63 protein-coding genes, 1 tRNA gene and 1 pseudogene are annotated in these 50679 nt (G+C 59.5%); 42 read left to right on the top strand and 23 right to left on the bottom strand.

Going from position 1 to position 50679, the window contains the following annotated elements; genetic code table 11:
• Positions 1-154 precede the first annotated feature (154 nt).
• Complete coding sequence (locus tag VF672_RS22665) at positions 155-394, top strand: glutaredoxin family protein (RefSeq protein WP_331107108.1); 240 nt, start codon at positions 155-157, stop codon at positions 392-394.
• 66 nt (positions 395-460) lie between these two features.
• Here the strand turns inward: VF672_RS22665 and VF672_RS22670 are convergent, their stop codons facing one another.
• Complete coding sequence (locus VF672_RS22670) at positions 461-727, bottom strand: hypothetical protein (protein ID WP_331107110.1); 267 nt, start codon at positions 725-727, stop codon at positions 461-463.
• Between VF672_RS22670 and VF672_RS22675 the strand changes: the two genes are divergently transcribed.
• Positions 726-995, top strand: coding sequence for a hypothetical protein (locus VF672_RS22675; RefSeq protein ID WP_331107112.1), 270 nt, complete (start codon positions 726-728; stop codon positions 993-995). The genes VF672_RS22670 and VF672_RS22675 overlap by 2 nt on opposite strands.
• A 39-nt stretch (positions 996-1034) precedes the next feature.
• Here VF672_RS22675 and VF672_RS22680 read toward each other — a convergent pair whose 3' ends face one another.
• A complete protein-coding gene (locus VF672_RS22680) occupies positions 1035-1199 on the bottom strand; it encodes a hypothetical protein (RefSeq protein ID WP_331107114.1) in 165 nt (54 codons plus the stop codon).
• On the opposite strand from VF672_RS22680, the gene VF672_RS22685 reads away from it, so the two are divergent.
• Complete coding sequence (locus VF672_RS22685) at positions 1198-2088, top strand: pseudouridine synthase (RefSeq protein WP_331107116.1); 891 nt, start codon at positions 1198-1200, stop codon at positions 2086-2088. The two genes, VF672_RS22680 and VF672_RS22685, sit on opposite strands and share 2 nt — an antisense overlap.
• A 116-nt stretch (positions 2089-2204) precedes the next feature.
• On the opposite strand, the gene VF672_RS22690 is transcribed toward VF672_RS22685, so the two are convergent.
• Together VF672_RS22690 and mobA are read right to left on the bottom strand one after the other, a co-directional pair.
• Positions 2205-2429, bottom strand: coding sequence for a YgdI/YgdR family lipoprotein (locus VF672_RS22690; protein WP_331107118.1), 225 nt, complete (start codon positions 2427-2429; stop codon positions 2205-2207).
• Positions 2430-2511: 82 nt separating this feature from the next.
• Positions 2512-3105 (bottom strand): molybdenum cofactor guanylyltransferase MobA, encoded by a 594-nt coding sequence (gene mobA / locus VF672_RS22695; protein WP_331107223.1) that lies wholly within the window; start codon positions 3103-3105, stop codon positions 2512-2514.
• Positions 3106-3182: 77 nt separating this feature from the next.
• Between mobA and moaB the strand changes: the two genes are divergently transcribed.
• On the top strand, positions 3183-3722 hold the full coding sequence (moaB, locus tag VF672_RS22700; protein WP_331107120.1) for a molybdenum cofactor biosynthesis protein B: 540 nt from the start codon (positions 3183-3185) through the stop codon (positions 3720-3722).
• 6 nt (positions 3723-3728) lie between these two features.
• A complete protein-coding gene (glp, locus tag VF672_RS22705; RefSeq protein ID WP_331107122.1) occupies positions 3729-4943 on the top strand; it encodes a gephyrin-like molybdotransferase Glp in 1215 nt (404 codons plus the stop codon).
• 137 nt (positions 4944-5080) lie between these two features.
• Here the strand turns inward: glp and VF672_RS22710 are convergent, their stop codons facing one another.
• The gene (locus tag VF672_RS22710) at positions 5081-6913 is read right to left on the bottom strand and encodes a monovalent cation:proton antiporter-2 (CPA2) family protein (protein ID WP_331107124.1); all 1833 of its coding nucleotides are present in this window, start codon (positions 6911-6913) and stop codon (positions 5081-5083) included.
• A gap of 255 nt (positions 6914-7168) precedes the next feature.
• Between VF672_RS22710 and VF672_RS22715 the strand changes: the two genes are divergently transcribed.
• From VF672_RS22715 to VF672_RS22735, 5 genes are all read left to right on the top strand, one after another.
• On the top strand, positions 7169-7357 hold the full coding sequence (locus VF672_RS22715) for a hypothetical protein (RefSeq protein ID WP_331107126.1): 189 nt from the start codon (positions 7169-7171) through the stop codon (positions 7355-7357).
• Positions 7358-7514: 157 nt separating this feature from the next.
• Positions 7515-7781, top strand: a complete 267-nt coding sequence (locus VF672_RS22720) for a PepSY domain-containing protein (protein ID WP_331107128.1) — start codon at positions 7515-7517, stop codon at positions 7779-7781.
• A 159-nt stretch (positions 7782-7940) separates the two neighbouring features.
• The gene (locus tag VF672_RS22725) at positions 7941-8372 is read left to right on the top strand and encodes a GNAT family N-acetyltransferase (RefSeq protein ID WP_331107130.1); all 432 of its coding nucleotides are present in this window, start codon (positions 7941-7943) and stop codon (positions 8370-8372) included.
• A 108-nt stretch (positions 8373-8480) separates the two neighbouring features.
• Complete coding sequence (locus tag VF672_RS22730) at positions 8481-9542, top strand: Ldh family oxidoreductase (RefSeq protein ID WP_331107132.1); 1062 nt, start codon at positions 8481-8483, stop codon at positions 9540-9542.
• A 137-nt stretch (positions 9543-9679) separates the two neighbouring features.
• Entirely contained in the window at positions 9680-9928 is a 249-nt protein-coding gene (locus VF672_RS22735) for a hypothetical protein (RefSeq protein WP_331107134.1), read from the top strand.
• 39 nt (positions 9929-9967) lie between these two features.
• Here VF672_RS22735 and VF672_RS22740 read toward each other — a convergent pair whose 3' ends face one another.
• Entirely contained in the window at positions 9968-10123 is a 156-nt protein-coding gene (locus tag VF672_RS22740) for a hypothetical protein (RefSeq protein ID WP_331107136.1), read from the bottom strand.
• A gap of 190 nt (positions 10124-10313) precedes the next feature.
• On the opposite strand from VF672_RS22740, the gene VF672_RS22745 reads away from it, so the two are divergent.
• The 3 genes from VF672_RS22745 (at position 10314) to map (ending at position 11773) form a co-directional block, all read left to right on the top strand.
• Positions 10314-10664: a helix-turn-helix transcriptional regulator gene (locus VF672_RS22745; RefSeq protein ID WP_331107138.1), complete on the top strand. Its 351-nt coding sequence runs from the start codon at positions 10314-10316 to the stop codon at positions 10662-10664.
• Positions 10665-10736: 72 nt separating this feature from the next.
• Entirely contained in the window at positions 10737-10991 is a 255-nt protein-coding gene (locus VF672_RS22750) for a ParD-like family protein (RefSeq protein ID WP_331107140.1), read from the top strand.
• Complete coding sequence (map, locus tag VF672_RS22755; RefSeq protein ID WP_331107142.1) at positions 10988-11773, top strand: type I methionyl aminopeptidase; 786 nt, start codon at positions 10988-10990, stop codon at positions 11771-11773. The genes VF672_RS22750 and map overlap by 4 nt, the downstream gene beginning before the upstream one ends.
• Positions 11774-11996: 223 nt before the next feature.
• On the opposite strand, the gene VF672_RS22760 is transcribed toward map, so the two are convergent.
• Positions 11997-12266 (bottom strand): hypothetical protein, encoded by a 270-nt coding sequence (locus VF672_RS22760; protein WP_331107144.1) that lies wholly within the window; start codon positions 12264-12266, stop codon positions 11997-11999.
• An 83-nt stretch (positions 12267-12349) separates the two neighbouring features.
• Positions 12350-12574, bottom strand: a complete 225-nt coding sequence (locus VF672_RS22765) for a DUF6555 family protein (protein ID WP_331107146.1) — start codon at positions 12572-12574, stop codon at positions 12350-12352.
• 365 nt (positions 12575-12939) lie between these two features.
• On the opposite strand from VF672_RS22765, the gene VF672_RS22770 reads away from it, so the two are divergent.
• Entirely contained in the window at positions 12940-13269 is a 330-nt protein-coding gene (locus tag VF672_RS22770) for a hypothetical protein (RefSeq protein WP_331107225.1), read from the top strand.
• Positions 13270-13358: 89 nt separating this feature from the next.
• Here VF672_RS22770 and VF672_RS22775 read toward each other — a convergent pair whose 3' ends face one another.
• Both VF672_RS22775 and VF672_RS22780 read right to left on the bottom strand, forming a co-directional pair.
• Entirely contained in the window at positions 13359-14432 is a 1074-nt protein-coding gene (locus tag VF672_RS22775; protein WP_331107148.1) for an endonuclease/exonuclease/phosphatase family protein, read from the bottom strand.
• A gap of 140 nt (positions 14433-14572) precedes the next feature.
• Positions 14573-14773, bottom strand: coding sequence for a DUF1654 domain-containing protein (locus VF672_RS22780; protein WP_331107227.1), 201 nt, complete (start codon positions 14771-14773; stop codon positions 14573-14575).
• A 268-nt stretch (positions 14774-15041) separates the two neighbouring features.
• Between VF672_RS22780 and VF672_RS22785 the strand changes: the two genes are divergently transcribed.
• Positions 15042-15266 (top strand): YgdI/YgdR family lipoprotein, encoded by a 225-nt coding sequence (locus VF672_RS22785; RefSeq protein WP_331107150.1) that lies wholly within the window; start codon positions 15042-15044, stop codon positions 15264-15266.
• A gap of 138 nt (positions 15267-15404) precedes the next feature.
• Positions 15405-18023 (top strand): PAS domain-containing protein, encoded by a 2619-nt coding sequence (locus VF672_RS22790; protein ID WP_331107152.1) that lies wholly within the window; start codon positions 15405-15407, stop codon positions 18021-18023.
• Positions 18024-18111: 88 nt separating this feature from the next.
• On the opposite strand, the gene VF672_RS22795 is transcribed toward VF672_RS22790, so the two are convergent.
• Positions 18112-18783 (bottom strand): lipopolysaccharide kinase InaA family protein, encoded by a 672-nt coding sequence (locus VF672_RS22795; protein ID WP_331107154.1) that lies wholly within the window; start codon positions 18781-18783, stop codon positions 18112-18114.
• Positions 18784-19154: 371 nt separating this feature from the next.
• Here VF672_RS22795 and VF672_RS22800 point away from each other — a divergent pair, with 371 nt between their 5' ends.
• The 10 genes from VF672_RS22800 (at position 19155) to VF672_RS22845 (ending at position 27662) form a co-directional block, all read left to right on the top strand.
• Positions 19155-19418: a DUF1652 domain-containing protein gene (locus tag VF672_RS22800; protein WP_331107156.1), complete on the top strand. Its 264-nt coding sequence runs from the start codon at positions 19155-19157 to the stop codon at positions 19416-19418.
• A gap of 233 nt (positions 19419-19651) precedes the next feature.
• Positions 19652-20611 (top strand): sugar ABC transporter substrate-binding protein, encoded by a 960-nt coding sequence (locus VF672_RS22805; protein WP_331107158.1) that lies wholly within the window; start codon positions 19652-19654, stop codon positions 20609-20611.
• Between the two features lie 87 nt (positions 20612-20698).
• Positions 20699-22249 carry a sugar ABC transporter ATP-binding protein gene (locus VF672_RS22810; protein ID WP_331107160.1) on the top strand — a complete coding sequence of 517 codons (1551 nt, stop codon included), beginning with the start codon at positions 20699-20701 and terminating at the stop codon, positions 22247-22249.
• Positions 22249-23244, top strand: a complete 996-nt coding sequence (locus VF672_RS22815; RefSeq protein ID WP_414705647.1) for an ABC transporter permease — start codon at positions 22249-22251, stop codon at positions 23242-23244. Before VF672_RS22810 ends, VF672_RS22815 begins: the two co-directional genes overlap by 1 nt.
• Before the next feature lies 1 nt (position 23245).
• Positions 23246-24268, top strand: coding sequence for a LacI family DNA-binding transcriptional regulator (locus tag VF672_RS22820; protein WP_331107162.1), 1023 nt, complete (start codon positions 23246-23248; stop codon positions 24266-24268).
• Positions 24269-24317: 49 nt separating this feature from the next.
• Complete coding sequence (gene rbsK / locus VF672_RS22825; protein ID WP_331107164.1) at positions 24318-25250, top strand: ribokinase; 933 nt, start codon at positions 24318-24320, stop codon at positions 25248-25250.
• Positions 25247-25651, top strand: a complete 405-nt coding sequence (rbsD, locus tag VF672_RS22830) for a D-ribose pyranase (RefSeq protein ID WP_331107166.1) — start codon at positions 25247-25249, stop codon at positions 25649-25651. The genes rbsK and rbsD overlap by 4 nt, the downstream gene beginning before the upstream one ends.
• A gap of 81 nt (positions 25652-25732) precedes the next feature.
• Positions 25733-26761: a nucleoside hydrolase gene (locus tag VF672_RS22835; RefSeq protein WP_331107168.1), complete on the top strand. Its 1029-nt coding sequence runs from the start codon at positions 25733-25735 to the stop codon at positions 26759-26761.
• Positions 26762-26823: 62 nt separating this feature from the next.
• Complete coding sequence (locus VF672_RS22840; RefSeq protein WP_331107170.1) at positions 26824-27129, top strand: hypothetical protein; 306 nt, start codon at positions 26824-26826, stop codon at positions 27127-27129.
• A 206-nt stretch (positions 27130-27335) separates the two neighbouring features.
• Entirely contained in the window at positions 27336-27662 is a 327-nt protein-coding gene (locus tag VF672_RS22845; RefSeq protein WP_331107172.1) for an I78 family peptidase inhibitor, read from the top strand.
• Between the two features lie 72 nt (positions 27663-27734).
• On the opposite strand, the gene VF672_RS22850 is transcribed toward VF672_RS22845, so the two are convergent.
• Together VF672_RS22850 and VF672_RS22855 are read right to left on the bottom strand one after the other, a co-directional pair.
• Complete coding sequence (locus tag VF672_RS22850) at positions 27735-27947, bottom strand: cold-shock protein (RefSeq protein WP_065991529.1); 213 nt, start codon at positions 27945-27947, stop codon at positions 27735-27737.
• A gap of 297 nt (positions 27948-28244) precedes the next feature.
• Positions 28245-28559 carry a hypothetical protein gene (locus tag VF672_RS22855; protein ID WP_331107175.1) on the bottom strand — a complete coding sequence of 105 codons (315 nt, stop codon included), beginning with the start codon at positions 28557-28559 and terminating at the stop codon, positions 28245-28247.
• Between the two features lie 422 nt (positions 28560-28981).
• Between VF672_RS22855 and thrS the strand changes: the two genes are divergently transcribed.
• The 9 genes from thrS to VF672_RS22900 all read left to right on the top strand — a co-directional run bounded on the left by thrS (position 28982) and on the right by VF672_RS22900 (position 36481).
• The gene (gene thrS, locus VF672_RS22860; RefSeq protein WP_331107177.1) at positions 28982-30904 is read left to right on the top strand and encodes a threonine--tRNA ligase; all 1923 of its coding nucleotides are present in this window, start codon (positions 28982-28984) and stop codon (positions 30902-30904) included.
• Positions 30904-31455, top strand: coding sequence for a translation initiation factor IF-3 (gene infC, locus VF672_RS22865; protein WP_206078248.1), 552 nt, complete (start codon positions 30904-30906; stop codon positions 31453-31455). Before thrS ends, infC begins: the two co-directional genes overlap by 1 nt.
• Positions 31456-31515: 60 nt before the next feature.
• On the top strand, positions 31516-31710 hold the full coding sequence (gene rpmI / locus VF672_RS22870) for a 50S ribosomal protein L35 (RefSeq protein ID WP_003442181.1): 195 nt from the start codon (positions 31516-31518) through the stop codon (positions 31708-31710).
• 28 nt (positions 31711-31738) lie between these two features.
• Entirely contained in the window at positions 31739-32095 is a 357-nt protein-coding gene (gene rplT, locus VF672_RS22875) for a 50S ribosomal protein L20 (protein WP_007905879.1), read from the top strand.
• A 104-nt stretch (positions 32096-32199) separates the two neighbouring features.
• Complete coding sequence (gene pheS, locus VF672_RS22880; protein ID WP_331107181.1) at positions 32200-33216, top strand: phenylalanine--tRNA ligase subunit alpha; 1017 nt, start codon at positions 32200-32202, stop codon at positions 33214-33216.
• A gap of 32 nt (positions 33217-33248) precedes the next feature.
• Complete coding sequence (gene pheT, locus VF672_RS22885) at positions 33249-35627, top strand: phenylalanine--tRNA ligase subunit beta (RefSeq protein WP_331107183.1); 2379 nt, start codon at positions 33249-33251, stop codon at positions 35625-35627.
• 3 nt (positions 35628-35630) lie between these two features.
• Positions 35631-35933, top strand: a complete 303-nt coding sequence (gene ihfA, locus VF672_RS22890; protein ID WP_002553164.1) for an integration host factor subunit alpha — start codon at positions 35631-35633, stop codon at positions 35931-35933.
• Positions 35914-36270, top strand: a complete 357-nt coding sequence (locus VF672_RS22895) for a MerR family transcriptional regulator (RefSeq protein WP_074887387.1) — start codon at positions 35914-35916, stop codon at positions 36268-36270. Before ihfA ends, VF672_RS22895 begins: the two co-directional genes overlap by 20 nt.
• Before the next feature lie 134 nt (positions 36271-36404).
• Positions 36405-36481 (top strand) — tRNA-Pro (locus VF672_RS22900).
• A 400-nt stretch (positions 36482-36881) separates the two neighbouring features.
• Here VF672_RS22900 and VF672_RS22905 read toward each other — a convergent pair.
• From VF672_RS22905 to VF672_RS22930, 6 genes are all read right to left on the bottom strand, one after another.
• Entirely contained in the window at positions 36882-37106 is a 225-nt protein-coding gene (locus tag VF672_RS22905; protein ID WP_331107190.1) for a DUF6555 family protein, read from the bottom strand.
• Positions 37107-37192: 86 nt separating this feature from the next.
• On the bottom strand, positions 37193-37429 hold the full coding sequence (locus VF672_RS22910; protein ID WP_331107192.1) for a hypothetical protein: 237 nt from the start codon (positions 37427-37429) through the stop codon (positions 37193-37195).
• 24 nt (positions 37430-37453) lie between these two features.
• A complete protein-coding gene (locus tag VF672_RS22915; RefSeq protein ID WP_331107194.1) occupies positions 37454-37699 on the bottom strand; it encodes a hypothetical protein in 246 nt (81 codons plus the stop codon).
• 113 nt (positions 37700-37812) lie between these two features.
• Positions 37813-38073: a hypothetical protein gene (locus tag VF672_RS22920; protein WP_331107196.1), complete on the bottom strand. Its 261-nt coding sequence runs from the start codon at positions 38071-38073 to the stop codon at positions 37813-37815.
• Positions 38074-38553: 480 nt separating this feature from the next.
• Positions 38554-39690 carry a sensor histidine kinase gene (locus tag VF672_RS22925; protein ID WP_331107197.1) on the bottom strand — a complete coding sequence of 379 codons (1137 nt, stop codon included), beginning with the start codon at positions 39688-39690 and terminating at the stop codon, positions 38554-38556.
• 90 nt (positions 39691-39780) lie between these two features.
• The gene (locus tag VF672_RS22930; protein WP_331107199.1) at positions 39781-40269 is read right to left on the bottom strand and encodes a hypothetical protein; all 489 of its coding nucleotides are present in this window, start codon (positions 40267-40269) and stop codon (positions 39781-39783) included.
• Between the two features lie 279 nt (positions 40270-40548).
• On the opposite strand from VF672_RS22930, the gene VF672_RS22935 reads away from it, so the two are divergent.
• Positions 40549-42360 (top strand): ABC transporter ATP-binding protein, encoded by a 1812-nt coding sequence (locus VF672_RS22935; protein WP_331107201.1) that lies wholly within the window; start codon positions 40549-40551, stop codon positions 42358-42360.
• A 94-nt stretch (positions 42361-42454) separates the two neighbouring features.
• Here the strand turns inward: VF672_RS22935 and VF672_RS22940 are convergent, their stop codons facing one another.
• The gene (locus VF672_RS22940; protein WP_331107204.1) at positions 42455-43042 is read right to left on the bottom strand and encodes a hypothetical protein; all 588 of its coding nucleotides are present in this window, start codon (positions 43040-43042) and stop codon (positions 42455-42457) included.
• 308 nt (positions 43043-43350) lie between these two features.
• Here VF672_RS22940 and VF672_RS22945 point away from each other — a divergent pair, with 308 nt between their 5' ends.
• On the top strand, positions 43351-44679 hold the full coding sequence (locus VF672_RS22945) for a PAS domain-containing protein (RefSeq protein ID WP_331107206.1): 1329 nt from the start codon (positions 43351-43353) through the stop codon (positions 44677-44679).
• The gene (locus VF672_RS22950) at positions 44652-45410 is read left to right on the top strand and encodes a response regulator (RefSeq protein ID WP_331107208.1); all 759 of its coding nucleotides are present in this window, start codon (positions 44652-44654) and stop codon (positions 45408-45410) included. Before VF672_RS22945 ends, VF672_RS22950 begins: the two co-directional genes overlap by 28 nt.
• Before the next feature lie 122 nt (positions 45411-45532).
• On the opposite strand, the gene VF672_RS22955 is transcribed toward VF672_RS22950, so the two are convergent.
• Positions 45533-47401 carry a bifunctional diguanylate cyclase/phosphodiesterase gene (locus VF672_RS22955; RefSeq protein ID WP_331107210.1) on the bottom strand — a complete coding sequence of 623 codons (1869 nt, stop codon included), beginning with the start codon at positions 47399-47401 and terminating at the stop codon, positions 45533-45535.
• A 246-nt stretch (positions 47402-47647) separates the two neighbouring features.
• Here VF672_RS22955 and VF672_RS22960 point away from each other — a divergent pair, with 246 nt between their 5' ends.
• Complete coding sequence (locus VF672_RS22960) at positions 47648-48133, top strand: hypothetical protein (protein ID WP_331107213.1); 486 nt, start codon at positions 47648-47650, stop codon at positions 48131-48133.
• Positions 48134-48204: 71 nt separating this feature from the next.
• Here the strand turns inward: VF672_RS22960 and VF672_RS22965 are convergent, their stop codons facing one another.
• Positions 48205-48429 carry a hypothetical protein gene (locus tag VF672_RS22965; protein WP_331107215.1) on the bottom strand — a complete coding sequence of 75 codons (225 nt, stop codon included), beginning with the start codon at positions 48427-48429 and terminating at the stop codon, positions 48205-48207.
• A gap of 631 nt (positions 48430-49060) precedes the next feature.
• On the opposite strand from VF672_RS22965, the gene VF672_RS22970 reads away from it, so the two are divergent.
• Positions 49061-49279 carry a hypothetical protein gene (locus VF672_RS22970; protein WP_331107217.1) on the top strand — a complete coding sequence of 73 codons (219 nt, stop codon included), beginning with the start codon at positions 49061-49063 and terminating at the stop codon, positions 49277-49279.
• A 66-nt stretch (positions 49280-49345) separates the two neighbouring features.
• On the opposite strand, the gene pseH is transcribed toward VF672_RS22970, so the two are convergent.
• On the bottom strand, positions 49346-49900 hold the full coding sequence (gene pseH / locus VF672_RS22975) for a UDP-4-amino-4,6-dideoxy-N-acetyl-beta-L-altrosamine N-acetyltransferase (RefSeq protein ID WP_331107219.1): 555 nt from the start codon (positions 49898-49900) through the stop codon (positions 49346-49348).
• A 167-nt stretch (positions 49901-50067) separates the two neighbouring features.
• On the opposite strand from pseH, the gene VF672_RS22980 reads away from it, so the two are divergent.
• Positions 50068-50400, top strand: coding sequence for a DUF883 family protein (locus tag VF672_RS22980; protein ID WP_331107221.1), 333 nt, complete (start codon positions 50068-50070; stop codon positions 50398-50400).
• 10 nt (positions 50401-50410) lie between these two features.
• A pseudogene (locus tag VF672_RS22985) lies at positions 50411-50679 on the top strand (hypothetical protein); the annotation flags it as partial.

Here is a 50679-nt window from a genome sequence, read left to right on the forward strand (position 1 = left end):
GCTAAAGCCGGTCCCACAATTGCTGCGCCACCAATCCCACTGGATGCATGCAGGGGTAAGGCGGAGCGTCACGCAGAAGTTCGACGAAATTTCCGGGCAGACCTAAACTTGTCGATCCAATCTTTGGGAATCGCAGGCAGAGAGGGGCCAGGCCATGCCACCGGAGTGTCAGCTGTTCGGAACGTTGGGATGTCATTTGTGTGAAGCGGCCGAAGCCGAGTTGATGCCGCTGGTGGAGTACGGCCTGCTGGTGGAGCTGGTCGACATCGCCGAAAGCGACGCGCAACTGGAAACTTATGCCCTCAGGATCCCCGTGTTAAGGCGGGCAGACACCGGTGCCGAACTGGACTGGCCGTTCAACACCGATCGGATCGTGCTGTTTCTGCGCGATTGACGCGCGCGGGGGGACTGACAGGCCAAGTGCCTTGTGCCACTCCCCCACGTGTCAGCGGGTCACTGTTTAAAGGTATTGCGTGTCGACCACCATGGCCTGGGCGACAGCGGCTTTCTGCTCGTCGGTCATGCCATCCCAGACGTGCACTTTGGCGTAGTAGCCAAGGCCTGCGACGACGTACAGGCTAAGGGTGAGCACGATGAACACCGACATGAATGTCCAGCGGCCAACGTCGCGGTCCTCATTGGTAAAGGACTGAGAGTAGTTTTCATCATTCTGCGATGAAGTACCGGTGGAGAGACGTTTGATCCATTGGAAGAATTGAACCAGCATGGGCGTAACCTCAAAAAGTGTGGAAAAGAAATCTGTCGTGGGCAGTGGCGCTACGCTGACGCTGCAGGCGCCCATGCCGAACATGGATTCGGCAGGTGCGAGCGATGCGCGTTACAAGCGCGTTACAAACGCTGAAAACGAAAAAAGCCCGTCGATGACGGGCTTTCTTTTTATGAGTTCAGGTCTGGCAGGCGTTTTCGATTTCGGTTACGAGGATGTTCGTGTCCGCTCGGATTCGCGCCTGCTTGCCGATTTCGAAACATTTTAGGACAAATCATTTCGCGCTTCCAGCGCTGTCATGTGGTTGTCAGACAACTGGCGGCAGTTTTCCGTGCGGCATAACGTCGCGCACTTCTGCAGCGTCCGGGCCAGAGCCTTCCGGCAAAACCTCACTTTTCCTTTCGCCTAAACATTCGCGTGCGTTGATAATGCCCGGCCTGTTGCCATCGTCCTTTAAGACTGAGCCGTTCATGCCCGCACCTGCTTTTAACGCCTCCCATCGCCAAGCCAGCACCTTGTATCTGCCACCCGGTCCGTGGCGGACAGTGCTTGATTGCCTGTGCGAACGATTCAGTGCGATCAGTCGCGAACAGTGGCTGGAGCGGATCGCGCGGGGCAAGGTGCTTGATGCTGACGGCCAGCCTATCGCCGTGGACCATGCGTACCGCGAAGGCCTGTGCATTCACTATTTTCGTGAAGTGCCCAACGAGACGCCGATCCCTGTGCAGGAGTCCATCATTTACGCGGACGAGCATCTGGTGGTTGCGGATAAGCCGCATTTTCTGCCCGTCACGCCGGCGGGCGAGTACGTCGAGCAGACCCTGCTGCGGCGACTGATCCGTACCTTCGACAACCCCGATCTGGTGCCTTTGCATCGCATCGACCGGCACACGGCAGGGCTGGTGCTGTTCTCGGCAAACAAACAGACGCGGTCGGCGTATCAGGCGCTGTTTCCTACCCGGCAGATCGAAAAGCGCTACGAGGCCATAGCGCCGGCGCTTCCTGACCTGGCGTTTCCTCGCGTGCACAAAAGCCGCCTGGTCGATGGCGAACCGTTCTTTCGCATGCAGGAGGGTGAGGGGTCGAGCAACACCGAAACTCGCATTGAGATCAGCGCACGCAACGGCAAGTTGTGGCGTTACGCGCTGTATCCGGTGACCGGCAAAAAACATCAATTGCGCGTACACATGGCCGCCCTTGGCGCGGGCATCTGCAACGACCCGTTCTACCCCCACGTTATCAAGGATGCCGTGGACGACTACGCGAACCCGCTCAAACTTCTCGCCCAAGGCCTGCGCTTCACTGATCCCGTCACCGGGCTGGAGCGGGTATTCGAGAGCCGGATAACACTGGACTGGTAGCGCCCGGGTGTAAGCGACGCGGTGCAGCGCTTTGTTCAGGGCAAAAAAAGACCCGCTCGATTGGCGGGTCTTTTGCTTTCAGCGAGGTCTTGTCAGACCCTGCGATCAAGCCGGGATCACAGTTCTTTAACGGTACGAACCTGATCTTTGTTGATGCGGGTTTCTTTACCGTCCAGTTGCTTGAACTCGTAGAAGCCCGAATCTTCGTCGTATTTCGGCTCGTCGGTTGCCTGGATTTCACGGCCGTCATTGAGCGTGATCACAGTGGGCGAAGAGCAACCGGCAAGACCGGCGAGGCTCAGTGCGAGCAGAAAGGCGGCAGGAAGAGTCCGTTGTTTCATTGCTGTGTCTCCGGGTATTTGTCTAGTGATCAGTCTGACGCGAAGTGTAACGGCAAAGTTCCATGAAACCTGCCCGAGGCGCTCAGGGGTTGATCTGGCTCAATAAATCCGGCGTGTTGAGATTGGCCAGACGCGGGTCGTCCGCCTCGCACTGCAGCGCGATGGCGCCTAATTGTGTCATGGTCCGGCGCGGGCTGCGCTGCCCCTGCTGCCAATGTTCCTCGAACACGTGCGCGTGCCGGGTGGGAATGCAACATAAAAGCGGCTCCCATTGCTCGCCCTGACGGACCATGGCCGGGGCGCCGGGGTTTGCGATAGCCACCTGCCGCAGGCCATCGAGCAGTGCGCGGTCCAGCAGCGGCATGTCACAGGGGATCACCAGCAGGTACTCGTTTTTCGCCACGCCAAGGCCGGCACGAATGCCCGCGTAAGGGCCCGGAAAATCACGCTGTTCATCCTCGACCAACTGGTCGGCGTAGCGCACGTATTGCTCGCGATTGCGATTGCACGAAACGATGAGGTCGTCGGTGAGCGGTCGCACCAGCGCATGCAAATGTTCAATAAAGGGCTTGTCGCGCCAAAGGATCAGGCCTTTGTCGCGCCCGCCCATGCGGCGACCCTGGCCACCGGCGAGCAGCAGAATCGAGCAGGGCGCAAGGGCGTTGGAGAGGGGCATGGTCATTCTGGCACCGCGGTAAAAAACAGGTGCTGTGATATAACACCGGCCTGTTTTCTCTACAACCGGACCTCACTATGAAAGCCAAGGCTGATGCGCCTTTCGTACCCCTGAACATCGCCGTTCTGACCGTCAGCGACACGCGCACCTTCGAGACCGATACCTCGGGCCAGATGTTCGTCGACCGCCTGACCACCGCCGGTCATGGCCTGATCGAGCGGGTGCTGCTCAAGGATGACCTGTACAAGATCCGCGCCCAGGTGGCGACCTGGATCGCCGACGAAGATGTGCAAGCCGTGCTCATCACCGGTGGCACCGGCTTCACTGGCCGCGACAGCACGCCCGAAGCCGTGGCGTGCCTGCTGGATAAACAGGTGGACGGTTTTGGTGAGCTGTTCCGCCAGATTTCCGTGCCCGATATCGGCAGCTCGACCATTCAGTCCCGCGCGCTCGCCGGGCTGGCCAACGGCACGCTGGTCTGCTGCCTGCCAGGCTCGACCAACGCCGTGCGCACCGGCTGGGACGGCATACTTGCGGACCAGTTGAACAACTGCTTCCGCCCATGCAATTTCGTGCCGCACCTGAAAAAGGCCGCACCGTGCGCGACGCGTGGGTGAGCCCTGATGAGCGCACCTGAAATGAGTGGCCTGATGCCGGTCGAACAGGCCCTGCAGCGACTGATGGAACTGGCCGCGGCCGCGCCGATCACCGAGCGCGAGACCGTGGCGCTGGCCGATGCCCAAGGGCGCGTGCTGGCTGAGGATCTGGTCTCGACGATGGACCTGCCGCCCTGGCCGAACAGCGCCATGGACGGTTACGCCTTGCGCGTCGCGGACTGGACCGGTCAGCCGCTGCCGGTGAGCCAGCGGATTTTCGCCGGGCACGCGCCCGAACCTTTGCAGCCGGGCACCTGCGCGCGGATATTCACCGGCGCGCCGGTTCCGGAAGGTGCCGACTGCGTTGAAATGCAGGAAAACGCCGAGGTCCAGACGGACGATACCGTGAGTTTCCTTCAACCGTTGAGCGCCGGTCAAAACATCCGCCCCAAAGGGCAGGAGACAACTGTCGGCGACAAGGTGCTGGACGCGGGCACGGTGATGAATCCGATCGAACTGGGCCTGGCCGCGACCATGGGTTTCGGCCATCTGCAGGTCGTGCGCCGCGCCCGGGTCGCCGTGCTGTCCACCGGCGATGAGTTGATCGAGCCGGGGCAGCCGCTGGGCCCGGGACAGATCTATAACAGCAACCGGGTGTTGCTGTGCAGCTGGCTGACGCGGCTGGGCTGCGAGGTGGTGGATGCCGGGATCCTTCCCGACAACCTTGAGCAAACCCGCGCCGCGCTGGGCAGCTTGAACGACGTCGACCTGATCCTTTCCACCGGCGGTGTGTCCGTGGGCGAAGCGGATTTTCTCGGCCATGCGTTGCGGGAGGAGGGTGAGATTGCCCTCTGGAAACTGGCGATCAAGCCCGGCAAGCCCCTGACATTCGGCCACTTCCGCGGCGTGCCAGTGATCGGTCTGCCAGGCAACCCGGCCTCGACGCTGGTGACCTTTGCGTTGCTTGCCCGACCTTACCTGCTCAGACGCCTGGGCGTGCAGGCGGTCAAGCCGCTGCAGTTTCAGGTACCTGCGGCGTTCAACTGGACCAAGCCAGGGAGTCGCCGCGAGTACCTGCGCGGGCGCCTCGAGCAGGGCCGACTGGTTGCCTACCGAAATCAAAGTTCGGGTGTGCTGCGCAGCGCCGCCTGGGCCGACGGTCTGATCGAGATACGGGAAGGCACAACGGTGGCGGAGGGCGACCTGCTCAACTTCATTCCGCTGAGCGAGGTCATGGGCTGAACAGGCTCACCATGGTGCGTTGTAGGAGTGAGCTTGCTCGCGAATGGGCCGCTACAGTCGACGAATCTTCATGGACCGCTAGCCATGTTCTCGATCACGCTCACTCACACCCCGTTGTCCACGCTCGGCCGCTTAGCCTATTTCCTGGCCTTGGCCGCAGGCCGCGAGTCGTTCGCTTCCTCGTCCATCCGGTCGGACTCGAACAGCTCCGACAGCTCAGTCCGTGCCTCCAGCGCGCTTTGCATGACCTTGGCGGCATCGTCGTAGATCAAGTGCTGACGATTCAGCACTTGTTCGTCATGACGCTTGAACCGCTCGATCCGCGCAGCGGCCTGGGTTTCGCTCAGTCCCAGACCAATCAATGTGCGGCGGGTCATCTCCAGGCTTGAGTAGAACGTCTCCCGAACGGCTTCGGCATCCAGATCCAGCAAACGATGGACGTGCTGGCGGTTACGGGCCCGCGCGATGATCTTCATGTGCGGGTACAGCCGGCGCACCAGTTCGGCCGTCTTGATGTTGGTGTCCGGATCGTCCGTGGCAATGACGAAGTACTCGGCTTGATCCACCTTGGCCGCGCGCAGGATTTCCGGGCGCAGGGGGTCGCCGTAAAACACGGGCACATTGCCGAAGCTGCGGGTGAATTCGATGGTTTCCACCGACGTGTCCAGTGCGATGAACGGGATGTTCTGCGCGCGCAGGATACGGGCAACGATCTGCCCCATCCGGCCCATGCCGGCGATGACCACGCGCGGGTTATCGGAATCGATTTCCTTGTATTCGGCCGGCACTTCCTTGACCACGGGCTTAGGCTTGAGCCAGCGCGCCATGACCAGCAGCAGCAACGGCGTCAGCGCCATCGACAACGTGATCGTCAGCACCAGCGTGTCGTACAGCGCGGCATCGAACAGGCCCTGATCACGACCGATCTTGAACACGACGAAGGCAAACTCACCGCCCGCCGCCAGCACGAGCCCCAAACGCAGGGCGCTTTGTTTGCCCAGTCCGCCCGCCAGACGGCCGACGAAAAACAGCAGCGGCAACTTCAAGCCGATCAGCAGCAGCGTCAGGCCCAGCACCGTTAACGGCGAGTTGATCAGCAGGCCGATGTTGGCGCCCATCCCGACGCTGATGAAGAACAACCCCAGCAGCAACCCTTTGAATGGCTCGATCTGCGATTCCAGCTCGTGGCGGTACTCGGAATCCGCCAGCAGCAGGCCGGCGAGAAAGGCACCCAGCGCCATCGAAACCCCGACCAGGTCCATCAGCCACGCCGTACCGATCACCACCAGCAAGGCGGTGGCGGTGGAAACTTCCTGAAGTTTGGTTTTGGCGACGATGCGGAACACCGGCCTCAACAGGTAACGACCGCCGACCACTACGATAGCGATGCCGCCGAGCACCTGCAGGCCGTGACGCAGGGAGTCACCGGAGCTCGCGTCGTGGGAGCCGCCCGCCAGCATCGGCACCAGGGCGATCAGCGGAATGGCCGCGATGTCCTGAAACAGCAGAACCGCGAAGGCAAGACGACCGTGCGGCGCATTGAGCTCCTTGCGTTCGGCCAGGCTTTGCAGGCCAAAGGCGGTCGACGACAACGCCAGCCCCAGACCCAGCACCACGGCACTGTTGAGCGGCTGGTTAAAGCCCAGCAAGGCGACCGCGCCGATGGCTACGCCGGTGAACAACACCTGCGCGAGACCAACGCCAAACACCGACTTTCGCATGGTCCAGAGACGCTTGGGCGACAACTCCAGGCCAATGATGAACAAGAGCAGCACCACGCCAAGCTCAGAAATGTGCGCAACGCTTTGCGGATCGCCGATCAGGCCCAGGCACGACGGGCCGATGATCACACCCGCAATCAAGTAGCCAATCACGGCGCCCAGTTGCAGGCGTTTGGCCAGCGGAACCGTGAGAACGGCGGCGAGCAGGAACACGACTGCGGCCTGCAACAGGCTGCCTTCATGGGGCATGGGGGGACTCCTTGTGAAAGAGGGCTGAGGGGAATTCTGCGCGAATGGCAGACATGTCCTGCGCCCTGAAAGCGCTACAGCGACTGAAAAAAGTGCGCGTATTAAACCACGTGACACTGCCGTGCATCAGCGGCCGAGACGCTTCGTCGCAGGCGCCGTTGCGGGCAGTGTCGTGTCAGGGCCGGCGCGAGCAGGTAACATGACTGCACATTGGCGCCGCGCACCACCTTTCGACCGATTTTCAGGAATCCCGTAATGACCCACAAACAGCGTTTGGTTTATTCGATCATCATCGCCTTGAGCGTGCTGGCGATCATGCTTGGCCTTTCCCATCTGCAGAACATCGGCGTGCTCAGCGAAAAGACTTTTCAGTACATCGCGATCTTTGTTGCAGTGGCTGTCGTCGTGCTCAACGGCGTATTGCGGCGCAAGGTAAAACGCTGAGCAAACCTTAGCCTGACCCTGACCTGCGGGGCAGCGGTCATAGGGCATTCATTCGGCAGCATCAACCCGTTACAAAACCCCGGATGAACTATTTTTCCGGCAGCGGACTCCAAAAAATCGCATTCAAAAAGCCCGCAAAGGGAAATGGAGTTCACTCATGATCAAGCAACTTACCGCTGCCGTTCTGGCTACCGCTGCCCTTTCCACCGCTCAGTTCGCTCTGGCGGACAAACCGGGCGCTGGCTGGATCACCATCGAGAAAGCGATCGAAAAAGCCAAGTCGGCGGGTTACACCGAGATCTACAAGATCGAAGCCGACGACAATGGCTACTGGGAAGGCGAGGGCCGCAAGGCTGACAGCCTGACGTATGAATTCCGCATCGACGGTACTTCCGGCAACGTGCTGCGCGATCAGAAAGACTGATCCACGCTGTTCTTGCGAGCAGGTGGAAGCCTTGAGGCTTTCACCTGCCTTCCCCTCTGACCCCTGCTGGTTCCTGCCAGCCGCCAAGCCTGAAGCTTTACTCTCCCGAGCACATCCGACACTCTCCGCTTTCCCGATTCCGTCAGCAGGAAGCGACGCATGAGTCTGCATATCGATTTCAAATCCGACCCCTCCGAAGAAGAACGCCTGCAGATCCTTGCGCCATTGAGGGCGTACAACGAAGCGCAAGCGGGGGATGGCAAGTCCGAAAAATTTGCGCTGTTCGTCCGCCATGACCAGACCGACGCAGTGGTCGGCGGTTTGCATGGCCGCATTCTTTACGGCTGGTTATTCATCGAACTGCTCGTGGTGCCGGAACAGGCCCGAGGGCAGCGCATGGGCAGCCAGTTGATGGACATGGCCGAAGACCTCGCCCGCGAACGCGGCTGCGTCGGTGTGTGGCTCGACACCTTTGATTTTCAGGCGCCTGAGTTCTATCGCAAACAGGGGTATGAGCAGTTCGGGCAGCTGGATGACTATCCGCCAGGGCACCAGCGGCTGTTCTTCAAGAAGCGCTTGGACGCGGAGTAGCCACCGTGGCGCGGCACGTCGTTTACCCGCTGGTTGTCCCGCAGTACTCTCCAGACGCCTGCCATTTCTGTTCCGCTTCCACGTTCAATAATCACAACGGAGCTTCAGATGCCTTCAACGCACGACAGCCGGACCACCCGCACGATTACCGTCGCTGACCTGACCGAATTGCTCCGGCAGATCTTCCTGCGTCACGGCACCTCGCCTGAGGTGGCGCGGGTTCTGGCCGCCAACTGCGCCGCCGCCGAACGCGACGGTTCTCATAGCCACGGCATCTTCCGCATCAAGGGTTATCTGTCGTCACTGGCAGCCGGTTGGGTCAACGGCCAGGCCGAACCCAACGTCGAGGACGTGGGCGCAGCATTTGTGCGTGTCGATGCCATGGGCGGTTTTGCCCAGCCAGCGATGCAGGCGGCCAAGGCCCTTGTGATCGAAAAGGCACGCACCGCCGGGATCGCCATTCTGGCCATCCGCAACTCCCACCACTTCGCCGCGCTGTGGCCCGACGTCGAGCCGTTCGCCCAGGAAGGCTTGGTGGCGTTGAGCGTGGTCAACAGCATGACGTGCGTCGTGCCTCACGATGCGCAAAAGCCTCTGTTCGGCACCAACCCCATTGCCTTTGCCGCGCCGCGCGCGGATGGCCAGCCCATTGTCTTTGACATGGCCACCAGCGCCATCGCCCACGGCGACGTGCAGATTGCTGCCAGGGAAGGGCGCATGCTCCCGGCCGGGATGGGGGTTGATCGCAACGGCGAGCCCACCGAAGACCCGAAAGCCATCCTCGACGGCGGTGCGTTGCTGCCGTTCGGGGGCTACAAGGGATCGGCGCTGTCGATGATGGTGGAGTTGCTGTCCGCCGCGCTCACCGGGGGCAATTTCTCGTTCGAATTCGACATGTCGAAATCCCCCGGCGCGCAAACGCCCTGGACCGGCCAGCTGATTATTGTCATCGATCCGGACAAGGGCAGCGGCCAGGCATTCGCCGAGCGCAGCGAAGAGCTGGTCCGCCAGATGCACGGCGTCGGCCAGCAGCGCATGCCAGGCGATCGGCGCTATCGTCAGCGTGAGCGGTCGTTGAAGGAAGGCATCGTTTTATCGGCCGAAGACCTTGATCGGCTGGAGGCGCTAGCCCGGGTTCAAGGGCCCGGCGTCATACCTGATGTGAGCTGACGAGGGGCTTATGAGAATGGCTGGATGGCGCTAATCCAGGCGCCGCTCCCGGTGACCATTCGTCGCGACAGGACTTGCGCTCGAGGGGTGTTGAAAATACTGTATGTTTAAACAGTATCGAGAAGAAGAGAGCGTCCATGCAAACCAATCAAGCCAACACCCGTCCGGAATTCGCCGCCCGGACAAACGAATCGTCGTTCGGCAGCGTCTGGGGCAACGAGATGCAGCGTGAGGATTTTCTCGCGTTGGCGTCGGGGCTGCGACAGTTCAGCGCCAGTCAGGCTGACTTGGCGTTTGCGTCCTCCGCCACCGGCTACGTAACGGGGTATGCAGGCGCGAATGCGAATGGCTTTGCGGCTGAATCCGGTCAGCTCGCGGCGGAGTAATCCGCAATTGCAGGTTCCCGGCAAGCGGCCGGGACGGATTCAGGGTTTGAAGCGCACGTAGACCGGGACGGGCGTTTGACCGGCCACTGTGTCGTCTGCGTCAGGCTGGCGCGCTTTGCCGGTGCGAATCATCGCCAGCGCGATCAATGTTCCGACTGCTGAAAGTGCCAACCAACCCATCAAGAATGAAGTCATGTCTGGTTCTCCGAACTACAGAAATCGGGCTGCTGTTCAAAAAGAACAGCCGTACATCAGAACCTATCGGCCAGGAAACGGATTGCTTGAGTCGTCAATTGGCAGATTGACCAATTAAGCCCAAGGGCGCAACTCCCTCGGACCGATGGGGTCTTGCTCTTTGAACACAGTCAATTCAGGACCCTCGTTTATGAAAGATCTCGGCTCACGTCTGAAAGAAGAACGCAAACGGCTCGGGCTGTCGCAACAGGACTTCGGCTCTATCGGTGGTGTTGAGGCCAACGCGCAAGGCAAATACGAAAGCGGGGAACGCATTCCGCGCTCTGACTACCTGGCGGCGCTTGGCAAGAAGGGCATCGACGTCATGTACGTACTGTCGGGCGAGCGGACGCCCATCGCAACCGACTCGCTGAACGACGCGGAGAGGGCGGTCATTACCCACTACCGCGCGCTGAGCGAAGACGACCGCGAGGCGATTTCCCAGTTGGCCACCTCACTCTCCGAGTGCGCGACAGAGTTCTCCCACTCACGTTCTGCCTGAAGCGCCAGCCCGCAGGAGTTGCGGGAGAATATATGGAACGTATATGCTCCGTATATTCTTCGTGAGGTTCTTATGGGACTCGTCAAAATTTCCGAGCAGATGCACGCCAACCTTCGTTGCGCCAGCGCGGCGTTGAGCCGCTCGATCAACGCTCAGGCCGAGCACTGGATGCGGGTGGGCATGCTCGCCGAGCTCCACCAGGGCCTGGATTACAGCGAGATCTGCCAACTGCTGATCCGCGCCGAGACATCAGGCGGCGCCGTATTGAGCCTGCAGCCCAGCGACCTTATGCCTGAGCTTCCTCAGGCGACGGCGGTGTCCCGATGAGCATCAGTATCAAGACCGAAGCCGACCTGGTCGGACTGCGCGTGGCGGGGCGTCTGGCCGCGGACGTGCTGGCGATGATCGCGGAGCACGTCAAGCCGGGCATCAGCACCGAAGCACTGGACGACATCTGCAACGCCTACATCGTCAATGAGCTGAAAGTGATTCCTGCCAACGTTGGCTATCACGGGTTCACCAAAACCACCTGCATCTCGCCGAACACCGTGGTCTGCCACGGCATTCCTTCAGCGGACGATGTGCTCAGAGAGGGCGATATCGTCAACATCGACGTCGCGGTCATCAAGGATGGCTGGTACGGCGATACCAGCCGCATGTACTACGTAGGGGAAGTCAGCCCGCTTGCCCGGCGATTGGTCGAGACCACCTACGAGGCCACGTTGGCGGGGATCCACGCGGTAAAGCCTGGCGCGACGCTGGGCGATATCGGCCACGCCATCCAGAGCGTGGCTTACCGCGAAGGCTTCAGCGTTGTGCGCGAGTACTGCGGGCATGGCATCGGTCGCAAGTACCACGAGGAACCCCAGGTGCTGCACTACGGCGCGGCGGGCAAGGGGCTGAAACTCAAGACCGGAATGGTCTTCACCATCGAGCCGATGATCAACGCCGGCAAGCCGGGCACTTATGTGCTGGACGATGGATGGACCGTGCTCACCCGCGACCAGTCGTTATCGGCCCAGTGGGAGCATATGGTCGCGGTGACTGAAAACGGTTTCGAGCTGCTGACCCCATGGCCGGAAGGGACCGGCGATTATCCGCAGGTCTGAGCCCAGACGGGGTGCGAGACGGGTGAGCAAGACCGTCTGACTTATGAAGTCACATTTACGGGCGTGACGAAAATGAGGCTTGGCTTGTAGGCTTCTTCTCGTTCCCCTGTGGTGCCACTTCCTGGCGGGCTCACAATTGATCAGTGCGGGTAGCACCAGGGGCGAACACCACTTACTTAAAAAAACCGGCCTATGGCCGGTTTTTTGTTGCAAGCAAACATCCCTAGTGTTTGGGCAGCCCAGCCTCCAGCTGTCTGGCCGCGACGACGCCGGATGAACTGAGTTTGACGGGATACTTCAGCGTTCGATCCGCTTCACTGGGGTGGTGCACGCAACCGTCATGAATCAACCCGGCCTGTTGCAAATGCTCAAGGGTGTCGGCGACTGCGTTTTCCCCCCTGTAGTTGTCGAGAACTTCTTTGCCCAATCCTGCCGGGTGGGCATGGAGCAATCGGGTCAAGACTTCCTGCTTCAACGCGTTGTCGATGGTCATGTTTACCTCGCTTTGCTGGTGTGATGAGCGCTGCTTGTAAAATCCGACCACGACATTCCGGGTTTGTTTACGGTTTCGCTTGATCAGGTGCGCTTCCATCGTACCTGCGTGACCCCAAGCCGTTCGGCACAAAGCATGGCGACTCTCACCGGGCCCGCACAGAAATGCCCCTCGACGGCGCCAACCCCTGCATGCAAAGTCGCGAAGTGCAGCGCGTCGGTTTCACACAAATGATTGCCTTGATGATTGAAGTGCCGCGGCTCACCTTGAAAGCGGTAATGAATTTCAAAATCCTTATAGTCATTCATTGTCTTGGCCTGTTGGGGCGTGTGCAGACGCCTGTTGGATGAGTACTTCCTCTGTGTTCCTGACAGCGGGGGCTGCGACTGCTTCGCTGAGAATTACACACCTGCGGGAGCTTTTAGAACCGCGGCCCGATGGGCGGCCATGTGCCATATCGCTATGGATATTTTTCAGGCATCCAAAAGCGTGTAAGGGCTCGGGGGTCCATTTTCAAAGGTTTTTACGAGCGCAATCGTTCGGCGCTAAGTGACGATCGAGGGGCTCACGAGGGACTCAGAAATATTGTGTCAGGCGAGGCCATTTGATGGCCCGCTTCAGTCACGTTTTCTGGAAAAATCCTTCTTTATCAATTGATTCCGGGATGATGGTTATGCGCAGTGTGGGATTGGCCATGGTGGCGGGTTTTCTGGCAGCGGTGTCCATGTGCGCCCACGCCAAGGACATCAGTAAAAATGATCTGCAGGTCTGTAAGTGGGGAGCGGGGATTGCCGGGGCGGCGCAGCAGTCGAAACTTTCAGGCACCACCATCTACAGCGCGCGTAAAAAACTGCGGGGGCATAAATTCGCCAAACCGTGGATGAGCAAAATGGCGCTGGGTATTACTGAGCAGACCTATAAAAGCCCGTCCAGGCTCAAACCCGCCGCGATTAAGCAGACCTACTATGAGGGCTGCATCCAGCACGACCTGGCGCGTAAATGATCCAGATAGGTCACTGACTGCATCGAGACGCCGTGCCTGCCAGTATGTGGCAGGCGACTGAAGCGAGTGGTGGGGAACGGCTGCTGCGATCAGTGGCAGTTGCCGGCCAGATGGTAGTGCTGGGCTTCAGCGGCCGCGGCGCTATCAAATTCCACCCGGTTTTTCTCGGCAATGGCGTTATACGAAGGGCAGTCCGGCCGGTGATAAACCATGGTCTTCTTATTGCCGCGAATCGCCAGCGTCAGGTTGGCCGCATTGCCATTGATTGCTGACGACTTCATGGGGTTGTTGGTCCCCGGCCGAGCCTGTGAGGTCACAGCGGAAGCGCTCGCTGAGCCGCTGCCACCGCTCAGATTGGCGCTGACGAAAATCGGTGCGTGGTCGGACACGCTGTCGCGGCCCTTGGCGTGGGTCAGGCCGAGGAACTTCGGGTAATCGAAGACTTCAACTTTGTTCACCCGGATCGCCGATTGCTTGCTGATAAAGACGTTGTCGTAGAGGTTGGCGAATTTTCCGTCCTTGGTCGACAGCGTGCTGGCACCCTCGAGCACCAGCGGCCGGGCGCTGGTGTCCAGCTTGCTCCACGCGGGCGAGTTGGGCGGGGTGTTGAAGTCGCCCATCAACATGATTTGATTGTTGCCCGAGTAAGTTTCCTGCAGCCATGTCCAGTAATTGGACAGTGCGACGATTTCGGAAGCGCGGTCCGCCTGATTCTTGCCGTACAGAATGTGCACGGTGGCCACGACAAACGTCTTGCCATCCTTGAGCGACCGGAACTGCGCCGAGTAGGGCTCCCGCTCAAAGGTGTCGGTGCGGTCCAGGTAGGTCACGGCGCCGTCTTCATAAGCAACGGCGTCATCGCGCCAGACGAACCCGTACATTTCCTTGTAGGAAGATCGGCCAACGGCATGGGATGCCATCGAACTCCAGTGCTTGCCGGTCTGGCGGGTCAGCTCTTTGGCCAGCGCCTCCAGCGCGTCTTCGCTCATCAATTCCTGAACCGCCAGAAAGTCGACCTTCTGCGCCACCTTGGCAATGCCCTGGAAGTCCTTGTTGGGGCGCACGCTCAAGTGCTCCAGGTTCCAGGTGCCAATGTTGACGTCAGCGCGAGCGGTTTGCAGGAAGGTAAAAGCCAATAGCAGAGCGACACAAAATCTGAGCATGTTATCCAACTGGGTTATTCATCGAGGGCGTTTGATTCGAGTGACAGCGGTGGGGCGTCGACGGCACCAGGCCTTGCCAACGGGGACCGCTGTCTTGAGCAGGATGCTTTTGAAAGGGCATTGATCGGGGCGAGGCCGGGTCAATCTTCCTTAGGCACTGTCCAGAAGATCTGCACACCGCCGTCGTCTCGCCAGGCCAGGGTCACGTTGTCGTTCTCGTCGATCTCTTCGAGCAACTGTTTCCAGTCGTCCTCAAGTTCGTCCGCAAGACGGAAAATCAACGCCGAGCGGGCTTTTTGCGCGCTCTGCGAATTGATGATTTTCTGCACCCGCACGGCCATGCGCTCGTAATGCCCTGGCGATGCTGCGGTTGCTGCGTTGGTGTCAGACACGACGTGACCCTCCTGTTCGCTGTATGCGCATACAGTATTTGAGTGTCGGACGTTTCGCAACCGTGCATAGGAGAAAAACCGAGGATGAGCCAAGCCGCTGATTTTTCGGCTGATTGTGCAGGCGGCGAACCAAAGCCGATCGCGTTGATCTGATCTGCTAGATGACGATTCAGCGCTTGGGCGCACGACGCCTGAGCCATGCAAACCAGGAGGCTTTATGAAGATTCAATCATTGCTGATGCCGGTCGCGTTCGCCTGCTGTGCCGCATTGGCGGGATGCTCCACGGCCACCGTCGTGACTTTGCAAAACGGTACGCAGTACGTCACCAAGGACGCGCCGAAGACGAAAAGCAAAGACGGCTTTTACGAATTCGAAGACATTTCCGGCAAGACCGTCCGGGTGCGTGCTGACGAGGTAGCCACCGTTAAAGAAGAGGATTGAGCCATGGCTGGGCCAGGCGGGCATGACCGCCTGGCCCAGGCCTATGAAGCCCCATCCCCATTTGAATGGAACGTCTTCTCATTTCTGTCGCTCTAAGCGATGCAATCTGATCGCGAAACTTCCCGTCAGGCCCTAATTATGGATACCCCACCCAACACCGGGTTTAGCGCAGCGCCCCTGCGTTTTCTTGCTAACAGCGGTGCGGTCGGTGATCTGCTTCAGTCGCCTTTGATGGACGGCTCGCCCCTCGGGGCGCTCTCCGACTGGCCGGAAAGTCTGAAAACTCTGATGGGCACGATCCTCCCCGTTCAGGCGCAGATCGTGCTTTTCTGGGGCCCCGAATTCGTGGCGCTGTACAACGACGCCTATGCGCCGAGCATTGGCGAGAAGCATCCCAAGGCCCTCGGACGGCCTGCGGTCGAGAACTGGCGTGAGCTGTGGGACGATCTGGAACCGCTGCTGCGTGGCGTACGGGAAACCGGCCAGACGTTCGCGGCAAAAGACCGTGCGTTCTATATCGAACGGCATGGTTACGGCGAAACCGTCTATTTCGACGTCTCTTATTCAGCGGTGCACCAGAACGACGGGTCCGTTGGCGGCGTGCTCTGCGTCGTCACTGAAACCACCGAGCGCGTCCAGTTTGAACGGCGCCAAGCGCTGCTGCTGGAACTGGGGCAGGCTTTTCCCTCCATGAGCGAGCCTGACCAGATCGAAGCGGATGTTATCTGTCGTATCGGTCGAGAATTGGGCGCCGCTTGCGTCTATCTCGCAGAAGCTGATGAAGAGAAGGGCGATTTCGTCATCCGCCGCGAATACCGCCAGGGCCAGGTCACGTCCAGGTCCGGGGTGATTTCCATCACCGAGGACGGCCTTTGCGCGCTGCGCCGAGGCGTTACCCTACAAGCGGGTGCAGATGCTCATCGCGTCTTGGCTGATCCGCCTTCCATTGCATTACCCTCAGACGGCACGCAGCTACCGGCCGTGCATGTTCCGCTGATGCGCCATGAAACACTGGTTGCCGTGTTCACGGTCGAGTTCCAGGAGAAGCGGGTCTGTGGCCGACATGACATCCATCTGATTGAGGAAGCGGCCAAACTGGGTTGGCAATGGATCAACCACACGCGGGCTGAATCGGCACTGCACGCCAGCTCGGCCCAACTGGCCGGTATGTTCGAGCAGGCAGGTACCGGCATTGCGTTGTGTGATCGCCAAGGCGTGTTTCAACAGGTCAATGATCGCTACTGCGAGATCGTGGGGTTGCCCCGTCAAGCCATCGACGGCCGCTCGATCTTCGAACTGCAGCACGAGCTGGCGGCGAACGCGCAGCCGATCTTCCACGAGGACTTCCTGACCGCCAAGGTGCCTTTCGAGCTGACCCAGCACCACGTGCGCGCGAATGGCTCTGTCGTCTGGGCGCAAACTCACGTGACGCCACTGCTCGATGCCCAGCGCCAGGTCACGGGGCTGCTGTTTGTCTGCGTCGACATCACCGCGCGGGTGGGCGCTGAGCATCAGTTGATCGAGCTCAATGAAAGCCTGGAGCAGCGCGTTGCGACCATGGTGGCGGAGCGAGAAGCGGCGATTGCACTGCTTCACGAGTCGCGCAAAATCGAAATGGTCGGTCAGCTGGGCGGCGGCATTGCCCATGACTTCAACAACCTGCTGACACCGATCATGACATCGCTGGAGTTGTTGCGGCGCCAGCCCGTGAGCAATGACCGCTCGCACCGGCTGATCGACGCCGCGCTCCAGGCGGCAGACCGTGCACGAATTCTGGTGGGCCGTTTGCTGACCTTTGCCCGTCGGCAGACGCTCAAGCCACAGGTGGTTGCGCTGGATGATCTTGTCCACGACATGCGTGACCTCGTCCAGCGTTCGCTGGGGCCTACCATCGAAGTCATCGTCGAGATTCCCGAAGGACTGCCTAACATCCTGATCGACCCCCATCAGCTTGAGCTGGGCGTCCTCAATCTGGCCGTCAATGCCCGTGACGCGATTGCAGAGCGTGGCTTCCTGAAAATCAGCGCGTGCGCCGAGGTGGTGTCTGACAGCCCCGGTATGGGCCCCGCGCCCGCACCGGGCTGCTACGTCAGGCTGACGGTGTCGGACAACGGCAGCGGCATGAGCGAAGAGGTGCTGCAACGCTGCGTTGAACCGTTTTACTCAACCAAAGGCGTCGGCAAAGGCACCGGTCTTGGGTTGTCGATGGTGCAAGGGCTGGCCCTTCAGTCCGGCGGCGGTTTTGACATCCGCTCGACGCCGGGCCTCGGTACCCGGGTGGACATCTGGCTGCCGGCCTCCAGCGCTGATGTGTATGCACCGGCGCTAGGGGAGGGCGCGCCAGCACCGGGCGCGGATCACCCGTATCACGTGCTGGTGGTGGATGACGAGGAACTGGTCCGCTACACCGTTGCCCTGCAATTGCGGGACCTCGGCTATCGGGTCACTGAAGCGGCGTCGCCGTCGGCTGCCGAGCAGATGGTGGGCGCAGGCTTGCGGCCAGACGTGCTGATTACCGACCAGTTGATGGCAGAGAAAAGCGGCACGCAGCTGGCCTTGAGTCTGCGGGAAATTCTGCCGGCGCTGCCGGTGCTTATCGTGACGGGGTACACCCGCGAATCCTCGACCCGGATTGCGGGTTTCGAGGTTCTGGCCAAGCCGTTCAGTCGCGCCGATATCGCCTCCAAAGTGGCGCAGGCGATCGGTGACCGGAAGGCGTCAGGATTGAGAGTGGAGGAGACGGGTCACGCGTCTTGACGAGCCGAGCGCTTCACGCCGGGCTGCTGCCGGGCGTGAAGCGCCGCTGCTGCGCTAAAGCTGCTGCTCCGCTAAAACGGCCCCTCGTTTAAACGGTCCGACCCATTGCCTGCTCGTAGCACGACAGAAAATACTGCCACTGCGCGTCGTCCCAGAATGAGTGCCTTCTGAGCTGCGGGATGTCATGGCGCGAGGCTCCCAGGGTGGTGATCCGGCCGTGGGATTTTTCCAGATCAAGCAGCGCCAGTTCAAAATCAAAGCGGGTTTCAGTCACCGTCGCCTTGATGAAAATGTGCTTGGAGCGCATGCAACCATGCTGCCACTTGCCCAGATGCATCTTCGCCAGTGTTTCAGCCAGGCGCTTGAAAAGCCGCTGGTGCTGCTCGATGCTCAGTGTGGCGGCGCCGCCTTGTGCGTACCACGTGTCGAGGTCGATGAAGCCACCTAGGTCGTGAGTGACCAAAACACCCTGCCAGACGCCAGCGACCTTGCGCGCGCCATAAAATACAGGACGTGGCGCGTTTACGCCCAGCTCCGCGAGTTTCGCCAGCGCGATGCCCTCACGCAGTGCCGTCGGGCGCCCGGTGGGGTAGCGCAAGCTGCGAAACAAATGGCCGGTCTGGCGTTTGACGTATACCGTCTTGCCTTCCTGCACCACGCGCTGCACGCCGCTGGTGCCGTTGCGGCGCACGTTCGGTGGCTCGACCCAGGGTCCCGAGGTGCCCCACCAGAACTCAAATTCATTGTTGCCCCGCCCCATCATGCGCTCCAGATACTGTAGAAATCATCGTGTGCAGCGACTGCCATGTTGCAGTGCGAGCCCCTCTGGCTGTCCCAGGTGGGAATAGTTCAGTGACGCTCAGAGGTATTGGCTAATTGCCATATTTCGACCTGCCCAGCTTACGGCTTCGCCGAGGGGCTGAAGGCTGCGAAGCGGTGTCATTTGCGCCATCCAGCAGGGTGTATGTGCAGCGCTTGCCCTGTTCGCTACGCAAAGCCACCTGGGTGAAGGCTGATGGGACGTCCACGCCTTGATCCCCGTCATGCCCGTTCGTCCCATTGATGAGAAACTCTTGGAATTGCCAGGCACGGGAGGTATCCACCGTGCATAACCAAATAAGGAAATTTGTCATGATCTCTACCCTTGAACTCTGCCATATCGTCGAATCAGGTTTTCTCCCTGCCAAATGCAAGTGCACCATCGATGCCAACGATCAAATCATGGTGCAGATATTTGATCGTGAAAGGGGCCACGCAGACCTTCTCGCTGCAGGCATTCCGGTCAGCTCCCTCAACTCCAGTCGCGCCATTGCCAATCTGATCGCAAAACTTAAGGATGACTTAAGACTGCACGCTGCCGGCCGACGCGCTACTTTCCAGCAGGAACGCGCGTAACTGACGGTACGATCCACCTTTCCCTTCCTCCCTCCGATCCAGAGCGCGGTCTCTCCGCGCTACAGCGGTGATCGGAGGTGCAGGGCGACACCCTTTCTGTCCCCATTTGCACAGTTGACAAAACCCCAAAGGATTCTCATAGTTTCGCTCACGCAAACGTTTGCGATTCGTCGATTCCCGCTTTGACGCGTAAACGCTGCCGATAACAACAATCATAATATCGGAGTGATTCCATGAAGCTGCCCTTCGCTGCACGCCTTCTTGCTGTTGCCATGCTCAGCACTTCTGCTGCAACCCTGCCTCTTTCATCCGCCTTCGCCGACGACGCCAAAAAGCCTACCGTTGCCCTGGTGATGAAATCCCTCGCCAACGAATTCTTCCTGACCATGGAAGACGGCGCCAAGGACTATCAAAAGCAGCATTCCGCTGACTTTGACCTGATCTCCAACGGCATCAAGAACGAGTCCGACACGTCCGCGCAGATCGACATCGTCAATCAGATGATCGTCAAGAAAGTCGACGCGCTGGTTATCGCTCCGGCGGACTCCAAGGCGCTGGCCTCGGTCCTGAAAAAGGCCATGGACGCCGGCATCAAAGTCGTCAACATCGACAATCAGCTCGATGTGGACGTACTGAAAAGCAAGGGCATGGAAGTGCCGTTCGTAGGCCCCAACAACCGCAAGGGCGCCAAGCTGGTGGGTGACTACCTGGCCAAGCAACTGGCGGCAGGTGCTGAAGTCGGCATCATCGAAGGCGTGCCGACCACCACCAACGCGCAACAACGCACCGCCGGCTTCAAGGATGCGATGGACGCGGCGCAGATGAAGATCGTCTCCACGCAGTCCGGCAACTGGGAAATCGACAAGGGCAACGCGGTGGCTTCCGCCATGCTTAACGAATACCCGAACCTGAAGGCGCTGCTGGCCGGCAACGACAGCATGGCACTTGGCGCCGTCTCGGCAGTCCGTGCGGCAGGCAAGGCGGGCAAGGTTCAGGTCGTCGGTTACGACAACATCAATGCCATCAAGCCCATGCTCAAGGACGGCCGTATTCTGGCCACTGCTGACCAGTTCGCGGCGCGTCAGGCGGTGTTCGGTATCGACACCGCGCTGAAAATGGTCAAGGGCGAGAAGCTCGAGATCACCAACGGCGTGATCGAGACCCCGGTCGAGCTGGTGACCAAGCCGCAATAACCGGCCTGGTTTCACACCGCACGTTCCAATCAGTAGTTTTCCAAATATGTACCGCCTGCCCGCGAGGGCAGGTGCGTGGAGATCGTTATGTCAGCGTCTGCTCAGGCCGCTGTTCTATCTGTCAGTGGTATTGGCAAAACCTACGCCCAACCCGTACTCGGCGACATCGATCTGACGCTGATGCGCGGGGAAGTGCTGGCCTTGACCGGGGAAAACGGCGCAGGCAAAAGCACGCTGTCGAAAATCATCGGCGGCCTGGTCACGCCGACCACCGGCCAGATGCAATTTCAGGGGCAGCCCTACCAGCCCGCCAGTCGCACCCAGGCCGAAAAGCTCGGCGTGCGCATGGTCTTGCAAGAACTCAATCTATTGCCGACGCTGTCGGTGGCGGAAAACCTGTTCCTCGACAACCTGCCCAGCCGCGCCGGTTTCATCAATCGCGGCAAGCTGCGTGAAGACGCGATCAAGGCCATGGCGCAGGTCGGCCTTGAGGCCATCGACCCGGACACGCTGGTCAGCGAGCTGGGCATCGGCCATCAGCAGATGGTTGAAATTGCCCGTAACCTGATCGGCGATTGTCACGTGCTGATCCTCGACGAGCCGACTGCGATGCTCACGGCGCGCGAGGTGGAAATGCTGTTTGAGCAGATCACCCGCCTGCAGGACCGTGGTGTTTCCATCATTTACATTTCCCACCGCCTGGAAGAGCTGGCCCGCGTCGCTCAGCGCATCGCCGTGTTGCGCGACGGCAAGCTGGTGTGCGTCGATGCCATGGCCAACTACAACAGCGAGCAACTGGTCACGCTGATGGTCGGCCGCGAACTGGGCGAGCACATTGATCTGGGCGAACGCAAGATCGGGGCAGTGGCCCTGTCAGTGAAAGCGTTGAGTCGCTCCGACAAGGTGCTAGACGTCTCCTTTGATGTGCGGGCCGGCGAAATCTTCGGGATTTCGGGGCTGATCGGCGCCGGTCGTACCGAATTGCTGCGGCTGATCTATGGCGCGGACGTGGCCGACAGCGGCACCGTCCAGGTCGGTAGCCCGCTGCGCACTGTGCAGATCAAGTCGCCAGTGGACGCGGTCGGTCACGGCATCGCCTTGATTACCGAAGACCGCAAGGGCGAGGGCTTGCTGCTGTCGCAATCGATCAGCGCCAACATCGCGCTGGGCAACATGCAAGCCATTTCCAGTGCCGGTGTGGTCAACGGCAATTCGGAAATGGCACTGGCCCAGCGTCAGGTGGGCGCCATGCGCATCCGCAGTTCCAGCCCGACGCAACTGGTGTCGGAGCTGTCGGGTGGCAACCAGCAAAAGGTCGTTATCGGGCGCTGGCTGGAGCGCGACTGCCAGGTGATGTTATTCGACGAGCCCACGCGCGGCATTGATGTCGGCGCCAAGTTCGACATCTACGCGCTGCTGGGTGAATTGACCCGTCAGGGCAGGGCGCTGGTGGTGGTCTCCAGTGATTTGCGCGAGCTGATGCTGATCTGCGACCGCATCGGCGTGCTGTCTGCCGGGCGCCTGATCGACACCTTCGAGCGCGAGACCTGGACCCAGGACGAACTGCTTGCCGCTGCCTTCGCGGGCTATCAAAAACGTGATGCGCTGCTGTCTGAAGCCGCGCCCAGGATTGACTGATGAAAACCTCTACTTCTCCTGTCGCGGTGCCGTCTCCAGGCAAGCGCAGCGGCAATTACTTCGGCCTCGGGACGTACCTGGGGCTGGCGGGTGCATTGCTGGCCATGATCGTGCTGTTCTCGCTGCTCAGCGATCACTTTCTCTCATACGAAACGTTCAGCACCCTGGCCAACCAGATTCCCGATCTGATGGTGCTGGCGGTCGGTATGACCTTCATTCTGATCATCGGCGGCATTGACCTGTCAGTGGGCTCGGTACTCGCATTGGCGGCTTCGGCCGTCAGCGTCGCGATGCTCGGCTGGGGCTGGGGCGTGTTTCCGTCTGCGTTGCTGGGCATCGCCTGCGCCACCGCGGCGGGCACCTTGACTGGCTCGATCACGGTCGCCTGGCGCATTCCCTCGTTCATCGTTTCCCTCGGTGTGCTGGAAATGGCCCGGGGCGTTGCTTATCAGCTGACGGACTCGCGCACCGCGTACATTGGTGATTCGTTTGCGTGGCTCTCCAATCCCTTCGCACTCGGCATTTCGCCGTCGTTTGTCATCGCCCTGATGGTGATCTTTGTTGCTCAGGCGGTGCTGACCCGCACCGTGTTCGGCCGCTACCTGATCGGCATTGGCACCAACGAAGAAGCCGTGCGTCTGGCGGGGATCAATCCCAAGCCCTACAAGATCCTGGTGTTCTCGCTGATGGGGCTGCTGGCGGGCGTCGCCGCGCTGTTCCAGATATCACGACTGGAAGCCGCTGATCCAAACGCTGGCTCCGGCCTCGAACTGCAGGTCATTGCGGCGGTAGTCATTGGCGGTACCAGCCTGATGGGCGGGCGCGGTTCGGTGATCAGCACGTTCTTTGGCGTGTTGATTATCTCGGTGTTGGCGGCGGGTCTGGCTCAGATAGGTGCAACTGAACCGACCAAACGTATCATCACCGGTGCCGTGATTGTCGTGGCCGTGGTGCTCGACACCTACCGCAGCAACCGCGCCCGGCGGCGCGGCTGACATGGCAACCATCAAGGATGTAGCGGCGATTGCCGGGATTTCCTACACCACGGTGTCCCATGTGCTCAACCGAACCCGACCGGTCAGCGAAGAAGTGCGCAAAAAGGTCGAGGCCGCCATCGTCCAGCTCGACTACGTGCCCAGCGCCGTCGCGCGGTCGCTAAAGGCCAGGGCGACGGCGACCATCGGCCTGTTAATTCCCAACGGCAGCAACCCCTACTTCGCCGAGCTGGCCCGGGGCATCGAGGATTACTGCGAGCGGAACGGCTTCTGCGTAATCCTCTGCAACTCCGATGACAATCCCGAAAAGCAGCGCAGTTACCTGCGCGTGCTCCTGGAGAAACGTGTCGACGGCCTGATCGTGTCGTCCGTGGGCGGCGGTGACAGCCTTGTCGAAGGCTTGGCGGCCGTGCGCACGCCTCTGGTCATCGTCGACCGCGACCTTGAGGGCGTGACGGCCGATCTTGTGCGCATCGACCATGAGTTGGGCGGGTATCTGGCCACCTGGCATCTGCTGTCCCTCGGTCATCGCCACATCGCCTGCATTTGCGGGCCGGTGCACACCAGCGTGGCAAAAATGCGTCTGGCGGGGTATCACCGCGCGATGCACGAGGCCTCTGTCGAAGTGCCTGCGCACTGGGTGGTTGAAAGCGATTTTACCGGGCCCAGCGGCTATCTCGCAGCGGTGAAGCTGCTGGAAAGCGACCCGCCCACGGCGATTTTCGCCGCTAACGACATGGTCGGCATCGGCGTGTTGCGCGCCGCCGCCGAGCGTAATGTGCGGGTCCCCGCGGACCTCTCGGTGATCGGCTTCGACGACATCCAGATGAGCCAGTACGTCTACCCGGCCCTGACCACTGTTGGCCAATCCATTCTGCAACTGGGCGAGCGCGCCGCCGAGGTGCTGCTGCGGCGGATCTCGGCGCGGGGCGAAAACGCGGTTGAACAACTGGTTGTTGCACCGAGTATCGTGCTGCGAGAATCCACCGCACCTCCACCCCAAGCATTCACCGAATTTCGTTGAACCGAACGCTCCGTTCGGTGTGAAGAGTGTTCTGAAGAGTAAAGACGTCATGCAAGCAAAAGTAGTGATAGTGGGCAGCCTGAATATGGACCTGGTGACGCGCGCGCCGCGTTTGCCACGTGCCGGAGAAACCCTGGCGGGACAGTCCTTCGTGACCGTGCCAGGTGGCAAGGGCGCCAATCAGGCGGTGGCGGCAGCGCGGCTGGGGGCCAGTGTCGCGATGATCGGCTGCGTCGGCGCTGACGCTTACGGCGAACAACTTCGCACTGCGCTGCTGGCCGAAGGCGTCGATTGTCAGGCAGTGACCCGCATCGAGGGCGAGTCCACCGGTGTCGCGTTGATCGTCGTCGATGACAGCAGCCAGAACGCCATCGTCATCGTGGCCGGTGGCAACGGCCACGTCACCGCGTCCGTGGTGGACGGTTTCGACGCGTTGCTGTCCCAGGCGGAAGTCATCATCTGCCAGCTCGAAGTGCCCCTCGATACGGTCGGCCACGTGCTCAAGCGCGGTCACGAACTGGGCAAGACCGTCATCCTGAACCCGGCGCCAGCCAGCGGCCCGCTGCCGGCCGAATGGTTCGCCTGGATCGACTACCTCATCCCCAACGAAAGTGAGGCGACCGCACTGACCGGTCTGCCGGTGGACAGCACCGCCAGCGCTGACGCCGCCGCCTCGGCATTGCTGGCGGCAGGCGTCAGCAAAGTCATCGTCACGCTGGGCGAGCAGGGCGCCTTGTTCGCCAGCCCATCGCGCTCCGAGCACTTCCCGGCGCCCAGGGTCCAGCCCGTTGACACCACAGCGGCCGGCGACACGTTTGTCGGCGGCTTCGCGGCAGCGCTGGCCGATGGCAGGTCGGAATCCGACGCCATTCGCTTTGGTCAGGTCGCGGCGGCGTTGTCTGTCACGCGCTCCGGCGCGCAGCCTTCCATTCCCACGTTTGCCGAGGTTCAGGCCTCTGCCGCACAAGGGCATCAATCATGAAGAAAACCCCGTTGCTCAACATCGCCCTGTCCCGTGCCATCGCGTCCCTGGGCCACGGCGACATTCTGATGATCGTCGATGCCGGCATGCCCGTGCCGGCCGGTGTCGAGCTGATCGATCTGGCGCTGACCCATGGCGTGCCTGATTTCCTCAGCGTGCTGCAGGTCGTGCTGACTGAAATGCAGGTCGAGAGTCATGTTCTTGCCGAGGAGATGCTGGTGAAGCAACCTCCGGCGTTGGCCACCGTCGGCGCATTGCAGGCCTCGGGTGGCCTGGGTGAACAGCGGCTGGTGAGTCACGAAGCGCTCAAGCAGCTCAGCCGCGGCGCTCGCGCTATCATCCGCACCGGCGAATGCCAGCCCTACACCAACATCGCCTTGGTGGCCGGTGTGGTGTTCTAAACCCTGATCCCTCTTATGCAGCCGTCCGGATTGTCTCTCGGCGCTGCATATCGCTACCCGATCCCGGAACAAGGAGTTCCCATGCCTACAAGTCGTCAATTTTTCACCGGACTGTTCAGGAGTGCCGCGCTGTTGGCCATCTTATCTGCCGCCTCGGTGCAGGCTGCCCAGAAGCGTGACGTGATCATCGACACTGACCCGGGCGCCGACGACGTCGTCGCGTTGCTCCTGGCGCTGGCGTCACCGCAAGAGCTCAATGTCATGGCGATCACCACCGTGGCGGGCAACGTGCGCATCGACAAGACGTCGCGCAATGCCCGGCTGGCGCGGGAATGGGCCGGCCGCGAAGACGTGCCGGTTTACGCCGGTGCAGGCCGGCCGCTGGTGCGCACGCCGATCTACGCCGAGAACATTCACGGCAAGGAAGGCCTGCCGGGTGTTGAAGTGCATGAGCCCAGGCAACCGCTGGCGCAAGGCAGCGCGGTGCAGTACCTGATCGATACGTTGAAGAAGGCCGCGCCGCACAGCGTCACCCTCGCCATGCTTGGACCGCAGACCAACCTGGCGCTCGCGCTGATTGAAGCGCCCGAGATCACTCAGGGCATCAAGGAAGTGGTGGTGATGGGCGGCGCCCACTTCAACGGCGGCAACATCACCCCGGTGGCCGAGTTCAACCTCTACGCCGACCCCGACGCGGCGAAGGTCGTCCTGGCCAGTGGCGTCAAGCTGACCTACGTGCCGCTGGACGTCACCCACAAGATCCTCACCAGCGAGGCGCGCCTCAAGCAGATTGATGCCTTGAACAATCAGGCGGGCAAGCTGGTGAGCAACATCCTCAATGAGTACGTCAAAGCCGACATGGTGCATTACGGCCTGCCGGGCGGGCCTGTGCATGATGCCAGCGTGATAGCCTGGCTGATCAAGCCCGAGCTGTTCAGCGGCAAACAGGTCAATCTGGTGATCGACAACCGTGAAGGTCCTACCCATGGGCAGACCATTGCCGACTGGTACGACACCCTGGCTCAGGACAAAAACGTGTTCTGGGTCGAGAATGGCGACGCCCAGGGCTTTTTCGATCTTTTGACTCAGCGCCTGGGTCGATTGAAGTAAATCTGCAGTGCTGCGTCGTGTGGCGCGATGCCACGCGACGCAGAGCAAGAGGGTACAAAACCGTGTCTATCGATCTCAACAACCCCGATTCCCTTACCCATGACGCTGTCCGGCAAATGATCGCGGCCGCACGGGACGGAGTGCACAACCAGTTGCGGGTTAGTCGTGACGGTCGTGCGTGGATCTCAAGCGACGCGGTCGGCGGCGTGAACATTGGCGGTTTGCTGTTCCGTCTTGAAACCTGGGCGGCCGGCTCAGGGTGCGTCGGCCCGATCGCGGCAAGTGATGCCGTGTGGGTCATGCAGATCTACAATGCGCTGCGGGACAACTGGGCCAACCCCACCACCGATTACGTCGACGTTTACTGAGCCAGTCCTGGCCTGATGGGCGCATCCAGCGGGCATGCCGTTAACCTTTTGTGACGATTTGCATCCACCGGTCAGGGCATGCCTGGGGCAGACTCCTGCGCGTCCGGCACAGCGGTCGCGAACATGGGTCTGCCGGGGCCCGGCGAAACGAAGCGCGTCGACCGCTGTCGCAGAGGTTCTGCTTTAGTTAAACGTAAGGAGGTTGTATGCCCTGGAAATACGCATCATCGGGTCTGGTGCTCGCCGCAGCGCTGCTGGCCGGGTGCAGCAGCATGTCGGAGTCTTCGAGCAAGCCTGAGGAGAGCGTCGCCAGTTCCACCGACGGTTACGCCCGTTGTGATGCAGCAGCGGTCCAGTTCGCGGTGGGCAAGCCTGCCTCAGCGGCACTGCTGGATCAGGCGAAGGTGAAAGCAGGTGCGCAGACGGCCAGAGTGCTCGGGCCCCATGACATCGTGACACTGGAATACCGCTCGGATCGGCTGAACCTGAACACCGACGATGCCGGAACGGTGAACCGCGTCAACTGCGGCTAACGCCCCACGCCACATCAAATCGCAGGCATAAAAAAACCCCGTCAGTAACGGGGTTTTTTCAGACCGCTTGGATTACTCCGCGCGAACCTGAGCAGCTTGCATGCCCTTTTGGCCTTTCTCAGCCACGAAGGAAACAGTCTGGCCTTCTTTCAAGCTTTTGAAACCGTCGGATTCAATGGCTTTGAAATGTACAAAAAGGTCGTCGCCGCCACCCTGAGGGGTGATGAAGCCGAAGCCTTTTTCATCGTTGAACCATTTTACGGTGCCGGATTGGCGATTAGACATGGTGTATCTCCAGGAACATAATTTTCAGTAGTGCTGTGTTGCTCAGGCCAACTGGGCACACGAGCGCTATCATAGTCGAATTGTGCGAATGCTGGTCTTTTTCGATTAGAACTTTGCGTCAGCCGCTTCGATATAACGCTCCAAATGGGCTCCAGAGGCCTTTTTTCCGCGATCCGCCGTTGCAGGGGACGACCCCTGTGGTATCGCTGGAACCCGCTGACTGCGCGGGCTTCAGCACGGTACGCCACACCGGTTTTTTTACGGCCTGGTCGGCGGCATCAAGGAAATGTAAATTTTTTATTTTTTGCCGTTCAGGCAATTTTTGCTCACTGCATTCTGCAGCCGAGAGGTCATATCGGCACTCGGAGGGGTCTTTTTGTCATTCAGCGACGCAATCTCCTTGTCGGAGAAATTCTGATTGATCTGCTGAGCGCCGCACTCGCAATGCGCCTTGACCGCACTGGCGTCCATGGAAGGATTGTTCTGCGTAGCGGCAGCGGTGCATTCGCTCATGTAGCTGGTCTTGGTTTTCGCATCCATCGCGGCGTGAGCGCTGAGGGGGAGTGTCAGGGCCAGCGGGGCGAGGAGGGCGGCAACGCGTAGAAGCTTCATGGTGGATTCCTTTTTGTCGATTTTGTCGATTTTGTCGATGTGCCGACGAGTGTCAGGCCCAAAGTTGTCAGGCCCAGAACAGGTGCTACCGATAATCTGAGGGTCTTCAGGCGCACCAGTTCCGTGGACATGCCGGTGCCCGCCCAATCGCTGCAGGGCGTGTCGGGCCGTCGACCGTTTAGCTGACCCTGCCGTAACGCTGTGATAGCATGCGCGCCTGCAGATTAGCTCGCGTCTCGCGGGGGCCTCATTGCCCTGCTGCAAGTTCTGTCGATTTCGTAAGTTCCAGTCACTCTGGTTCGGTCATCAGGTTGGCCTTCGGGCTCCTGCCACTGTGAGGCAGGCATACCGCCGAATCGCGTACTGGCTCTATCCCACCCACGTGACCTTTGGTAGGGGTCACCACTAGGAGAGGAGGCGCCATGCCAACTATTACTCTTCCCGACGGCAGTCAACGTTCTTTCGATCACCCGGTATCCGTTGCCGAGGTCGCAGCATCCATTGGTGCGGGCCTGGCCAAAGCCACCGTGGCCGGCAAGGTCAACGGTCAACTGGTTGATGCCAGCGACACCATCGACACCGATGCGAGCCTGCAAATCATCACCCCCAAGGATCAGGAAGGCCTGGAGATCATTCGTCACTCCTGCGCGCACCTGGTCGGCCATGCCGTCAAGCAGCTGTACCCGACTGCAAAGATGGTGATCGGCCCGGTCATCGATGATGGCTTCTATTACGACATCGCCTATGAGCGTCCTTTCACCCCGGACGACATGGCGGCGATCGAGCAGCGCATGCTGCAGCTCATCGAGAAAGACTACGACGTCATCAAGAAGGTCACGCCGCGCGCGGAAGTGATTGAAGTGTTCAAGGCCCGTGGCGAGGACTACAAACTCCGTCTGGTCGAAGACATGCCGAACGAACAGGCCATGGGCCTGTACTACCACGAAGAATACGTCGACATGTGCCGCGGTCCGCACGTGCCGAACACACGCTTTCTCAAGTCCTTCAAGTTGACCAAGCTGTCCGGTGCCTACTGGCGCGGCGATGCCAAGAACGAGCAATTGCAGCGTGTCTATGGCACTGCGTGGGCTGACAAGAAGCAGCTGGCCGCGTACATCCAGCGCATCGAAGAAGCCGAAAAGCGCGATCACCGCAAGATCGGCAAGCGCCTGGGCCTGTTCCATACCCAGGAAGAAGCGCCTGGCATGGTGTTCTGGCACCCGAATGGCTGGACCCTCTACCAAGTGCTCGAGCAGTACATGCGCACGACCCAGCGCGAAAACGGTTACCTCGAGATCAAGACGCCTCAGGTCGTTGACCGTTCTCTGTGGGAGAAGTCCGGACACTGGGCCAACTACGCTGAAAACATGTTCACCACCGAGTCGGAAAACCGCGACTACGCCATCAAGCCGATGAACTGCCCGTGCCACGTGCAGGTATTCAATCAGGGCCTGAAAAGCTACCGCGAGTTGCCGATGCGTCTGGCCGAATTCGGTGCCTGCCACCGCAACGAGCCCTCGGGTGCGCTGCACGGCATCATGCGTGTTCGGGCATTCACCCAGGACGACGCGCACATCTTCTGCACCGAAGAACAGATGCAGGCTGAATCCGCTGCGTTTATCAAGCTGACCATGGCGGTCTATGCCGATTTCGGTTTCAAAGACATCGAAATGAAGCTGTCGACCCGTCCGGAGAAGCGTGTTGGCTCCGATGAGTTGTGGGATCGCGCCGAGTCCGCACTCGCCGCAGCCCTTGACAGCGCTGGTCTGCCATATGATCTGCAGCCGGGTGAGGGTGCGTTCTACGGTCCGAAAATCGAATTTTCTCTCAAGGATTGCTTGGGTCGCGTGTGGCAATGCGGTACTCTGCAGCTCGATTTCAACCTGCCGATCCGTTTGGGCGCCGAATTCGTGTCGGAAGACAACGGTCGCAAGCACCCGGTGATGTTGCACCGCGCAATTCTCGGCTCCTTCGAACGCTTCATCGGAATCCTGATCGAGCATTACGAAGGCGCGTTTCCTGCGTGGCTTGCTCCCACTCAAGCAGTGATCATGAATATCACTGACAAGCAGGCTGATTTTGCCCTTGAGGTGGAAAAAACATTGGCGCAAAGCGGATTTCGTGCCAAGTCCGACTTGAGAAATGAAAAGATCGGCTTTAAAATCCGCGAGCATACGTTGCTCAAGATTCCGTATCTCCTTGTGATTGGGGATCGGGAGGTTGAAACGCAAACTGTCGCTGTGCGTACACGTGAAGGCGCAGACCTTGGCTCGATGCCGGTCGCCCAGTTCTCGGAGTTCCTTGCACAAGCGGTTTCCCGGCGTGGTCGCCAAGATTCGGAGTAATTATTATTAAGCGTGAAATGAGACAAGATAAACGAGCTGCACCGAAAGCCCCGATCAACGAGAATATCTCGGCACGTGAGGTTCGTTTAATTGGGGCTGAGGGTGAGCAGCTTGGGATTGTGTCAATTGAAGACGCGCTTCTTAAGGCTGAAGAGGCCAAACTGGATCTGGTGGAGATTTCCGCCGATGCAGTACCCCCTGTCTGCAAGCTGATGGACTACGGCAAATCGATCTTCGAGAAGAAGAAGCAGGTTGCCGCTGCCAAGAAAAATCAGAAACAGATTCAGGTTAAAGAAATCAAGTTTCGTCCAGGGACGGAGGAAGGGGATTACCAGGTAAAACTGCGCAACCTGGTACGTTTCCTGAGTGACGGGGACAGGGCCAAGGTATCGTTGAGATTCCGTGGTCGTGAGATGGCCCACCAGGAGCTGGGCATGGAGCTGTTGAAGCGGGTTGAAGCTGACCTGCTCGAATACGGCGCCGTTGAGCAGCATCCTAAGATGGAAGGACGCCAGCTGATCATGGTCATCGCCCCGAAAAAGAAGAAATAACCACCAGGGCACGGCAGGCCTTGCGGTTATGTTTATCAACTGAATGCGGAGTATCCGAACATGCCAAAGATGAAGACTAAAAGTGGTGCAGCTAAGCGGTTTTTGAAAACCGCGAATGGCATCAAGCACAAGCACGCTTTCAAGAGCCACATCCTGACCAAAATGTCGACAAAGCGTAAGCGTCAATTGCGTGGAAGCAGCTTGCTGCATCCGTCCGACGTGGCAAAAGTCAAGCGCATGCTGCGCCTTTGCTAATTTTGATCAAGAACAGAGGAATTAACTCATGGCTCGTGTAAAGCGTGGCGTCATTGCCCGTAAGCGTCACAAAAAAATTCTGAAACTTGCTAAAGGCTACTACGGCGCGCGTTCACGCGTATTCCGTGTTGCCAAGCAAGCGGTAATCAAGGCTGGCCAATACGCCTACCGTGACCGTCGTCAGAAAAAACGTCAGTTCCGCGCTCTGTGGATCGCTCGTATCAACGCTGGTGCGCGTATCAACGGTCTGTCCTACAGCCGTTTCATCGCTGGCCTGAAAAAAGCGTCGATCGAAATCGACCGTAAGGTTCTGGCTGATCTGGCAGTGAACGAAAAAGCGGCGTTTGCTGCGATTGTCGAGAAAGCTAAAGCCACTTTGGCCTAAGTCCCCGGCAATCACCGGACCCCGCTCGGGGTCCGGTGTTAAACGTCATAAATAGGGGAAGAGCCTTGTAAGCTCTTCCCCTATTTTGTATCTGGAGTCTGTACATGGAAAACCTGGACGCGCTGGTCTCTCAAGCACTTGAGGCTGTGCAAAGCGCCGAAGATATCAATGCCCTGGAGCAAATCCGGGTTCTGTACCTTGGCAAGAAAGGCGAATTGACTCAGGTGATGAAGACCCTGGGAAATCTGCCCGCTGAAGAGCGTCCGCAAGTCGGTGCGCTGATCAACGAAGCCAAGGAGCGTGTCACAGAGGTTCTCAATGCGCGCAAGGCGTCGTTCGAGGAGGCTGATCTTGCGGCCAAGCTCGCAGCCGAATCCATTGACGTGACCCTGCCTGGCCGTGGCCAGACCACCGGTGGTCTGCATCCGGTTACCCGCACTCTGGAACGAATCGAACAATTCTTCACCCACATCGGCTACGGCATTGCCGAAGGTCCTGAGGTCGAAGACGATTACCACAATTTCGAAGCGCTCAACATCCCAGGCCATCACCCGGCCCGGTCGATGCATGACACTTTCTACTTCAACGCGAACATGCTGCTGCGCACCCATACCTCCCCGGTTCAGGTCCGCACCATGGAATCGCAGAAGCCTCCGATCCGCATCGTCTGCCCCGGCCGTGTGTATCGCAGTGACTCCGATATCACCCATTCCCCGATGTTCCATCAGGTCGAAGGCCTGCTGGTCGACCGCGACATCAACTTCGCCGACCTGAAGGGCACCATCGAGGAATTCCTGCGCGTGTTCTTTGAAAAAGAGCTGGCAGTGCGTTTCCGCCCTTCGTATTTCCCGTTCACCGAGCCTTCGGCTGAAGTCGACATGGAATGCGTGATGTGCAGCGGCAAAGGCTGCCGCGTCTGCAAACAGACCGGCTGGCTTGAAGTCATGGGCTGCGGCATGGTCCACCCGAACGTGCTGCGCATGTCGGGCATCGATCCGGAAGAATTCCAGGGCTTTGCCTTCGGCATGGGCGTAGAGCGTCTGGCGATGCTGCGTTATGGCGTCAACGATTTACGCCTGTTCTTCGACAACGACTTGCGGTTCCTCGCGCAATTTCGCTAGGTCGCCCGTAACGAATTCTTTAGGAGAGCAGGATGAAATTCAGTGAACAATGGCTGCGCGGCTGGGTTAGCCCGCAGGTGCCCCGCGACGAGCTGGTTGCTCGTCTTTCGATGGCCGGCCTTGAAGTAGACAGCGTCACCCCGGCCGCCGGCGTGTTCAGCGGTGTTGTGGTAGGTGAGGTGCTGAGCACCGAACAACACCCGGACGCTGACAAACTGCGCGTTTGCCAGGTCAGCAACGGGACCGAAACCTTTCAGGTGGTGTGTGGCGCGCCAAACGTGCGCCCCGGCCTGAAGATCCCGTTTGCCATGATCGGCGCCGAGTTACCCGGTGATTTCAAGATCAAGAAAGCCAAGCTGCGGGGCGTCGAGTCCAACGGCATGCTCTGCTCGCAGTCCGAGTTGCAGGTGGGCGAGGGCAATGATGGCCTGATGGAGCTGCCCGCCAATGCGCCGGTGGGCCAGGACGTCCGCGTCTACCTGGAGCTGGACGATGCGAGCATCGAGGTCGACCTGACACCCAACCGTGGCGACTGCCTGTCGGTTGCCGGTCTGGCGCGTGAAGTGGGTGCGCTGTATGACGCAGTCGTCACACGACCGACGGTAGCGGTTGTCCCGGCGGTGCATGACGAAGTTCGTCCGGTGGACGTGCTCGCATCAGCGGCGTGCCCTCGCTATCTGGGCCGCGTTATCCGCAATGTCGACCTGTCACGTCCTACGCCGTTGTGGATGGTTGAGCGCCTGCGTCGCTCGGATGTCCGCAGCATCGACGCCGCGGTCGACATCACCAACTACGTGATGCTTGAGCTGGGCCAGCCACTGCATGCGTTCGACCTTGCCGAGATCAACGGCGGCATTCGCGTACGCATGGCTGAAGAAGGCGAGAAGCTGGTGCTGCTGGACGGCCAGGAAGTCAGCCTGCGCGCCGACACGCTGGTCATTGCCGACCATCAACGTGCCTTGGCCATTGCTGGTGTGATGGGTGGCGAGCACAGCGGTGTGTCCGCGACCACCCGCGACATCTTCCTCGAAAGCGCGTTTTTCGATCAGATTGCGGTTGCTGGCAAGGCGCGTTCCTATGGCCTGCACACCGACGCCTCACATCGCTACGAGCGCGGCGTTGACTGGCAACTGGCCCGTGAAGCGATGGAGCGCGCCACTGGCCTGCTTCTGGAGATAACAGGTGGCGAAGCCGGCCCGGTCATCGAGACCGTCAGCGATCAGCACCTGCCTTCGGTTGAGCCAATCATTCTGCGCGCTGAGCGTATCGAGCAAATGCTCGGCATGAAGATGGACGAAGCGCAAGTGGAGCGTCTGCTGACGGCGCTCGGCCTGACCGTCTCGGCTCATGCCAGCGGGCAATGGCACGTTGAAGTGCCAAGTCACCGCTTCGATATCACCCTGGAAGTCGATCTGATCGAAGAGCTGGCGCGCCTTTACGGCTACAACCGGCTGCCGGTTCGTTACCCGCAAGCACGTCTTGCACCGCAGCCGCGTGCCGAGGCTCAGAGCGATCTTCCTGCGTTGCGTCGTTTGCTGGTGGCGCGCGGTTACCAGGAGGCGATCACCTACAGTTTCATCGATCAGAAATGGTTCGAGCTGTTCAGCCCCGGGGTTGAACCGCTGCTGTTGGCCAACCCGATTTCAGCTGATATGTCGGCAATGCGTTCGTCCCTGTGGCCGGGTCTGGTGAAGTCGCTGCAACATAACCTCAATCGCCAGCAGGACCGTGTGCGCCTGTTCGAAAGTGGCCTGCGTTTCGTTGGTCAACTGGAAGGCCTCCAGCAAGAGCCCATGCTGGCTGGTGTGATCTGCGGCAGCCGCCTGCCGGAAGGCTGGGCGCAGGGGCGCGATGTTGTCGACTTCTTTGACGTCAAGGCTGACGTCGAAGCGGTGCTTGGCTTCGCTGGCGCCCAGGATGACTTCCGTTTCGTACCCGGAAGTCATCCTGCGCTGCACCCAGGCCAGACGGCTCGTATCGAGCGCGACGGACGGAAAGTCGGCTACATCGGCGCGCTGCACCCGGAACTGTCGAAGACGCTGGGTCTGGACCGGCCGGTGTTCGTATTCGAGCTGGTGCTCGCCGAAGTCGCCCTCGGCCGCCTGCCAAAATTCCACGAGCTTTCACGCTTCCCTGAAGTGCGTCGTGACTTGGCGCTGCTGGCCGATCGTGACGTTTCGTCGGCTGCCGTTATGGACGTTATTCGTGAGAATGCAGGCGAATGGCTCACAGACCTCAGGCTATTTGATGTTTATCAGGGTAAAGGCATTGATCCGCTTAGAAAAAGCCTTGCAGTCGGCTTGACCTGGCAACATCCATCGCGCACTCTTACCGACGATGAGGTAAACGCTTCGACGCAGCAAATTCTCACCTCGCTAGAGGAAAGGTTAAACGCCACGTTAAGGAAGTAGCGTATGGGGGCTCTGACGAAAGCTGAGATGGCCGAACGTCTGTACGAAGAGCTAGGCCTGAACAAACGAGAAGCCAAGGAATTGGTCGAGCTGTTTTTTGAGGAAATCAGGCACGCTCTGGAAGATAACGAGCAGGTCAAATTGTCCGGATTCGGCAACTTTGATTTGCGCGATAAACGCCAGCGACCGGGCCGAAATCCCAAAACAGGGGAAGAAATCCCGATTACAGCTCGCCGTGTGGTCACCTTTCGCCCAGGGCAGAAACTGAAGGCCCGAGTTGAGGCTTATGCTGGAACCAAGTCATAACGACGAGCTACCGCCTATCCCCGGCAAACGCTACTTCACCATTGGTGAAGTCAGCGAGCTCTGCGCGGTCAAACCGCACGTTTTGCGTTATTGGGAGCAGGAGTTTCCTCAACTCAACCCGGTCAAGCGCCGCGGAAACCGTCGGTATTATCAGCGGCAGGACGTGCTGATGATCCGCCAGATCCGCGCGTTGCTTTACGATCAGGGCTTCACCATTGGCGGTGCGCGTTTGCGTATGTCCAGCGATGAGGTCAAGGATGATTCGCTGCAGTACAAGCAGCTGATCAAACAAATGATCGTCGAGCTGGAAGATGTGCTGGTCGTTCTGCGTAAGTGAATTGACGCGGCAAGCTTGAATACTTCCATCTTTCAAAAGCTTAGGGTATATTCCTCGACGCTTTCGCAAGAAGCACAAGCTGCCTTGCAGTAAAACCTCAGTTGTCGCATCAGTCGTAAACAGTAACGCCTAGTCGGGGCGTAGCGCAGTCCGGTAGCGCACTAGCATGGGGTGCTAGGGGTCGAGTGTTCGAATCACTCCGTCCCGACCATAATTCCTAAAGGGAACCAGCCACTTACAGGCTTGGTTCCCTTTTTCGTTTCCGGCTTGCGCAAAATCCGCGGAAAACTATCCGGCTATTTCGCTGATGTCGGACTCCGCAATGGCCTCCGAGAATTAGACGAATTGACATCTGGCCAACAGCCTTGCCCTTCAATCTCCGCTGGAACCTGCGCAAGCCCCGGCAGACAGCCCGAGCGTGCCCTGGCGCGATCTGCTTAGGCCGAGGAGTTGCGGGAGATGCTCAAGTACGCCGACGCGGTTTACGGGCGCTTGTCGGAAGACCTCGCGTAGCGGGATTGGTCGAAGGCTGGCGGTCGGAAAAAAGGGAGTTCGAGATGTCGGCAGAACGCCGTGGCGGGTGGCGCCGCCAATGAGCCGGGGCTCGGCCGCTAAGCCTGAGTCCACCGCACCTCTGCAATGCCGTGCCGCTCAGCGAGCGGTTTGCTGACCACCTTCACTTGCTCGTGTCGGTATTTGGGAATGGGTGCAACCCCGGAATCCACCGCCGCCCAGTGCCAGGCTTCGGCATTACTCATCGTCGCTGTACTGACGTAAAAGCTCTTACCTGACCCGTTAAGAACATAGTCTATTCGGTAATGGGCGGAGTGCGGCATGGGCGTGCTTCCTTATTCCCGGAGTGACAATTCACGCTTATTCCGAAAATGTTGGGCGACGTTAGTTCCGGGTTTATCGCGACCAGTCATTCCTCCAGCGGTAGCCCATCCTTCTTTATCATCGGAAGCCAGGCATCAGCGGCTTCATTGACGGCGAACACAAGGACTTCAAATTGCGAAGCGTTGATGATTCCCAGTTCATACACCTGGCGGAGGTAGTCGATCGTCACCACAGCGTTGTGCTCTGCAAATGCATGGCTCGTTCCGTGGCGAATTGACTCCATCAGCCCATTCACGCGCTGAGTGACGCGCTCGGCTGTCATGGCCTTGTTCCGCAGCTGGCGCAGTCAATCATTTAGAAGACCATCGGCGTTCATGCCGGGATGATGGGTTTCCCAGTCGTGCAATGCATCTTGAGTTTGTGCCATCAGTTTCTGGAACTGGGTGTCTTCCAGAAACCCGAGGTCGTACAGCGAGGCAATATAGTAGCGAGCCTGGGCGGCATTGTACTGGGACAGCCCGTCGGACAAGGTGCCTATCGCACTGATCATGTCGAGCGCACGCGCAACCGCATCGGCGTTGGTCATCGGCATGGGGGATTCCTGGATGAATGAGAGATGCCAGCCATGTCGCGGATTTTACAAAAACACAACGCAGGGGGCTAGATGGCTTCAATGCCATCTCTCAGCCGCCCTTCAGCCGTTCGCTAGCTCAGCAAACTACGCATGCTCGCGCGGGTTACAAGCTCGCGCAACAAGATGAACTGCTGATCGTTCAATAGATTGAAATCATCAAGAGCCTGCAGGTACCCGCTAACTTGATCCAGCCTTTTGTCCAAGTGCGCCCGGCTTGGGGCCGTCTCAATCGTCTGCAAATACGAGCCCACTTGCTTCTCGGCGGCGGCCGTCAGTTGCAGTTCGCTCAGGACGAACAGGTCTTCCTGAAGACTGAAAACTTGCTTGATCATCTGGCGTCCTTAAGTGATGCCTAGATTGGTGGCGCCAGTCGACTACAGAGCCCTGGAAATTGGCGTGAGCATACCCGCATGGGGCACCGCGTGTATGAATAAGGCGCCACATTTGCTTAGCCTGGGCCAACTGGGCCCGGTAAGGTTTTCATAAAAACGGAATCTAGACCCCTGCGGCTGAAAAGGCGACGTCAGGCGTCCGACAACGCGTGCTCGCGGGCTTTGCGCTTGATGGGAGATCAAGGTCGGCGGACGCACTCCCAAGCGCGGCCAGAGATCTGCTTTTCCCAGTGTGCAGTTGAGCATAGACCGCTGAGCGAGTTGGGAGCCTGGACGTCGAGACGGCCGAAGACTAACGCATTACTTTTGACCAGCGACTTCCGAAGCGTACGGAACTACTCATTTGGCCCTGTTGATTATTTGCCCAGCTTCTGGTTTAAGGGCTTTTAAGGTGCCAGAGGTAGCTTGGCCCCGGGCTCCCTAGTCAGACAGGCATTTGAGTGGGATCCGAACGGTAAAGGTGGTCCCTGTTCCCGTTTTAGATATCACCTCGATAGTTCCTCCGTGGGCCTTTATGATCGCCGATGCGATGTACAGACCAAGTCCAAGGCCTGCGCCTGCGCCGTATTCCGTTTTATCGCCTTGAAGATGTCGAACCATGGGATTGAAGATGCTGGATACGATATCTTCCGCGATTGGAAGACCCTCGTTGTGTACCGAAAGGTGTGCAAAGCCATCTTGAGCGGCCAAGCTGACCGTTACCGGTCTGTCCTGTTCTCCGTGCTTTATGGCATTGCCTATCAGGTTGGAGATGACCTGCTCCATCCTCGACTTATCAAAGTGTGCGGGAAGACGCGGTTCAGAACGAAGATCGATCTGGCGATCAGGGTGATACGCCCGCGCCTCCTCTACCATAGCGTCGCAGGTCAGAGCCAGGTCCTCGCTCTCAAAGCGCACCGGAATTCCCGAGCCAAGCTGAGTACGGGTGAAATCCAGGAGGTCCCCGACAATTTTGATGGACCGACCTACGCTTGAATAAATACGTGTTACGTTCTTTGTCGCTTTAGGCGGAAGGTCGCCGCCGCGTAAAAGTACCTCTGCGCCAAGCGATATGGCCCCAAGCGGACTTCTCAGATCGTGTCCAAGGATGCCGAGGAATACATTTCTAGCCGCATCCACGGCGGTGGTATACGTCACCACGGACTCGGCCAGGGCTTGGTCGACTGCCTCGTTGAATCGGACGATATCAGAAACTTCCTGATCCTTTGTCACCGAATCTGGTGGCATCCACAGCACTAGCACACTGGTCCGAAGCGCTCGGTATTCAGCAATCATCTGTCCGATCGTAAACCCGGAAGACTGGCGAGTATCAGCATGTGTTTCTGCCGCCGTTGTACTCACCGAATCAATAGCCTCTCCATGGGATTTGATGATCCGGGCTTCATGGGTCTGGGTAGTCTTGAGATCGGCGGCAATTGTAAGCAGCATTTGCTCTGCGTGATCTCTTAGCGCCACCGAGTCCATGCCGGCGGAGGCCGGAGTCATTGTCTTTGCGAAGTCTTCCCACTGCTGAAGGATAGGCTCGATATTCTGGAGAATGAAATCAGCTAGACGCATTGAGGATTCCTGGTGGGAGAGGATTGGTCACCCTCAAGCACGTTCGGTGAATGGCGAGGCTACACGTAGCCGTGGTCCTTCGGGTATTTGTCAGGAGTGCTGTGTTTCATCTTTTTTCATGGCGCTGATGCGGCCAAGCGTCCAGAAGGAGATCCCAAAGAAGAGCAGCGAAAGCAGAACCCCGCCGCTCATGATGTAAAAACCCGGCCGATAGGTGTGCAGGTTGGCTGCGATGGCGCTGAACTCCGGAAACCAGCGCGAATAGAGTAGGGCGACATCCTGGTCAACGTCACAGTCTTGCTTCTCGCCGCATCGGCTGTCCAGGTATTCCCCTTCGTGAGACCGGTTATCCTGGTCCACGTAACGGTAGTGGACGATGTTGGCATCTGGGTTTCTCGGGATTTCTTCCAGCTGCGTGATCGTGCCGGTCACTTGGGCCCCAGTCCACCGAAGGGCGGCATAGGTCAAACCTTCGTGTCTCGCCATCGCGGCAAGTGCTAACAAAACGCAGCATGCGATGGTGAGCAGGACGACCCGGTTGTACAGATTGTCTCGTTCTGCCTCACGTGGATCAAACACGCAATGCTCCATGGCTTATTGGCGATCTGTAGCTATCGGCAATGAAAGCAAGAACTTGATCAGCATGGCTCGTCAGGGCCAGGGCGCTTATGTTCCGCTGCGTCCCCCCGTGACGTGCGTCTGTTCCACCCCCTTAAGGTGTTTTGCTCACTCCCACAGCAGTCTGAGCTGACCCGGCTCATCCGGGCAGCGCGCTGTAGCTGTCATCAACACCAGCGAAGCGTGTCGAACTACCCGGTACAATCCCCCGTCACCCCCCATCCGGAGCCTGCGCGTTTAATGTCGCTGTTCAATCGTCTGACTGCATTTTCAACCCAGAGCGGCAGGGCGGTCGGCCTTGTCTGGGCGACTTCCCGGCCCTTGTTCAGCGGTTTGATCGTGGCGACGCTGATCGCCGGCATGTTGCCCGCGCTTGCGGCCTGGATCGGCCAGCGGATCGTCGATGCGGTGGTTCAGGCGATGCAGATCCATGGCGATGGCGGCCAGGCGCCGTTATGGCCTGTCCTGCGTTACGTGTTGGCCGAGGCGGGCGTATTGGCATTGTTGGCCGCGGCGCAACGGGCGCTTTCAATGCAACAAGCGCTACTGCGGGTGCAGTTGGGGCAGAAGGTCAACCTGATGATTTTGGAAAAGGCTCAGACCTTATCGCTGCTGCAGTTCGAGGACTCGGCCTTCTACGACAAGCTGGTGCGCGTGCGGCGCGATGCATCGACCCGGCCACTGGGCCTCGTTACAAAAGGCCTGGGGCTTACGCAAAACCTTATTTCGCTGGTCAGCTTTGCGGTGTTGCTGGTGCATTTTTCCCCGTGGGCGCTGCTGATTCTGGTGCTTGGCGCGCTGCCGGTGTTCTTCGCCGAGACGCATTTTTCCGGTAATGCCTTCCGCCTGTTTCAGCGTCGCGCCCCGGAAACCCGCCAGCAAAATTACCTGGAATCATTGCTGTCCCACGAGGCGCACACCAAGGAAGTGAAGCTCTTCGGCATGGCGCCGTTGTTGCTGCAACGCTATCGCGACAATTTCATGCGCCTGTACGCCGAAGACCGCCGGCTCACCGTGCGACGCGACGTCTGGGGTTTTGCCCTTGGGCTGTTGGGCACTGCCGCGTTCTATGTGGCCTACGCGTGGGTGGTGCTGGACACCGTGCGCGGCCAGACCACACTGGGGCAGATGACCATGTACCTCGTGCTGTTCAAGCAAGGCCAGGTCGCCATCACTGCCAGCCTCAGCGCGATTGCCGGCTTGTACGAGGACGGCCTGTACCTGTCCGACCTCTACGAATACCTTGGGGTGCCGGTGGCCCCCATACGCGGCACGCTCAAGACCGGTGCACGCCCGGGCGACGGCTTGCGCTGCGAGCGCTTGGGATTCCGCTACCCGGGTGCCGCGCACCCCACGCTCAACGACATCAGCCTGCACCTGAAGCAGGGCATGAGCCTGGCGCTGGTGGGCGAAAACGGCTCGGGTAAAACCACGTTGATCAAACTGCTTACCCGACTCTATACGCCTGACGAAGGCCGGATCCTGCTGGACGGCAGCGATTTGCAGGACTGGGATGAACAGGCCTTGCACCAGCGGATCGGCGTGATCTTTCAGGACTACATCCGTTACCAGATGACCGTCGGCGAAAACCTTGGGGTGGGTGACGTCGAAGCGTTCGATGACCAGGACCGTTGGCGCGATGCGGCCACTCAAGGGATTGCCGCCGAATTTATTGAGCGCCTGAGCAACGGATACCACACGCAGCTGGGGCGCTGGTTCGTCGGTGGGCAGGAATTGTCAGGTGGGCAATGGCAAAAGGTCGCGCTGTCGAGGGCCTACATGCGCCGTGAGGCCGATCTGCTGATTCTGGACGAACCGACGGCCGCCCTCGACGCTGCGGCCGAGGCTGCCGTATTCGAGCACTTCCGCGCGTACGCCGAGGGGCGCATGACCTTGCTGATTTCTCACCGATTCTCCAGCGTGCGCAACGCTGATCACATTATCGTGCTGGATCAGGGCCGGATTCTGGAACAAGGCACCCACGAGCAGCTGATTGCTGGCGGCGGGCGCTATGCGAGCCTGTTCGACATCCAGGCGCGGGGGTATCGATAGCCGCCCCGGCTACCCGTTAACGAGGGAACAGGTCACGAAAAGTCACCTGCCTCTTGATTTGATCGGAGATCTACTGAGCGCCTCGACCCGCAGGCTATGAGAGGCGACTCAGGCGATCACGCAGAAGCAACCATGGACGTTCGCCATGCGCAACCTGGTGGCGGCAGTCTTCCTCGTGCACGAAGGCCTGGCCTCCCTCCCGTATTGGCTGCGCGCCTTCGCATACCACGCAACCCACCCAGCCATCACTCAAGATCATCCACCGTCTGGCCCAGTCCTTCATCGAGAGATCGCCCCTCATGAAGTCTGGAGCGCCGGTTCCAGGTCCCTTCAACCCGGGTAGCTCGCCATCATTCACCGCCTGGTGCCCGATGGGGCCCTGAATCGCCACATTGACTGCACTCTGGAATCGCCCGGTGCGCTCGAACGACGCGGCATGAAACAGCGTGCTCAGATCCTGGGCTTGATTAGCCGTCAGACTGTTGGCCTGACGGAGCAGACGCAGCGTGTCGCTGGCAAGCGCCAGCACTTGGGTCGTTTGCTCGAGGGAATTGGAAGCAAGAATCCGCTCCAAAAGCGTTCGAGCTTCCCTGTAAACGTTGGTTGGGAGGTCGAGCCGGCCGACGTCCTCCACAGCAAAGCCGGAAAATTGAGTGGTGCTCTCGTTGGCGCGCCTGTTCATAGCGGTTCCTGATGCGATTGAAGCGGTCTTATGCAAGAGGCTGTGAAGCCCACGAGAGTTCCGACATTCTCTAAATCTGTGACTGATGGGTGACAAGATAGTCCACATTTCAGCCAGCGGTACTGCGGTCTTGAGGTTGATGGACTGCAGTACGTCGGGTGCGTGCTTGCGAAACGGAACTCGGCGCAGCGTAGCGCAATCATTAGCGAACTGTTAAGCCGTTGAATAAGGGTCCCCGGCGTTTGTTGCGAACAAGTCTTCCATTTCGGACGCGAACGCCCGGGGCTAAGATCGTGGAGCCTGATTTGATGCTCGAAGACCGCAGCGAACTCGCCGCGCTGATCGTTGAAAAAGATTGGACAACAACCCCGCTCAATGACCGAGCAGACTGGCCCGGTAGCTTATCGACACTGGTGAGCCTGATGCTCGCGTCAGCCCAACCTATGTTCCTGGTCTGGGGCGCTTCGCAAGTTCTCCTGTACAACGATTCATATGCCGAGATTCTGGCCGACAAGCACCCGGGCGCGTTAGGACGTCCGTTTTTAGAGGTGTGGGACGAGATCAGGGGAGATCTTGCTTCGATTGTGGATGCCGCTTACATGGGTCAGCCTGTGCTCATGGACGACATAAAACTGATGATGCGTCGAAAAGGCTACTCGGAAGAGACGCACTTTTCGTTTTCCTATACGCCTTTTTTTGATCCCGCCGGGCACGTCCAGGGTTTCCTCGGTGTGTGCAGCGAGATAACCGGCCAGGTGGCTGCCGACCGTGAGCGAAAGCTGTTCGAGCAAGCGCTTCTACGCCTGAACGACTCGCTGGAATACCAGGTTTCGCAACGCACCGACGAGCTCAACCGACTCTGGAACACGTCCCCCGATCTGCTGCTGGTAATCGACTTCGACGGCATGTTCGTGCGAGTGAATCCAGCGTGGACACGGTTGTTGGGCTACACCCCGGACGAACTGATCAATCACCACGTTAATGAATTCGTCGTGCCCGATGATCATGTGGCTACGCAGCAGGCTTACCTGCACGCAGCGCAGGGCGGTTCGCCACGGCTGGTAAATTGCTACAGGCATAAAGACGGCAGCCACAGGTGGATATCATGGGTGGCCGCGCCGGCCGAGGAGCTAATATTCGCAACGGGGCGCGATATTACGGCTGAGAAACTGCAGGCTGACGCGCTGTCCCGTGCCGAAGAATCCTTGAGGCAATCTCAAAAGCTGGAGGCGATCGGCCAGCTAACGGGCGGCGTCGCGCACGACTTCAACAATCTCCTGACAGTCATCAAGTCCTCGACTGACATGCTTCGGCGGCCTGACGTGCCCGAGGCTCGGCGGCAGCGATACATCTCGGCGATTTCTACCACCGTCGACAGGGCCTCCAAGTTGACCGCCCAGCTGTTGGCATTTGCTCGGCGGCAGACGCTGAAGCCTGAGGTGTTCGCTGCTTGCGACAGCGTCCGCGGTCTTTCAACCATGATGGAGACGCTGACAGGTTCCCTGATTCGAATCACGACAGCGCTTCCAGAGCGCCGTTGTTACGTCGAAGCAGACCCAAGCCAGTTCGACACTGCCCTTGTGAACATGGCCCTGATGCGCGTGATGCGATGCAGGGCGAAGGGCAGCTCACGATAACTGTCGCAACAGTAGAAGCGATCCCGGGCGCAGATGCACTCGGCAAAGGCCCGTTTGTAGCCGTTTCGGTTGCAGACACAGGTATCGGTATCGCTGCGTCGAAGTTTGCTCAAATCTTCGAGCCCTTCTTCACCACCAAAAGCGTCGGCCATGGCACAGGTCTGGGACTGTCCCAGGTGTTCGGGTTTGCGAAGCAGTCGGGTGGCGAGGTGATGGTGGAAAGTGAGGTGGGGGTGGGAAGTGTGTTCACCTTATACCTGCCCAACGTCAGCGCCCCGGCAGGCATGAGTGCCAGGATTATCGAGGAAGCGACGCAATTTGTGGAAGGGCACGGCACGCGTGTTCTGGTGGTCGAGGACAACGCCGACGTCGGCAGTTTTGCTGTGCAGTCCCTGACGGACCTGGGCTATGTGCCCTTACTTGCGAGCAATGGGGAGCAGGCCCTGGCCGAGTTGGAGCCAAACGCGGACCGGTTCGACGTGGTTTTTTCCGACGTCGTCATGCCTGGGATGAATGGCATCGACTTGGCCCGCACGGTCCAGGAGCGCTTCCGCCATCTGCCGGTTTTGCTGGCTTCGGGTTACAGCCATGTCTTGGCGCAGAACGGGACGAACGGCTTTGAGCTTTTACAGAAGCCGTATTCGGTTGACCAACTTGCTCGTCTGCTGGGAAAGGTCATCGCCCGGCACACAAGGCAGCGAACAGCTTGTGACCCTATGGAAAACGCATAGCGATGCGGTTTTATCCGGGAATTGATTCGATAAGGACTTATGACCCGGAACCCGTCAGGGGTTAGCACAGCGGGACGACCCGGCTGCCGCAGCGTACTCGCCCGGCGCCGGGTCATTCGCCTTTACGCATGGCCATCCTGCATCTGCACGGCAGGGGCGAAGCGATAGCAGTTACGCCCCCCACGCTTGGCCTGGTACATGGCAGCGTCTGCGCTGGCCAGTAAGTGCTCGGGTGTGATCGATGCGTACGCCGGGCAGACGGCGACGCCTACGCTTGTCCCGATGCGGATCGTATGGCCTCGCATGTGAAAAGGCTGCATGAGGCTTGCGCACATGGCGCTGGCGATTCGCTCACAGGTGTCTTGCGCCTTCGCGCCTGACGCAATAACCACAAACTCATCACCGGCGAGCCGGCAGACGGTGTCCTGCTGGCGCACTTTCTGGCGCAGCCGCTCCGAGACTTGGCACAGCAGCTCGTCGCCGAGGTCGTGGCCATAGTCATCGTTGACCCGTTTGAAGCCATCCAGATCAAGAAAATACACCGAGAAGTCGGTGAGGCCACGCTGTGCCGAGTCCACGGCGTCGGTGAGCTTTTCCATGAGCGCCGCGCGGTTCGGCAGGCCGGTCAGGTGGTCAAGCAAAGCCCGGTCCGTCAGCGATTTCTCTTTGCGCTTTTGTTCGGTCACGTCCTGGGACATGACAAAGAACCCGACCACCGCCCCGTCTCGAACATCGGGAATATAGGTCGCGCGCCAGATCCGGCCATCCAGTTCGTCATAGCGAATGTCGTCCCGAGTGCTCCGATTGCCCGCCAGGGCACGGTTAAAATAGGGCAGCAGTTCGTCGAAGACCGGTGGCGTCAGTACGGTCTGAATAGACTTGCCACGAAGTGACAGCGGATCAACGTTGAAAATCTCCTGGTACCTGGCGTTGTTGAACACATAGCGCAGTTCCGAATCCACCTGCGCGATCAACATCGGAATGTTGTCAGCGATGGATTGCAAGGTTCGCTGACTCTGCACCAGGTCGAGGGTTCGTTCCGTCACGCGCCGTTCAAGTTCGTGCTGATAATTCTGGATGAGTGCTTCGCTGTGCTTGCGCGGGGTGATATCCAGAATCGCGGCAATGAGGTGCAGGGGAGCGCCCGCTGCGTCTCGTAATATCGCTACGTGCAAATCCACCCAAACCAGCGTTCCATCCTTGCGCACATAACGCTTTTCCAGCGCGTAGTTCTTGCGACGGCCCGCGATGAGGTCGGCAACCAACGCCAGATCTGCTTCGAGGTCGTCCGGGTGGGTGATTTCCTGAAACGTTCTGCAGATGAGTTCCTCTGCCGAGTAGCCTGTTATCTCGCAGAATTTGCGGTTCACTACCTCAAGACGTCCCGACAGATCGACGAGGGCCTTCCCGGTGGGCGTCTCTTCAAACACCGTGGCGAACCGCGTTTCACTGAGTGACCGAGCGCGGCGTTCGTCCTCGAAGACCGTCCGGGCCTGTCCGGCCATGCTGCCGTGAAACAGTTCTCGCTCCACCGCGCGGGCCAGGTCCTTCATCGCCGAGAGTGTGCTCGGCTTTATTGACCTTGGGCGGGTGTCGATCGCGCAGAGCGTACCCACGACGTAGCCGTCGCTGGAGCGCAACGGAATGCCGACGTAAAAGCGAACGAAGGGGGCGCCCACCACTAGCGGGTTGTCATGGAACCTGATATCGGTCGAGGCGTCCTCGATGATCAGCGCGCCATCCGCGTGCAGGGCATGGGCACAGAACGCTATATCCCGGGAGGTTTCACAAGCATCCATACCGACCCTGGACTTGAACCATTGCGTGTCGGCGTCCACCAGCGAAACCAGCGCAATGGGCACCTGGACCAGTTCGGCCAGCACGCGGGTGAACCGATCGAATCTCTCCGCAGGGGGCGTGTCGAGGATGTCCAGGCTGCGGAGAAACTCCAGACGCGCCGCTTCATTGATGGGATAGGGGGCAACCTGCATTGCGATAAATCCTGATGGCCGCCTGGTACGGGCGAACCTTCATAGGTCATCGGCAGATTCGGGATGGACTTGATGCGCCAGCGGTGACTGAAAACCCGCCGCCGCGGGGCGTTCAGCAAGGTGCGTGTGGAAATCTTCCGTTTCGCTTTGCAGTGGCGGGTGCACAGGAACAGTGCCACTATCCGGCTCGGCTCGGCTCGGCTCGTCTCAGATCACATCACATCACGGCCTATAAGGGAATTCTTGATGCTTCGTTCCATGTTAGCGATCGCAAGCTGCACCTTTGCTTCACTGTGCCTGGCGGATCTGCAAGGGCAGCCTCTTGATAAGACGTGCTCGATGCTGAATGACACCAAGCTGCGCGCTGGCCAATGGACCGTTTACGAGGACGGCCGCGAAGGTTGCCTTAGCGTGGTCAGGCCTGTGTCTGAAGGTCAGCCCGATGGTAACGAGATTTCCTTCCTTGCCGAAGGGAAGGGTGGCGTGGCCACACGCGTCAAACTGATCTTGAACGTCGCGTCGTCCTCTGGCGAAGATGCTGCGAAGAGAGAGCTGGTCAAGGCGACTAAACGGCTGTCCGTCCGGGCATTGGGTCGCTCCATTCCCCACGCGTTCGACGAAGCGATCATGCATGGGACGCCCATCAAGCTTGAAGTGGGCAGCGGTCAGGCAACACTCGGGCGGACGACGCCGTCAAAAGGCAGTTACGTCCTCTCGGTGATAATGGAGTGAAGGCGCGCCAAATTGCGCGAGCGTTGAGGTCGCGGCGGACAACTCAACGTCAGGATTTGTCGCCGCCAGCCTCAAGCGACCTTGGCAATCCGCAAAGCGGCGCTTTTGAGATAGCTGACAGACACTGACAGGCTGCCGACCTGACCTTCGATCAGCCTCAAATCCTCCTGACGGCAAACAGCGTTCTGAGCCCTGAGATAGAGCGCGTGACCATCGAGCACTTGCGAAAGAGATTCAAAGTAAGCAGCAGACTTTTCGATGTCCAGCTGCATGTCGCTCAGGCTTATAGTAGGCATGAAGGCTCCAGTGACGCTTATGAAGCAGGCGTCCTGGCCTGACGGGGTGGGTATCTGGTTTGCTCCCAGATCACCAGAGTATCGGATAGTTCCTGAAAAACTTTAGGCAGGTTCACGGCGGCGACGTTCTGCTGCCAGTGGGCACTCCAATCGACTGCCATTCATCCAGTCCCGGGCACTAATTGCCGTTGCGCTACCTCTGTCCTATAAGCGCAGATTTCCTGCGCCTTGTACTGGAGGTCATCATGGGTATCGAAGACAACGGGCCAGGGAACGCTTATCAAGGCCCCGCCGAGCCGGGTAGCGGGGAAGAAACCTACCCCGACACAAGTGAGGACTCGGGTACCGACTTAGACGAAGGCTCAGAGGAGGGTGAGGACGCCGCTACCGCAGCGCGGAACAAAGGCCTGGACGAGATGCCGATTCCCGACAATCCCCCTGTCGACGAAGCTGAAGAGACTCCTGGCCAATAGCCAGAAGGTGAAACCCCGGCTGTACCAGCAGACCCCACCGCGTGTGGGGTTTTTTGTCCACGCGAAAAACCTGATGCATACCTGCGCCATTCGTCGGAACGTCCGCACTATCAACGGGTTGGCTGATCAATGCAGTAGCCAAAAAAAACGGACCGATTATGCGACCTCACACTTTCGATATTCCTAACGCACTCGACCTGATCAGCGAGCTGGATCAGGCTACCGAGCAAATGATGGCCATCCCGGTGGAGCACATCGGCGGGGCACAGTGGGAAGAAGCGCGGGTCAGGCAACAGAGCGCCTTCCGCAAATGGCGGGACTATCTGTATCGCAAAGCCGACGAACGTCCGGCCGTGCGGTTATTGAACATCGCCTGATCGGCGACTACTCAAGGCCACGCCACGCGTCGATGGTTTGGCCGGGCACCAAACCTGACGCATGATCTAGCGACGTCCGGCCAGTCTCTCCACCGCCGACAGCACCTTGGGCCGCTGCGCGTCCCACTCACCCTTGGTGATGCCTAGCAACACCACGCCAATGCGCCTGCCGTCGCGAACGATGTTTTGCCGTCGCACGCCCTCGATCACGAAACCGAACTTCTGGTGCATCTTGATCACCGCCGGGTTGGTCTCCAGCACTTCGCAGTTGAGTTTCTCTAGCCCCGCGGCACCGAACGCGTGGTCGAGCATCCACATCTCCACCTGACTGCCAAGGCCTTTGCCCTGTAGCGAGGTGTCGAGATAGAAGGCCCAGTCTGCGGTGCCGTGTGCAGTGTTGATCGCGCTCAGCGACACCACGCCCACCGGCGCGTTCTGGATCACAACGGCGTAAACCTGCTGCCGTGAACTGTTACGCAGCCCCTCAAGCCAGTTCTGGTGCTCGGCCTCGCTGATCTCGTGGTCCGTGTACATGAACGTGCGCACCCCTGGCTGATTACGCAGGTGGCGGACGTAGGCTTGTTGGTCAACGGGCAGTTCGAGGATCGGCACAACGTTCATGGGGTCCCTTCTAAACACATCAAACGGCTATCGAATGTCGTCTCAGGCCGCGGGCGAGCGGCGCTTGAGGACTTCCTGTGCGGTAACTGGCGGATTTTTCATCATTGCTGGAACGAAACGACTGGCGCTTCAGTCAACCCTTCTCACACCCAGGAAGCAGAATGATCATGGCAAGCGATATCACAGAAAAACTGCGTGACGATCTTTATCAGAAAACCCGTTCCGAGCTGAACACTTTTCTCGATGAGACCAACGCCTTGCTGGCGGCAGGGGATGCCCTGAACGAAGATCGCACGACCCAGGCGCGTGAGCGGCTCAAGGATTTTCTCGCTCGTGGCACCAGCCCGGTGACCGAGATCGAACTCGCTGCACAACCTGCGCTGACCCGCGCGGTGGGCACCGCCAAGTCCTACGTGACGACTCATCCATGGGCCGCCGTAGGTGTCGCTGCAGGCTTGGGCCTGGTGGCCAGTCTGCTGCTCAAACGCAACAGGGATTGAGGAGGCCATTGTGGTTCGCCGTCGATTTCCGGTGGATCCGTTAAGTCCGACCAGCGGCCGGCTTGCGTTCGCCGGCCTTTGCACACCCGTCATTTACCCTCGTTACCGGCTGGTACTGTTCATGGCGGGTACCGTAGCGGACGATGGATTCGGCACCGCACTGGCGCCGGCCAAGGTCTTGCGCAAGCATAAATGGGGGATACGCATGAATGTCGACGAAGACACTGTTCGTCAGTTGGCCCAATTGATCTGGGAAACCGAAGGCAAGCCTGAAGGGCA

Origin of the sequence: Pseudomonas sp. (assembly GCF_036387035.1) — a bacterium.
Classification (GTDB): Bacteria; Pseudomonadota; Gammaproteobacteria; order Pseudomonadales; family Pseudomonadaceae; genus Aquipseudomonas.

Excerpts from the sequence above, each read along its gene's own strand:
- pseH (WP_331107219.1), bottom strand. The coding sequence starts at position 49,900 with ATGAACGTTGTGCCGATCCTCGAACTGCCCGTTGACCAACAAGCCTAC.
- VF672_RS22745 (WP_331107138.1), top strand. The coding sequence starts at position 10,314 with ATGAAAGATCTCGGCTCACGTCTGAAAGAAGAACGCAAACGGCTCGGG.
- VF672_RS22690 (WP_331107118.1), bottom strand. The coding sequence starts at position 2,429 with ATGAAACAACGGACTCTTCCTGCCGCCTTTCTGCTCGCACTGAGCCTC.
- VF672_RS22925 (WP_331107197.1), bottom strand. The coding sequence starts at position 39,690 with ATGCGTCTAGCTGATTTCATTCTCCAGAATATCGAGCCTATCCTTCAG.
- VF672_RS22935 (WP_331107201.1), top strand. The coding sequence starts at position 40,549 with ATGTCGCTGTTCAATCGTCTGACTGCATTTTCAACCCAGAGCGGCAGG.
- rbsD (WP_331107166.1), top strand. The coding sequence starts at position 25,247 with ATGAAGAAAACCCCGTTGCTCAACATCGCCCTGTCCCGTGCCATCGCG.
- VF672_RS22855 (WP_331107175.1), bottom strand. The coding sequence starts at position 28,559 with ATGAAGCTTCTACGCGTTGCCGCCCTCCTCGCCCCGCTGGCCCTGACA.
- VF672_RS22850 (WP_065991529.1), bottom strand. The coding sequence starts at position 27,947 with ATGTCTAATCGCCAATCCGGCACCGTAAAATGGTTCAACGATGAAAAA.
- ihfA (WP_002553164.1), top strand. The coding sequence starts at position 35,631 with ATGGGGGCTCTGACGAAAGCTGAGATGGCCGAACGTCTGTACGAAGAG.
- VF672_RS22920 (WP_331107196.1), bottom strand. The coding sequence starts at position 38,073 with ATGATCAAGCAAGTTTTCAGTCTTCAGGAAGACCTGTTCGTCCTGAGC.
- VF672_RS22955 (WP_331107210.1), bottom strand. The coding sequence starts at position 47,401 with ATGCAGGTTGCCCCCTATCCCATCAATGAAGCGGCGCGTCTGGAGTTT.
- rpmI (WP_003442181.1), top strand. The coding sequence starts at position 31,516 with ATGCCAAAGATGAAGACTAAAAGTGGTGCAGCTAAGCGGTTTTTGAAA.
- VF672_RS22980 (WP_331107221.1), top strand. The coding sequence starts at position 50,068 with ATGGCAAGCGATATCACAGAAAAACTGCGTGACGATCTTTATCAGAAA.
- map (WP_331107142.1), top strand. The coding sequence starts at position 10,988 with ATGAGCATCAGTATCAAGACCGAAGCCGACCTGGTCGGACTGCGCGTG.
- VF672_RS22760 (WP_331107144.1), bottom strand. The coding sequence starts at position 12,266 with ATGACCATCGACAACGCGTTGAAGCAGGAAGTCTTGACCCGATTGCTC.
- VF672_RS22670 (WP_331107110.1), bottom strand. The coding sequence starts at position 727 with ATGCTGGTTCAATTCTTCCAATGGATCAAACGTCTCTCCACCGGTACT.
- VF672_RS22910 (WP_331107192.1), bottom strand. The coding sequence starts at position 37,429 with ATGACAGCCGAGCGCGTCACTCAGCGCGTGAATGGGCTGATGGAGTCA.
- VF672_RS22735 (WP_331107134.1), top strand. The coding sequence starts at position 9,680 with ATGCAAACCAATCAAGCCAACACCCGTCCGGAATTCGCCGCCCGGACA.
- pheT (WP_331107183.1), top strand. The coding sequence starts at position 33,249 with ATGAAATTCAGTGAACAATGGCTGCGCGGCTGGGTTAGCCCGCAGGTG.
- VF672_RS22945 (WP_331107206.1), top strand. The coding sequence starts at position 43,351 with ATGCTCGAAGACCGCAGCGAACTCGCCGCGCTGATCGTTGAAAAAGAT.
- VF672_RS22715 (WP_331107126.1), top strand. The coding sequence starts at position 7,169 with ATGACCCACAAACAGCGTTTGGTTTATTCGATCATCATCGCCTTGAGC.
- VF672_RS22740 (WP_331107136.1), bottom strand. The coding sequence starts at position 10,123 with ATGACTTCATTCTTGATGGGTTGGTTGGCACTTTCAGCAGTCGGAACA.
- VF672_RS22905 (WP_331107190.1), bottom strand. The coding sequence starts at position 37,106 with ATGCCGCACTCCGCCCATTACCGAATAGACTATGTTCTTAACGGGTCA.
- VF672_RS22750 (WP_331107140.1), top strand. The coding sequence starts at position 10,737 with ATGGGACTCGTCAAAATTTCCGAGCAGATGCACGCCAACCTTCGTTGC.
- VF672_RS22765 (WP_331107146.1), bottom strand. The coding sequence starts at position 12,574 with ATGAATGACTATAAGGATTTTGAAATTCATTACCGCTTTCAAGGTGAG.
- VF672_RS22940 (WP_331107204.1), bottom strand. The coding sequence starts at position 43,042 with ATGAACAGGCGCGCCAACGAGAGCACCACTCAATTTTCCGGCTTTGCT.
- VF672_RS22805 (WP_331107158.1), top strand. The coding sequence starts at position 19,652 with ATGAAGCTGCCCTTCGCTGCACGCCTTCTTGCTGTTGCCATGCTCAGC.
- VF672_RS22720 (WP_331107128.1), top strand. The coding sequence starts at position 7,515 with ATGATCAAGCAACTTACCGCTGCCGTTCTGGCTACCGCTGCCCTTTCC.
- VF672_RS22685 (WP_331107116.1), top strand. The coding sequence starts at position 1,198 with ATGCCCGCACCTGCTTTTAACGCCTCCCATCGCCAAGCCAGCACCTTG.
- VF672_RS22725 (WP_331107130.1), top strand. The coding sequence starts at position 7,941 with ATGAGTCTGCATATCGATTTCAAATCCGACCCCTCCGAAGAAGAACGC.
- VF672_RS22795 (WP_331107154.1), bottom strand. The coding sequence starts at position 18,783 with ATGGGGCGGGGCAACAATGAATTTGAGTTCTGGTGGGGCACCTCGGGA.
- glp (WP_331107122.1), top strand. The coding sequence starts at position 3,729 with ATGAGCGCACCTGAAATGAGTGGCCTGATGCCGGTCGAACAGGCCCTG.
- VF672_RS22800 (WP_331107156.1), top strand. The coding sequence starts at position 19,155 with ATGATCTCTACCCTTGAACTCTGCCATATCGTCGAATCAGGTTTTCTC.
- VF672_RS22770 (WP_331107225.1), top strand. The coding sequence starts at position 12,940 with ATGCGCAGTGTGGGATTGGCCATGGTGGCGGGTTTTCTGGCAGCGGTG.
- VF672_RS22815 (WP_414705647.1), top strand. The coding sequence starts at position 22,249 with ATGAAAACCTCTACTTCTCCTGTCGCGGTGCCGTCTCCAGGCAAGCGC.
- VF672_RS22710 (WP_331107124.1), bottom strand. The coding sequence starts at position 6,913 with ATGCCCCATGAAGGCAGCCTGTTGCAGGCCGCAGTCGTGTTCCTGCTC.
- moaB (WP_331107120.1), top strand. The coding sequence starts at position 3,183 with ATGAAAGCCAAGGCTGATGCGCCTTTCGTACCCCTGAACATCGCCGTT.
- VF672_RS22790 (WP_331107152.1), top strand. The coding sequence starts at position 15,405 with ATGGATACCCCACCCAACACCGGGTTTAGCGCAGCGCCCCTGCGTTTT.
- VF672_RS22835 (WP_331107168.1), top strand. The coding sequence starts at position 25,733 with ATGCCTACAAGTCGTCAATTTTTCACCGGACTGTTCAGGAGTGCCGCG.
- VF672_RS22960 (WP_331107213.1), top strand. The coding sequence starts at position 47,648 with ATGCTTCGTTCCATGTTAGCGATCGCAAGCTGCACCTTTGCTTCACTG.
- VF672_RS22810 (WP_331107160.1), top strand. The coding sequence starts at position 20,699 with ATGTCAGCGTCTGCTCAGGCCGCTGTTCTATCTGTCAGTGGTATTGGC.
- VF672_RS22915 (WP_331107194.1), bottom strand. The coding sequence starts at position 37,699 with ATGCCGATGACCAACGCCGATGCGGTTGCGCGTGCGCTCGACATGATC.
- VF672_RS22665 (WP_331107108.1), top strand. The coding sequence starts at position 155 with ATGCCACCGGAGTGTCAGCTGTTCGGAACGTTGGGATGTCATTTGTGT.
- rbsK (WP_331107164.1), top strand. The coding sequence starts at position 24,318 with ATGCAAGCAAAAGTAGTGATAGTGGGCAGCCTGAATATGGACCTGGTG.
- VF672_RS22970 (WP_331107217.1), top strand. The coding sequence starts at position 49,061 with ATGCGACCTCACACTTTCGATATTCCTAACGCACTCGACCTGATCAGC.
- VF672_RS22675 (WP_331107112.1), top strand. The coding sequence starts at position 726 with ATGGGCGTAACCTCAAAAAGTGTGGAAAAGAAATCTGTCGTGGGCAGT.
- VF672_RS22845 (WP_331107172.1), top strand. The coding sequence starts at position 27,336 with ATGCCCTGGAAATACGCATCATCGGGTCTGGTGCTCGCCGCAGCGCTG.
- VF672_RS22680 (WP_331107114.1), bottom strand. The coding sequence starts at position 1,199 with ATGAACGGCTCAGTCTTAAAGGACGATGGCAACAGGCCGGGCATTATC.
- mobA (WP_331107223.1), bottom strand. The coding sequence starts at position 3,105 with ATGCCCCTCTCCAACGCCCTTGCGCCCTGCTCGATTCTGCTGCTCGCC.
- pheS (WP_331107181.1), top strand. The coding sequence starts at position 32,200 with ATGGAAAACCTGGACGCGCTGGTCTCTCAAGCACTTGAGGCTGTGCAA.
- thrS (WP_331107177.1), top strand. The coding sequence starts at position 28,982 with ATGCCAACTATTACTCTTCCCGACGGCAGTCAACGTTCTTTCGATCAC.
- VF672_RS22895 (WP_074887387.1), top strand. The coding sequence starts at position 35,914 with ATGCTGGAACCAAGTCATAACGACGAGCTACCGCCTATCCCCGGCAAA.
- VF672_RS22780 (WP_331107227.1), bottom strand. The coding sequence starts at position 14,773 with ATGGCCGTGCGGGTGCAGAAAATCATCAATTCGCAGAGCGCGCAAAAA.
- VF672_RS22730 (WP_331107132.1), top strand. The coding sequence starts at position 8,481 with ATGCCTTCAACGCACGACAGCCGGACCACCCGCACGATTACCGTCGCT.
- rplT (WP_007905879.1), top strand. The coding sequence starts at position 31,739 with ATGGCTCGTGTAAAGCGTGGCGTCATTGCCCGTAAGCGTCACAAAAAA.
- VF672_RS22785 (WP_331107150.1), top strand. The coding sequence starts at position 15,042 with ATGAAGATTCAATCATTGCTGATGCCGGTCGCGTTCGCCTGCTGTGCC.
- VF672_RS22820 (WP_331107162.1), top strand. The coding sequence starts at position 23,246 with ATGGCAACCATCAAGGATGTAGCGGCGATTGCCGGGATTTCCTACACC.
- VF672_RS22965 (WP_331107215.1), bottom strand. The coding sequence starts at position 48,429 with ATGCCTACTATAAGCCTGAGCGACATGCAGCTGGACATCGAAAAGTCT.
- VF672_RS22950 (WP_331107208.1), top strand. The coding sequence starts at position 44,652 with ATGCAGGGCGAAGGGCAGCTCACGATAACTGTCGCAACAGTAGAAGCG.
- VF672_RS22775 (WP_331107148.1), bottom strand. The coding sequence starts at position 14,432 with ATGCTCAGATTTTGTGTCGCTCTGCTATTGGCTTTTACCTTCCTGCAA.